Here is a 51,130-nt window from a genome sequence, read left to right as displayed (position 1 = left end):
ACATTAAACTTCTCTTAGCTATAATTCTTTTCTTCATCCCCTTAAATTGTAGAGGGATCACCGTATCCATTGTTTCAACTATAAAACAATCTACCAATCTATATAGTTTTGGAGACTTATTTCCCACTCCCTCAATGACCCACACAATATCCCCAGCATGAGTGTTACCATTTGCATTTGTATATAAAACCGACTCTGGTAGTGCTCGATAACTCATTTTTGTCTTATTAACGTTATGGTATCCAATCCAATGTTTTGTCATATACAGCATCTCATCCAAAATAATTTCATAATCATACTGCTATATTAAATATAGAAAAATACAATTCACCTAGAAACCTGTCACATTCACATTAAATAGAATCAATCACTTACAAACAAAATCCTGTACATACCCTTTTTTTCCCATCCGCTTTGAGTCGCTCAAATTCATCAAAAACCATCCACATTTATAACCAATTTCTTGACCTTTTTATAAGAATTAAAATTTTTTGTCCTTCTTGATTTAAGTTAAAAACATCAGGAGGGCAAATAAATGAAGCCTACAAAAAAAGTAAATACTCAGCTAGCCAGTAAAAGACCGTTTCACACAAAGGGGGTTATGATCCGTCCTTACCCGCCACTGTTCAAAATTTACCAATGCTATGCCCAGATTTTAAATGCCTCGCAACTGCCAACACACTTTCAGCATGACCTAAACCTAGTGTCTACTACTAAGCTTACTCAAGCTGAGTCATTCGCAACAGATAACTTTCTGCTTGTTTATATGGCACAACAACAAAATATTCGAGTTAAAGCCCATCCCATTCTAGAAGCTGATATAGACCTCGTTCAGGTTCAATATCAACTCAGCACCTCACTCTTTAAGTTAATGACTGAGCTTAAGATCAATCCACAGGTTCTTAACCCCGATAGGCTACTTCAAAACTTAAATCAGTCGCTATCGAAACAAGCAATTTACGATGTGAATCAAAAGCTTTATGACAAGCCCAGATGTAGTCTTTCTCTAGATCTGCTCGCCAAGCTGATCGACTGCAGCCGTAATCAACTGCTTTATCGCCAAAAGCAAATCAACGGCGCTCACGATCTACGAATTCAAGCACTCAAAAATAAATGTAAAGCACTCACGAGCGCACAACCATGTGCATCACAATTTTGGAATTTAACCCATGAAAATTGAAAACATCATTGAACGAATGCTAGATCATGAATTGTTTGATCAGGGCTATCAAAATACTATCGCACAGCACTTAAAAACTGCAGTCTTAATCCCTGAGCTAAAATTCTTATTCGATACAACTATCAACTTCGATGCGGACTCTCAGTTTGAGCTCCCAATAAAACTACCTCTGCCTTCGAGTGTTGCTAAACATCCGATCTGTGCCTATCTCTATTCAGTAGCTAAGCACGAATATGCAGTTATACAACGATGGGCTGTGAATAATTTACATGCAGCGTGTATTCTTAAATCTATCCCTAATAAGGGCGAAAAAGACCATCAAAACACGATTATTAAAGTTCTTGATAGATTTCGATTAGCGAACGAAGCTTATGCCATATCGCAACAAGGCAAACAGTTGAATCGGTATCAGCAGGAATATTTGTGGTTATGGGAGCAACTGCCTAGCGATGAAATTCCATTAGTGCAATTCGTAAAGAATTTACGGGAATTAGAAAACGATACTAAACTCAATCGTTTTCAGTATCTATTACTGCTTGATATACGACGATTCTATGATTATGTGCTAGCACTTAAACCCAAAAAAAATTATTCAGCGCCTCCAAAACAGATCAATGAACCACATTATCTAGATGAGTACGACGCAATTTTATGCCATCTACAAGATATACCTAAAAAGAAAAATCCAGCCCTCTTCTACGAAAAATCACAGGATGAGCAGCTCGATCTACAATACTCAATTAATACAGCACAGGTATCGCCTTTAGCCACTCAATCTAGTTTTCTACAACATAAAATTAGCCAACTGACACAACAGCACATCATTAGACAACAACATAATTTCAGCTGTAGTAAGCATTATCCAGATTTCAATAGCTTAAGTTTATTGGTAGAGCATTGCTACCAGGTCTATCTGAGTCATCCAGAAAAAAATAAAGCGTATCTTTTTATATTACTCAGTTTCCTGAGTGGTGTTCCTGTTGAGCAATGGTTATATCTACAATCCAAGCAGCGCTATGCACTGAATAAACGACAAAAGATCATTTTAGAAAACGATCAATATTTTCTACGTTCAAAGTTCACGCTATTTGAGAACGCTGACTTCGAATACAAAAATCAATTACTCAATCAAGTGACCTATTTCGATTTACCACTCATTGAAGAATTAGTAGACGGTCTAAAACAGTCTCCAATTGTGAGCCAAGAGCAAGTCAATCAAGCATTAAAGAAATGCCGTGAAGAACTGTTCATTCCATCGTTATCAACTAAGAAAATAAGTGTCTTACTACATCATTGTATTTATAGACATACCAATAACGAGCAACTCGCTGACATTCTGACTGGCATAGATGCCAATCGATCGGTGTCTATTTCATATTGCTCGTATCCGGTATACCGCCTGCAACAGAATTACCAAAGCACGGTAGAACAGTTGTCTCGTGATTTAGCAAAAAAAATTCATCTTACTTCCGATCCCGAGCTTAGATTTGGTAGTTGTAAAGCTCCCAAGCCTGCAACAGTAACGGCTATATTTGCCTACTTACAACATCAGATCATTCAAGCCCGACACAGTAGCCAAATGCTGGAGATGTTCAATCACTACAACATTTGGCTTTGGCATATTTTATTGCTTTTTACAGCGGCTCGACCTGTGAATGGATTCCCTGGGTTCTTAAAAAACTTCGATTTAAAACAACAATGGCTTTGGGTTTCCGACAAAGAAATTCACTCAAGAACGAATGATGGTCGCTTAATCCCGTTATGTGATTTTGCTGTTCAAGAAGTCCGTCAGTTTATTGGCTATTTAAAAGAATTCAAACAACTGCATCCAGAGCATCAATCACACATTCAAGAAATTTTAAGCAGTAAAAAGCCACTGCTGAATGTTTATCAGCAGGGAGAATGGCAAGAGCTTAGTCCCCGTCTTATAAGCTCATTTACTCATGTTATGGAGCTCAACCACGCAAATTGGCTTAGGCATACAGCTCGTGCATATCTAACTTCGAAAGTTGATGAACAGTTCATTCTAGCCCTGATGGGACATGAACAAAACCAACAAGAAATGGGGCAAAAATTCTCAAGCCTGTCTCTTCAACAATATAGAACCATCGCAACTCATCTCAATGAAATGCAAAATTTTTACAGTATTGATGGAATGTATGAATATGCCTAAACAAACAAAGTATGCACATGAACGCCGTGCTAACAACAGAGACCAAAAGCGAATTAAAGAGCGTATACAATTTCAAGCGATCATCGATGAGTTTCTGTCGTTCGAGCAATTACAGCAAGCACAGCGGTCAGGAAGTATAGTCACGCTCTTTGAGCAAGTTAGCCAACACTTGGATCAACATCAATATAGTTTTGCTCTAAAAAAGACGTTTTATCAGCAGTTCCGTAAACGTATTATTCAATACAATCACACAAATGATGCAGACTTACCACTACCTACTCAACATCTCGTCTCTATTCAACGCACGCCATTGCTTTTCAATGAGACTCGGCTAGAACAATCTAAATCCATCTCACTGATCAAAGAAAAACTTCTAAGATTTTGGTATACAACAGATAACTTTACCGCAGATGAAAGCATTGGAAATATACTGATCTGCGCAATCCTCTATGGTGGGATATCAAGCCTTTCTAGCCTACAAGCTTTGCTCGAACACTTAAAACAACAAGGTTCGATTGATCAGATTCCAAAAATACAAATCCCCCTGATCTTTCTAGAACCTCAGTCACCACATTATGGTGATTTATATGACCCTAAACAGCCTTTAAAAAAATCTAGAAATTTTGTGCCCGACCGGTTAACACTGCTATGGATTGCGAGACTTAAAACACAAAAAATTGATATCCAATCTGATTGTTACACGTATATCAATTGTATTTTTAAAGCACTAGCACTTCCGTTAAGCCCAAAGCAATTTAATCAACTCTTACAAACCTCAAGTCATTCATGGATGCAGCTAGACAAGGTTGATTTAAGTCCTGCGCTAAGTCTTTGCTTATCAGAAGAGATTGAGACTTGTGGTTTAAGTCTAAGTGCGTTTAAACGTTATCTCACGCCACAGTTATCCATTTTCGATTCACAACAAGCGCTAGAACCCCTGCCGAAAATACTAAATCCGACAGAAAAAGCAGAACAATGCTGCACAGATCATTCTGTAGACTCATTGATTGCATTGCATAAACAAATTTTAAAATTTTTTAGAAATAGTGATCAAACCACAAAAGAGCTACGAAACTTCTTACTCAGCCAGCATGACCATCTTCCCGAAAATGCAAAAAGATTGGGACTGTGGTTATACAGCCTGTTTCATCCTGCCGTAGATGATATGCAATCTATCTGTAGGCTTTATCAGCTCGATCAAAATAAGTACTTACGCTATATCACTCAACAGCAGAAGATTCGCCATTCTTCAATCTATAGTTATTACACCAAACTTGCCGAGTCATGGTTACTCCATAGCACTGACTTTATAGAAGAATCTAACCTGAATGACCGTCTAGATGTAATCTACAACCGCATGTTAACTGGCATCGGTAAATCAAAATCACAAAAAATCGATCTCCTAAAACGATTCCATCAATTCCAACAGATGCTATTTAATGCTGAATCGTTCCCTTTGAGCGGTGCGGGACTACGTGTTCATTCACCCAAAGCTGAAATTATCTCAGGAAAAACTTTTCAATATCTACTCAGTCAGCTTAGTCAATATAAACATTCCAGCTACACCGCACATGATTTAGAAATGCTGAGTATCGTATATACGATAGCTTTTCGTACGGGCATGCGCATTAATGAAATACTCGGTATGCGAATCAAGGATGTGGAAGGTGTCAAAGCGAGTTCAATTTGGATACGTCCATATCGTGCGAAGCATCAACAGCATTTTCTTAAAACGGATAGTGCTGAGCGTAATCTCAACGTTCAAATTTTACTAAGCGAAGAAGAACATCTTAAATTTCAGCAATACTGCAAGGCACGCCGTAGCGCTTATTCATCCAATGACTACCTATTTACTCTTTGGAATAGTGCGGGACGTATCAAACCCTACTTGGTCACCACGCCTTTTCAAAAGTTACTTGATGCTATTTTGCCAAATCATTGCTATAGCTTTCACTCGCTGCGACATAGTGCGACGAACAATTTAGCCATGATTTTGACCATGAACTACAAATTTGTAACAACCTTCACTGACTATTCACATGAGCATTACAACTTGATTCGTAGTCAGCTCTTACGCTCTAACACACCTCAAAACTCTTGGTATCTACTTGCCCATTTATTGGGCCACATAGACCCAACTGAAACCTTTAGGAGCTATTTGCATCTAGCTTACCTGATGGCCGGTTACCAGTTAAGAAAATTTGACCCACTTATTGATCGAGCTGTTATTCATAAGATTTGTCCTCGCTTAAAACCACCACAAAAACATCAAATAGCGCTGAGTTATTACGATGAACAAATAGCACGAACAATAAAAATTAAATCTATAACAACGCCTGATGAATACATCAACACAGCTAAGATTCAAGCTGATTTAGTACAAGCAGAGGACAACGATTTTATTTATGGAACGAGTAAGTCAGCTTATCCATTCCCTCTAATCGCAAAAATTCTCAAAAAATTAGATCAATCATATACACCGCAACTGCTTGCGCAACAATACGATTTTCCGATAGAACAACTCATGCTATGGCAACGGAATATAATCAGGCTCAAACAGCTCAAAAATCGTAAGAATCGTCCACGTTTCATCATGGATGCAGATAAATCAGAGCGCATACTTCCGCACCTTGAAACTGCAGAGGACAAAAGTTTATTGGAATATTTTTTTAAACAGCTCAATGAATTGAGACGTGATGATGCAAATATCTTAGATGCGATACATATTTTTGAGACGAAAGCGAATATTTCACACGCTGGATTAATCTTTAAACCGAATGATGTAAGACTAGCAAATCGTTTTTTAAAAGGGATTTATGGTTTATTTCCAGCAAGCTGTTGGCAGATTGCAATATCTTCTGAAATCTGTGAGGAAAAGCTGATGGAACGACTGTCATTTAATCTTCAATCTGACGGTATCAACAGCAGTTTAAATAATTCCTTTAAGCTAGAACTAGTATCTCAAAAAAATGCTAAAGCATTAGCTGTGTTCCGCTATTGCATGCTCGTTTTATTGATCGTGTGTACGCCGTTGCAACCAGATCATAGTTGATCTGGTTGATAGCCTGAAAACTCATAAAAGTCATGCAACAATTGAGCATAGACATCTGAAAAATTTATTAAGCTTTCTGGTTGTAAACCATAATGGTCAAAATAGCGATCATCAATGAAATAAGCTAATCCTATGTGCGTGTTGAGATAAGTTGATACGCCCAGTTGCCGACAAAAGTCAGGATTATATTGCAACTGTAATTGCGTATTACAAATAATTTTTGAGGCTACAATTTTAGCTACATTGCGAATATTGAGATGGCGAATACTAGGATGCATCGATGTCAAAATTCGACTCGAAGAATAATCCATCATGATCGTTTGGCCTTCAATTGATTTAGATTTTTATCAAGTAATGATTTAGTTGCTTCTCGTTTTACAAGTAAGCATCTAAACTATGTCTATATTTATATAAAAACATGACCAAAACGTCAAGTTTTTATTGTCTATTTGGCGGTAATAATGACACTTGAATTAGACTCGAATGAATTTAAGATTCGATTGAAAGAAGTCAGAAAGATACGAAAGCTGACACAGCAAGAACTTGCTGAAAAAACGGGAATACCCGTAACCTCTATTGCGCATTTTGAGTCGGGCTCACGTAAACCCTCATTAGAGAATTTTTATAAACTCATTGTCGCACTTAATGTATCAGCCGATTACATCTTGGGACGCCGTGAAAAAATGAGTACCTCAGAGATTGATCCTATTACTAATGCTTTACAGGAATTACCAGAGTTGGAACGCAAAATGATTGAGAAATTTATTATTTCTTTAGGCTCTGACTAGAGACAACCATGCATATATGAATCAGACAAGAAAAAGACCTAAAAATTAAAAAACCACCTAACGTGGTTTTTTTTTTCAAGGATCAAAATAGCTTTTTCCTCGTGAAATATTTTTTTAAAAGTAAATTCACATCATGGTTTTATAAAATTACCCCTTGAGCCTTTCTCCTTTATCCAAACGTTCCCATATAAGCCAATTTATTGTTTCCTACTAACAGAAGACCTATTCTTTTTCTGTATTTCATACCAATTCAACACCTCCGTATAATCAAAGTAGTTATGCGCTTTTTCACCATCTGCAAGCTTAAAAGGTCGTGGAAAATCGGGATTCTTTGCGATCAAAAAGTTTAGTCCCGTCCTCGACAAGCCTAATTTTTTTGCTACATCATTAAACTTTAAAGCTAACGCTTTATTTTCCTGAATCATAGTTGATTGTGGTGTATTCATTTCCAACATAAATATTTTTTCAAAAAAAGAAAAAATCATATCAGACTAAAAAAATTATTTTTCCAATAGTGTCAATTCGTTAAATTTAGTTCAAAAATCAGAATGAAATTCATTCATGTACCAATTGAAAATCTCATCAACATCAAAATACATCACTGCTTGTCGAGTATCTCGATCTCTCATGGGTTTTGGAAAGTTAGGAACAGCATTTTGAATTTTGATAAGTTGCTGACGATTAATCTGTAAAATTTTGCACAATATGCTACTTGAACATCGCCACACATTTTCTTCACGGAGTTTCATTAAAATCGGATTTATTTGACTATGAGGGTTTAGTAAAGTTTTCATCAATTTATCAAAACAGTTAAAACCCATTAATCTACACATATTAGAAAAATCACATCTTCAATAATCCCGTTTCGCAAAAAAAAAGCCGAAAATAAAATTTCAGCTTTTAAAATTATAACAAGAACACTTTAATCAAACATTCTTACTCCGCAGATCGAATCCAAGTGGTCAGCCCAAAATTGCATAACATCCACCCTTTCTCTTAAGTGAGCACCTTTATCATATGCACCTTTCACACCTGCTTTTTGATGAGACAATGCTGATTCAATCACTTGTTCTTTATCACTAAAAATATCATTTAAAAAAGTACTCGCAATGTGGCGAAATCCATGAGGATTCTGCTTCCCAGTATACCCCATTCTTTTCAATGCTGAAGTGAAGGTCACGTCAGATATAAATTTTTCATTTGAATTACTTCTTGATGGAAACAAATATTCATTGCCATCCCCTGAAATCTCTTTTAATCGAAGCAATAATTTAATTGCTTGCTTCGGTAACGGTATCGCATGAGCTACTCTTCTTTTCATCAGATCAGCAGGTCTAAGCCATACTCTTGTTTCAAAATTAAATTGATCCCAACGTGCAGCTCTCAACTCACCAGGTCTAGGAAACAACACCAAGAGCAATTCGAGTCCAATGCTAGTAGTTTCAGAGCGATAATTACGGATTGCATTAACAAGATCGGGAAGTTCATCCATTACGACATGTTTCATTGAGCCTGAAGTATGATTTACTAGCCCTTTTCGTACTCTTGCGAGAGGGTTATAGCTAATTAAATTATCATCAATTGCATAATCATAAGCATTACGACAATACGAAATTAATTTTTCAAGTCTATTGAATATCCCTTCATTTAATTGTTTTTCTCTGAAAAATTCTTTCCATTCAGATGCGGAAATTTCTTTAAATAAACGGTGACCAAATACTGGCAATATATGCTTTTCTATCGACTGATACTCTTTCTTATAGGTTTTATCAGTCCATACACCTTTTTTCGTATTCATCCATTTAATCAGTAAATTACCAAACAATAGGTTCTCTTGTTGTTTAGCTTCCAATAATTTCTCATTTTTAGTTTTTAAAATGAGTTCACCATTTTGATACTTAATAGCCAACGAGCGTGCTTCTTTGACTGAGATTGCTGGGTAGCTTCCCAACCCAAGCCATGTCCACTTACCAACCGTACTCTTAAATCTTAACTGCCATGACTTTTTGCCTGTTACACCAACTTTTAAATACAGACCTGAAATATCTGAAACTCTGTACTCAGATTCTTTTGCTTTTAATGCTGCATATTGTGTATCTGTAAGTAATTTAGATTTAGCCATAAAATTTTGATTTTCCTAGATTAAACTAGGCTCCTGTATCCTGAGTTCTATTTTTTATACAGGATACAAGCCAGGATACAAATAGGGTGTTTTTATACGAGTACACCTGAGTATTCTTAAGACATAAAAAAACCCTTAACTCTTTTAGAATTAAGGGTTTAAGTATGTATTTTACAATATAAACACATGAATTTGGTGGGCCCAGACAGACTTGAACTGTCGACCAACGGATTATGAGTTCATAGGTCTATTAATTAGCTATCAAAATATAACCTAAACTGATATCAAGCTTATTTTACACATTATCGTAAACAGTGTAGCAAGTTGCTACACTGTCATATAACTTCTTTTCCAAATATTTCATTCAATCGTTTTCTATTTTCTTTTACAAAATTTGGATTATTTTTTAATTTATATTTCATTTCTTTCTTAAATTCACTCATTGAACTGCCAGCTACAGCAAAATCCATTTGGAACATAATATCATTAACTATCACATTTGCTTGAGATTCAGTTAAGCACCCTTCTGTCTTAAACCACTTACTTAACTGTTTATAATTTGGGTCGTTCGCATAGATGTACCAAGACCTTACGGTCATATCGAACTTCGCACCTAATTCTTTAACAAGCGCATTATCATCAAAATTGACATCTAAATAGATTTGAGTCTTATCATTAGTATTAGATACAACAACTTCAGTGGCATGCCTATTAAGAATTTTAAATCGAACTCCGACAATAGGTCGACCTTTCTTGATGGTATCGTATTCTAATTGAAGACTAGTCCTTTCATTAATTTCTTCAATAATTTTGTCTAAAACGTATCGTCTAAAATCAACCCAACGATCGTATTTTTTCTCCCCAATATCAATTAATGCTTTGATATTCTCAAGTGAAAGTTCAACCTCATAAGAATCTTGATTAGCATACTTAAATTCATTTTTGATAAAGTATGAATACAAACTCATACTGGTGACAGAGTCCAAAGCAAATAAATCTTTCAATTGATAGGTTGTAAAATTTCCATTTGCTAAACGAGTAAAATATGGAAGTACTTCACTGGTGAAACGTATCTGCAAAGCATTTTTAGCATCATCTTCCCAACGGAGTTCACGAATAATTGGTACTACTGAGTGTACTTTTTTAACTTTACGCTTATTATCATCCACGGACTCTTCAATTACAAAATGGGCTACTCGTGATGATAATTCTTTATAAATACGATCAATAGCAACATTAATGGAATTCTTTTTATCTAATCCTAATAGTTCGCCTAAATCATCTTTATGCAAATATATATAAGTTTGCTCTGTAATTTCACGATCTTGATTATTCTTTTCACCATAATTCGCAACAGCCATCGCATAAAGTAGAGCTTTATACTCATTAGATGATAATTCAATTGGTCTAATCAGACGGTTACTAGTGCTAACTACTCCATTATGTCGAATATTACCAATACAATAAGGTAGATGTTCTAATTCTTCTGGTTCGTTGTGATTGCTCATAAGTGGAAAGATTAAAATATTTTCTACATGTTATACACAAAAGTGGAAGAAGATGCAAACCGCTCACTATTTTCTCTTCCTTACATTAAATTAACTCAGTTTATGCCCATCAAACACCTTAAGAGTGGAAGAAGTGTCACTATTAAAGTGCAATTTTGATACTATCTAGTCTTATGGTGGAATTAATATAAAATTAAACACTTTTAAGTGACAATTCTTCCACCTTTGATAATTCATCCGTATCGCTAAAGCAATCAATTTGAAAATAGGAATAGCCTACAGCACCACTAAAGTGGAATTAATCAACACATATTCCACTGTTAAAGTGACAAGCCTTCCACCATTCCGATATTCTTGACTATTAAACATCATGTTATCAATTAAATTTTATACAAATAGTTTATCCACAGAATAAAAAACATCTAATGACAAGTCTTCCACCTTTATTTCAATAAAAACAAACTTATCAACATCACAAGCAGTTGAATTATATTGTTTTAAATTAAAAAATCCACATTAAAATAAATCACAATGACAAGTCTTCCACCATAGTGACAAACCTTCCACTTATCGGTGACAGACCTTCCACTTATTAGTGACAAACCTTCCACTTAAAGGTGACAGGGCTTCCACTTATCAATGACAGGTCTTCCACTTATTAGTGACACGCCTTCCACTTTAAAAATTCTATCTATTTGTTTTTAAAAAAATAAAATTTGTCTAATTATAATTAACTAATTAATACTAATTAATAATAATTAAAATTAGCTAGCTATATTTTTAAAAAAAGTTAAGAAATGTTTTCTCCACATCTTTTGAATTCAAAAGATAAAAATATGACAAAGGAACTGTAGCAAGTTGCTACAAATATCTTTATATTAAATGAAATCAAAGTAAATTCCTTAAGACAAATATGTCAACTAAAATCATTGCTGTAGCTAATCATAAAGGTGGTTGCGGGAAAACAACTACTGTAGTACATCTTGCTTCAGAACTTGCTGAATTAGGAAATAAGGTCTTAGTAATTGATCTGGATCCACAAGCAAATGCAAGTTTACATATAGGATTAAGACACCCTAGCGAAGTTGAAACTACATCAGCGGAATTACTCATTGGTGATATAAGTTTATTATCAGAAGCATTAGAAGAAGAAACAAAATTTAAAAATGTTTCCTTAATATATGGCTCATTAACTCTTGGTAAAACTGAAGATCAATTGAAAGATGATGCACCAAGACCAACCGAGGAACTTTCAAATAAATTGGAAATTCTAGAAGGATTATATGACTACATTCTTATTGATTGCCCTCCGAGCTTAAAATTATTAACTAGCAATGCTTTAGCCGCTTCGACACATGTTATTGTTCCAATTGAATCTGGTTCACAATACGGTCTCTATGGTGTTACTGATTTAATTAATCATTTAAGTAAAATTAGAAGAGTTAACCCTGAGTTAGAACTCTTAGGTGCTTTATTAATTAAACATGATGAGCGTCAGAATGTATGTAAATTAATAAAAGATGAAGCATTTAATCAAGTTGGAGAATTATTGCATACCACAATTCCAATGAGCACTAAAGTTAATCAAGCTGCAATTTTGCAACAACCTTTATTATCTGTTGATAAAAACTCAAAAGTTCGAAAAGCTTTTGAAACTTTAGCACAAGAAATTGTTCAGCGTGTCGGATAATATAATTCTGGAAATACTATGGTAAGTAATAAAGAGCTATTGGCTAAACGTCTTCAGCAAAATACTCAAAAGCATCAACATGCCCAAAAGGAGCATATTAATGATGTCAAAGAGCTAAGACGTAATGTACAAATTACAGATATTCAGGCTAGCCCTAACCAGCCTCGAAAACTCTTTAATCAACAAGATATTAAAGATTTAGCAGCATCAATTGAGGAAATTGGGCTATTACAACCAATTGCAGTTCGTAGAATAAATGATAAATATGAGTTGATTGCTGGTGAAAGACGATTGAAAGCCCACCAATTTCTCAATAAGAACACCATTGAAGTAATCATTATTGATGCATCGGATGAAGAAGTTGCTTTATTAACATTAGCTGAAAATTTAAAGCGAGAAGATCTGACAGATTATGAAATATATGTTGGATTAACTTCTTTGGATGAAAAATTAAAAAAAAATAAGCAGAAGTTAGCAAAGTCATTAGGTATGAATCGTGAAGATATGTATAAATATTTATCTTTTGAAAAATTACCTGGAGAGTTGATTGAAGATTTGGAAAAACAGCCGTCATTATTAGCACGGACCGCTGCTACAGCAGTGAAAAAATTTCTATCAGATCATGAAGAAAACCATGAAAATGCTAAAGAAGCATTATTTGAAGCATGGTCAAAATTGCTTAAAAAAGAAGTTGAACAGACAAAACTGGCATCACTAGCTGAAAAAATCTTTAAGTCAAGAGAAACGAAAGAAGTAATTCAAACTTCAATTGTACATAAAATTGAATATGATGGGAAAGTTGCTGGTAATATCAAATTTGACCATAATACATTAAAGGTATCTTTAAAAATCGGACAATTTGATGATCAAAATTTAAAAGAATTAGAAGCTTTCCTAAAAAGAATGTTAGAAAAATAAAGTAAAAAAATAGTGTAGCAACTTGCTACACTATTTTTTGCAATTAGGAAAATTTATATAAGTAGTCATAATAATATTTTCATAAATTTGTCATTTAAATTGAATATTTAAAGCGTATTTTTCGACCATCCTAAGATGAGTCGATGCAATGCTTTGGCATAAGAAAAAATTTAATAAAAAATTAATGAGTTTGGCATGCTGTAGTTTGGGCACAGTTATTTTGATGGGCTGTCAAAGTCCTGCTTTAGTTCAATCAACTTCTACTTCAGTACAACCATCAAAACAGCCTCAACGTGTGGTTTTTTTCTTGGGAGATGGAATGGGTATCACGACACTAACAGCTGCACGAATCTATGCTGTTGGTGAAGACGGGCAACTGCCGATAGATCAACTTCCAGAGTCAGCATTTGTTCGTACTTTCTCAGAAGATGCACAGGTTACAGATAGCGCACCATCGATGGGTGCTTATATGACAGGTGTAAAAATGAAAAATGAAGTGATATCCATGCAGACTGGAACAATTGCAGTAGAACCAGATCAGGCTGGAAACCATCAATGTGGAACCAATCCTCAGAACCAGAATAAGCAAGACACCCAAACTTTACTCGAATTGGCCAAGGCACAAGGTTGGGGTACAGGTGTAGTCACGACAACTCGCATTACGCATGCTACACCAGCATCGACTTATGCCCATATTTGTCATCGTGATGCTGAAAATGACATAGCATCCCAATTAGTACCAAGTTCGCAAGGTGATACCTATCAGCGTTATAACGTCAAATTAAAAGATGGGGTTGATGTGATTCTAGGCGGGGGTAAGCGTCAATTTCTGCCGAAAGATCAAGGGGGAGAACGGATAGACCAACGGAATTTGATCGCAGAAATGCAACAAGCAGGCTATCGAGTGGTCTATGATCAAACTCAACTCTCCCAGATGAAGTTAGGAAAGAATGAAAAATTATTGGGTTTGTTTAGGGTCTGTTGAGAATTACCGAGAGTTAATTACACTCGCGCACAATTGAATCATGGCTTCAAAACTCGTATCTGTTTTACAACTACGCATCGCTATACGTTTAAATTCTTTTAACTTACAGAAATAGTTTTCAATGAGATGACGCCATTTATACATAGTCGTATCAAATGCTCTCATTACTTTTCGATTAGATTTGGGTGGGATCACCACTTTCACTTTACGTTCATTGAGTTCTTGGATGAGCCAATCTGCATCAAATGCTTTATCAGCCAGTTATGCTTGAAAATCAACATCTTCAATTAAAGGTTTAGTTTCTACTAAATCGTGATATTGACCAGTCATTAATCGAAACTTAATGAGGTTGCCTAGACTATCCACTAAGGCAAGAATTGAATAGCCTGAATAGCCACCAAAATTCTAGACACACATAACCATCTTTTGATGGGCCTTTTCATAATCTAATGGAGAACGCTGACCATTGGAACCATGTCTGCGTTTTGAGTTATAGAACATCTCTATATATTCAAAGATATCCGACCTTGCTTCAGTTCTTGTCACATAGATTTTCTTCTTGATCCTCTCTCGCTTTAACAGCTGAAAGAAGCTCTCAGCAACAGCATTATCATGGCAGTTTCCACGCCGGCTCATACTGCTTTCAAGGTTGTGATACTTGAGAAATGTCTGCCATTCATGACTGGTGTATTGGCTACCTTGATCAGAATGAATCAGGACTTTGTTCTTTGGGCTTCTTCGCCACAAAGCCATCAGTAGAGCATCTAAAACCAGATCTGTTGTGATTCTCGACTTCATAGACCAGCCAACGACTAGCCGTGAGAATAGGTCGATTACTACTGCAAGATACAGCCATCCTTCATGAGTGCGAATATAAGTGATGTCAGTCACCCACAACTGGTTGGGCTGGGTGGGGTTAAACTGTCTGTCTAAAGTATTTCGAGCCACAATCGATGGAGTACTAACATTAGCTCTAGGTTTGCGATAGCCGCGCTGTGACTTGAGACCATTCGCCTTCATGAGTCGATGTACTCGATTGATACCGCAACTTTCGCCAACGTCTTTCAAATCACAATGAATCTTGCGATAACCGTAGACTCCGCCAGATTCCAACCAGAACTGTTTAATTAATCCTGAAAGCTGTTGCCGCTTCCTCGCAGTTATACTGGTAAGTTTCTTTAACCAGGCGTAATAACCACTGTGATGAACATCTAACGTTGAACATAAACGACGAACAGACCATATATGTTGGTTGTCCCGAATAAAGGCGTACCTCATTTGGACTGGCTTGCGAAGTACACCGCGGCCTTTTTTAATATGTCCCTTTCTTCAGTGACCCTTTGCAGCTCTTTTTTTAATTTCGCTAATTCTGTAGTTGGATCACTAGATTCTGTTGTCTTGGGCTGCTGTGGATCATAACGTTTGATCCAAGCATACAGACTATGTGTAGTGGTTCCTAAACGTGTAGCAACTTCAGCCACACTATGACCTTTCTCAGTGACTTGTTTTACTGCTTCAATTTTGAATTCTTCAGGGTATCGTTTACTGCTCATAAGCACCTCGTTAATTAGCCATTTTATCTAACTAAAAGGTGTCTACAAAATTAGTGGCTATTCAAATTTTACAGGTCATTCCACCTCGAGATTTACCTATAGACTGTTTGAAAGTCCCCCTTTTGCACCTTGGCCATGTCGATGAACTTTAACAATCGTTCCATCAATCATGGCGTATTCCAAATCAACATCTTCATTTACAGATGCAAAAATAGTTTCAAATACACCAGCTTTCACCCAGTCACGGTATCTTTTAAAGACGGTATTCCATTTACCAAAATGAGGAGGTGGATCACGCCATGGACTGCCTGTACGCAGTTTCCATAAGATCACTTCCATGATATTTCTACTGTTTTTTGAACGGTAGCAACCATGTAATCGCATAGTATTTTGAATTTGCTGCCAAATATTTTCGGTAAGAAGAGTGCGTGCCATTGAAAATATGGAAATAAAAATAACTCAAAGGAAAATTTTAAGAATTTAAAACCAATTCTTCAAATGAGGACATGACCTAAGCTTTTTAGACGTTAGTCATAAAAGTAGTTCTTGCTCCCAACTCTGATTGATTAATATTTAATCTTAATGGGGGTTATTTTTTCATCATTATGGTCATATCTGTTGAAATTTTAAGAAATTTTTCATATATTTATTTTGCTTAAAAATTATCTTATAGGTAAAAAAATGTCCAATAAAATAGATCTAAGTTTTGAAGTTGTTCGTCCTGATATTCATGCTAGTAGAGAATATACAAAAACATGTTCTGGAGGGGTGAGTGATTGTTGTACACGTACTTGTACACGTATTACTGATGACTCTAACTCATCATTAGATGCTTGGGAACAATACCTAGAAGTTAACGAAGGTATTCTCCAGTACTGATCCTAAGTTATTAAAAAGTAGAACCTAAATAGGAATATTTAGGTTCTACTTTTATTTTAAGAGTAGCCCTCGATGTTAAATAAGTTTTTCAAAATTCAAGATACAGTTGATGTTTACATTAAGGATTTAGAACAAGATGGAAAAGTAATAATTACTTTTCATAAGATGACAACTAGACAAAGAGTCGAAATAATTACCAAAAAAAATGTTGCTGAATTCTTAGCATTATTGGATGGTAAAAAATCTGTAATTGAAATCCTAAATAAACTTGGCAAGTTTTCGAGTGAAGAAGCAGAAAAACTTATAACTTATTTATCAAATGAACATTTATTAACAGATACTTCTTTAAATATCGATATTGATCATCGCTATGATCGTCAAATTAATTACTTCGATGATATGATTCTTGATCGCCGAGGATCAGAAACTCAAAAAATTTTAGCGTCAAAACATATTGTGTTTCTAGGGTGTGGTGCAATAGGATCGACAATTGCTGAAATTTTAGTTAGAGCTGGAGTACAATCCTTAACATTAGTAGATTTTAAAAAAATTACAAAAAGCAATATAGATCTTCACCTATTTGCGACAGAAGAAAATATTAGCGAATCAAAAGTTCAAGCCTTAGCAAAATATTTAACAAAGATTAATCAAAAAATAAGAATCAAAACTTTTGATGAAAAATTACTTCCAAATACAGATTTATCAAGATGGATTGATAATAAAGTAGATCTAGTTATTAATAGCTGTGATGAACCTTATATTGGGCATACCTCATTAAAAGTTGGTAGATATTTACAGAATTTTAAAATACCACTATATGTTGCCGGAGGCTTTGATGCTCATCTTATGAGTTCAGGAGAGCTAATTAATCCTCCATTTACCCCATGTATTGATTGTTCACAACAAACCTTTACTAAAGCGTTAGAAGGTTGGAAACCCACTTATAGTCATATAAATACTTCCAATGTAATTGTAGAAAACAATCAATTTGATTCTGAAAATAACTACACAGTAGGTGGAGCTGGAGGACTGATTATGATGAGTAGTTTTTCAGCAAATCTTAGTTGTATAAAAATACTACAATTCCTATGCGAAGATTCATCTTTCGATCATACACCTATTAGATATGAATATTTACCCAATAAGGGAGTTATGACTGAATTTGTATTGACGCGCCAGGAGGAATGTAATGTCTGCAACAAATAATCTTAGATTTCGTCAAAGTATAGGTGTAATCTCCAAAGCAAACTCTGTAGAGTTCTTTAGAGCTAATATAAGAGAAAGCCTAATTTTAAAGATGGATAGTAATAAAATTCTGGAATTATTACAAAGTTTTAATGGTAACAATTCGCTTAAAGATATTTGTAATAAAATGAATTTTATAGATCTAGGACAATTAGAAACTCTAAGTAATTTTCTAAAAGAAGAATTTATTCTGATTGAACAAGATCTACCCTATTCTCTTAGCCTAACAAAAGATAATTATAGATTAATAAATATATTAGAGGATTACTTTCACTCAACTAGCGAAGTTATCAATGCTATTGAAAATTTAAAAAAATCCAAAGTCATGATAATTGGTGTAGGTGCAGTAGGAAGCTATATTGCTACATATTTAGCAAAGGTAAAAGTAGGAAAATTTATTTTTGTTGATTCCGATACAGTAGATATAAGTAATTTACATAGACAGTATTATTTTGAAAAAGACATAGGTGAAAAAAAAGCTGATGTTTTAGCTGAGCATCTCAAAAAAATAGACAACAATATTGAAATTAAAACCATTCATAACTTATTGGATGATAATTTTTTCAAACTGAATAGTTTAGATGAAGATATAGATTTAATTATTAATTGTGCCGACCAACCAAGTGTTGATTATACAAGCAGATTAGTTGCAAAATATGCAATGAAAAATAATATTCCACATATAGTGGGCGGTGGTTATAATCTTCATCTAACATTAATAGGACAGACAATAATCCCTAATTTAACTGCATGTTTTAAATGTTTTGAAAAAGCATTACACGAAAAAAATCTTATTGATTTAAAAGGTATAAAAAAATTACATCGTGAAGGAAGAAAATTAGGATCCTATCCACCACTTTCAGGTCTTGCCTCTACTCTCGCTGCTTTAGATGCGTTTAAAGTATTAATTAAAAAATATGAGTATTTACAGCAATCAAACCGACGTATTGAATTTAGTATAGAAAAAAATAATTTTACTATTAGAGAAATACCAAAAGATCCAAATTGCGAATGGTGTGGAGTAAGTTAATATGAAATTTATTGAAATCAATGGTATTACTACACATAATTTAAAGAATATTGATCTCCATATTGAAAAAAATAAAATAACAGCAATTTATGGCAGATCAGGTGCTGGTAAAAGCTCGTTAGCTTTTTCTACTCTTTACAATTTGTGTAAAGATGAATTTGATTCTCTTGAAAATGGGTTCCCAGAACAAGGAGACTACATATTAGAATCATATTCTGGAATAATACCTTCAATATCAATCAATCAAAATAATTTTAATGTTAATCCTAAGTCAACAATTTATAGTTATCTCAGATTTCCCAACTTATTAAGCAATAATGATAAAAATTTAATTCCAGAATATCGTTATTTAAAAATAAATTCTCCCTACAATACATGCAAACAATGTAATGGCCTAGGCTATGAAATAGAAATTGAGCAAAATAAACTTATAGATGAAGAATTAACCCTATCTGAAAAACCATTTTTATGCTGGAAAAACGGATCTCTTTCAAATTATTATAACAATTTATTATTAAAATTTTGTAAAGAAAAAGAAATCCCTATTGATATACCATTTAAATTTTTAACTGAAGATCATAAAAACTTACTTCTATATGGAAAAAGTGATCATAAAATCAAATTCAGTTTTAAACATAATGGAAAGATAAAACAGAAATTAGCTTATTATATTGGTGCTTTTGAATACTCTAATTCTTTAATCAATGAAATAAAGAACTCTTCACTACCAACTAAATATAAAAAGTGTAATAGCTGTAATGGTTCAAAAATAGATTTAAACCTGTACAAGGACATTAAGGTTTTTGGACTTGATTTTTCATTATTTTTAACAATTCCAATTTCCGATATAATTAATTTTATTGAAAACAATCAAATTAAAGTTAATGATAATTTTTTACGTACTATAAAATCCATTAATGATATGGGGCTTGGATATTTAAGTCTTAATAGATCTATACCAAGTTTATCAGGTGGAGAACTGCAAAAAATAAATTTTAGCCGACTCCTTAATTCTGATATTTCAGGTATTCTTATTATTATCGATGAAATATCATCCCAATTAGGGAAATCTGATTTTCCTTTAGTCCTTGATAAAATCAGAAAACTATCAAAGAGTAATACTGTTGTTTTAGTTGAACATGAGCAATATTTTATTGATGCAGCAGATCACAAAATCCATATTGGTAAAAGTGCTGGAAAAAATGGTGGATACATATGTGATGATGAAATCATTAAACCATTTCTTTTCAAAAAAGAAAAAAATACCATTCAGAATTTTTTCCACTTTACTAATTTAAATAAAAATAATATAAAAAATCAGAATGTTAATATTCCCCAAAATTGTCTAACTTGTTTTGTAGGTGTTTCTGGTTCAGGGAAGTCTTCTTTAGCAAAAGCAATCAATGATTTAGGAAACTCTTACTATATTAGTCAAAAAGTTTCTAATTACTCAACAAGATCAATTCTTTGCTCAACAATAAAATTAAATATTCTTATCGCTGAATATTTTTCTAACAAGTCTAATATAGCTGTTGATAAATTTCTGCCTCATAAACTAGGTGGATGCCCTAATTGCCAAGGTACAGGAACAATCAAATATGAAAGAGGATTTGAAAAAGATATATATTTAACATGCCCAGTTTGCGACGGTAAATTATTTAATATTTCAGATCAAGATATTGTGAATACTATGGTTGATGATAAAAATATTATTGACATATATCAAACAGAAATTAAAGAGTTACTTAATTACTTCGATGATAAGAAAATTACTAACATCCTCAATGTAATGGACCGCCTATGCCTTGGTCATCTGAATTTGAGTAGAAAAACTCAGACTCTTTCTGGTGGTGAATTAAGACGTATAAAACTATGTGAATATTTATCCAAACAAAGAAATACCGATAAAATTTTAATTATTGATGAACCTACTGCTGGATTAGATCCTGAGACCTCCTCTAGTATTGCCAGTTTCCTGTATGAAAAATCTTCAAAATTTGGAGCTATAATTATCATTGAACATAAAGAAGAAGTTATTCAATATTGTGATTATAAAGTAATAGTTGGCCCAGGCTCAGGATTATTGGGTGGGAAAGTTCTCAAACAAATAAACTCTTTAGAATCTCTTCCACACTAACCTTTTACTTCCCCATATTTTTTAATGACTAAAGATTACTACTGTAATCTTTAGTTAGGTAAGTGTCCGCTAGCGAATCCATTTAAATACAAGCTAGTACAATTAAAGAATTAACAAATCTTTCTCGATGTCACTTTCCGCACTCATTTCAGATTCGTCATCTACCCACACTTTGTGTTCTACATCTTGAGTTAAGCTACTCATTCCATGTGTAGGTTTTATACCCATTGCATCAAGTTTTTCCTTTAATGACATAATCATATTTTCACGTTCAATGGACCAACTCGATGCAAAGCATCTCCAGAATGTCCATCCTGCGCGTTCTAAAGCACGTTGACGAGTCATGTCATCATGCCATTGTTCTGGCCCATGATAGCTATCACCATCACATTCAACAGCCAAACGCTGATCACCATCTGACTCAACGACTAAATCGATTCGATAGCTTCCAACCTTAACCTGTGGAGTAACTGTGTAACCCATTTCATGAAGTGTCGTAAATACAGATTTTTCAAACTCTGATTCACACAAGTCTAATTTTGCTTCAAATGATGCTTTTTTATCTTCTTGCAAATCATAAAAATGATTGAGTAAATTCAGCCTTAGATCTTTTGGAGATATATGATCACGACTCACGGAATGGACGAGATACATCCGTTCACGAGCACGGCTTGCAGCTACGTTGAATCTCTGTTCATGATCGGATCGACTCAAAGCATGACAATTCTGAGGATCTGCTACCATAGATAAGAAAATAATATCTCTTTCTGCACCCTGAAATGCTGAAGCATCCCCACAAGCAAATTGAACTTGGGTAAGAGTACCTGCACCAAATTCATTCAAAGCTTCTGATTGAATGAACTCAGCCTGCGCCGGTCCCAACAATGAGATCACACCGATTGATCTATTCGTGTATCGTTCATCTTTAAGAAGAAGTTTCATTTCCTCAATAATTGCTTTCGCTTCTATTCGATTAATATGTTTGCTATTTTTAGATTCTCTATACCCCTGCGGTGTATAAATTGCGACTAAAGCTGGACTTAACTGCTCAGATTTCTTCGATAATCGCATTGGCTTAATACGGTTACCATAAAAGTTTTTATTGCTGTAACTAATGATCGCAGGATGACAGCGGAAATGCTCTAGAAGCATCACACTTGACTCATAGATAGAAGAAGCCATGTCGTATAAAGACATATCTGGTGTTAAATATGCAGCATGTGGCTGACCATGTAGATAACGATTTCTCAATACATCAATTTGAGCACTTGCTAGACCGACATTACTCGGAGAAACTTGTTTATTATCCCCCACTACTAATAATTTTTTAGCACGCATTAAAACAGGTAATACGTCAATTGATGATTGTGATGCCTCATCCACAATCACTAAGTCAAAGAGGCCTAATTCAGCAGGCATAGATTCAGATACCTGAAGATGTGACATGACCCAGCAAGGAATAGCTGCTGTTGCCTCTTTAAGGGCTACTTGAGCATCTTTTCTATAACGTGGAGCATTCTTACCTGTCCCTTTTCCATAGTGTTGTACAGCAATTTTATAACGCTGTAATGCAACTAAAATTTTGTCTGAGGCATTTTCCTTTAATGCCAGCCATGTCTTGTTTGCTGCCAATTGAGCGTAATTTTGAGATAGATTCTTCTCGTGAATACGACGGCGCTCATACAAATTTTCAATTTGACTTGTATTACTGATGGCCATTACAAAAATCTCAAGACGTTTCCATTCCCAAGCCTCTAGCAATGTATTACGTAATACAGGATCTTCAATTTCTTCAGCGTACGGAACTTCCAGAATATGTTTACTAAGAATCAAAGCATTTGTTTTACTCAATCTAATACTGGCGGATTTAACTCTTTCAAAATCTTCAGTTAGATCTTTTAAATGTGATAATTTTTTCAATAGATCAGCATACTCTCCAAGTTCACCTTCATGTAATGAATCGGAATCAATCAGAGATACAATTTTCTTTAACTGATTTGGTATTTTATTACCAAACTCTGATAAATAAAGGATTTGATCAGCCAGTTGTTGTTGATAGACTTCTAAATTAAATATTTTTAACTTCTGCCCTAACAATTGAATCAAGTCATCAATATTTTTAGGTAATCCGTAGAAATCAAAAGATTTAGCTCTCTTAAAAACTTTTAAATAATTCGCATTAAATTGATCCAAATATTTATTTTTTAAATCTAGGCATTTTTGGGTTCTACTGATGAGCTGCGTGAACTCTTTTAATATTTCATCGAGATTACGATTATTTAACTCAATTAAAGGAATGTCTAATTGTGCGGCAATACTATTCCACTTGCTCATAAAGATATTAAGAGTCTGCTTTCTATCAAGATATTCTTTAAGTCTTTTCCATTCATCTGATGTATCGGGATATTTTCCAGAAACTTTAATTGACTTAAAAAGGTCTTGTAATTCAGCAGTACCAAAATGATACCAATTAAATGGCTTACCTGTATCAACAGCACGTTGAACAGCTTGATATTCTTTTGAGTTTGGTTGTATCTCAAAATTCAGCTCTATGGGATCAATTAGTAGCGTTTTCCTGTATTCCAATAAAGGCTGAACTTCTTGAATAAGGTTACTATAGATATCAAGTTCCATAGCCTTATCTTCTGCATTTATCTTCTTGAAATAGCTCAATAACCATGGTTCTGCATGATCAAGAACAAAGTTTAGATCTTCTAGATAAATCTTCAACCAATCTCTTAGCTCATTAATTTCTGATTCAGAAATAGTTTCCTTGAAATTATGTAGGTCATTTTGCTTTAAGAATTCCTCAATCTCATCTTTTTCTTTTAAGAACTCACTTAATTTCTTCAGGCTCGCCGAATCTAACAACTTTTCAGGAGCTGGCAGAGGACCATAATTTATGTATGGTAAATCTGTACCGATTTTCTTTCTTGAGTCTCTCAATTGAATCAACTCAATCTGGGAAAAAGGAAACTGGTCTTTTTCCTCGAAAGTTAATTGGTCGGTAAACCATTCGTAAGATGCCCTACTTTCTAATACCGTTTTCACGATATCCATAGGTAATTTTTTATTACCATCTACCTCAATATTCTGATAATGCTTTTCTGCAAAGTTATATATTTCTCGATCAATCAAAGCCATTTCATGATGGTTATGATCTATTTGATGTTTTAGAACTTCGATCGTTTTTCGAACCTCTGCAACATTCATTTGGGTAATTTTTTGCACAATCAAATCGATTGAAGATTCAAGCTGATTTTTACTTTCTTTGCTTGAACCAATGCGACTGACTACTAAAGGCTTTAATTCATCAGGAATCTTTTCATGTACTGTTTTAAGGACATGTGACTGCTGTGCAGTTACCAGTACTTTTTTACCATTCGCCAAATAGTGGCAGATAATATTGGCAATACTATGTGTTTTACCTGTACCTGGTGGACCTTGCACTACTACACCACTGCTGGTTAGCAGATTCTGGACAATAGTAATTTGTTCTTTGTTATAAGGCAGCGGGAAATAAAGCTCCTCAACTTTTGATCCGAATCCCTCAGTACCAGAACGGCCTCTAAAACTATAAGTCTCTTTTTGATTAATATCGCTTTTTAATTCTGTCACTAACGATAAAGGTTGTTCAGGTATAGCCACTGAAGGGTCATTAAGTTTAGTTTTTAATAACTCAATGTCATCGCTTAAAATAGAATTTCTTTTAGGACGACTAAACAATACTGATGTTAATGTCACCGCTAGATTTTTAGATGGTATAGCCCTATTTTCAGCCTCAACAATTGCTCCTTTTGAAAAAATATTCGCGACGAAGGCATTAACTAGATCAGAGTAAGTTTCCCTTTCAAATAGGCGTAATGAGCGACCATTATTTAAGTTTTCTTTTAAGGTTACTTTTACTTGTCCTGAAGTAGGCAGATCATCCTCTAATAAGATGGCATCCATTTCTATATTGGCACGTGTATCTTTGGCACCTACACGTATTAATCCATTTTTTTCTATCTCCATTTCTAACGGGATAGTAATAAGAGGATATGAGTAAGATTTTTGAGTCGTTGGAAGTACCCAGTCAACTAAGCCAAAGCCTGCAACAATTTCTTCACCATCACCTGTTCCACCTAAATTAATCGCTGTATTCCATGAGAATAACTTATCGTAAACAACAATAGATTTTTTAATCTCATCGTTATTTTGTTTCCAATCTTTCCAAATATTTTGATAACTTTCGAATTCTTTGAATAGCTTCTGAAGTATCTCAATTTTAGTAATCAAATCACATGCCACGCTACTGTAGGGCAAGCGGAATTGATGAACTTCTTTGAAAAATACAATCTTATTTAAACTAGAAAAATTAACTGTGGGTTCTTTTTCGGCATCAAAATGAATATAGGAAGAGAGTATTTCAGATGGTTTCGGCATCGATTGAAGCTGTAATCGTTCAATTTGAAACCACCAATCGTCATCATTCAGAATTTTTAAGCCACGAAGTTTTTCTAGATCATGAGAATAAAATCTATTACCACTCATTTCATATTGAATTTTTTGAGTATCCTCAGCTTGATGAGATACATAATCCAACAATTGAATCAGTTTATTTTTAACAATATCATTTAATTCAAGTTCAGAGTTCATCATTGGTCTTTCTAAATTTTTAACTGACGGGATTATAGCCAAAGACCAGCAAAAGGCTTCATCTTGTGAAAATATATCTTGATTTTGATATAAAAAAGCATTCACTTCTTTCTTTTCAATACCAAGAGTTTTGGCAATTTCTCTAGCAGTAAGTTTGGGCTGTTTAACCAAAATAGCTGTTATTAAATCCTTCATGTGATTCATATTTCCTAATCATTTTAAAAGCTTTTCTCTTTAATTGATTTATACAGAATCAACTTAATCCACTCCCAGCCCCTTAAACACAGCATCCACCGGATCTGCATAAAAGTTGGTCTGGAACTTGGTAAATAGTTCCACAGGAATCGTGGGGATATCTGCAGCACTACTCATTGGTAAGGCGACCTTCTTGGCACCAGCATCAAAAGCAACCTGAAGGCATTCAGCAATACTTTCCACCGGTGTCACAGAACCACCCAAGCTCATATCACCCAGTACCACCATCTGACTTTGTATTGGACGTCCTAATAGGCCAGAGGCGAAAGCCACTAAACTTGGCAGAGCAAGATGGCTGAGTGGGCCGGTATTCTGTAATTCCACCACATGTAAGTGGAAATCATGTTCCAGCACCTTACTGCCCCCCGAGATTCGAGATGCATTGGCTTTGAAGTAGTCAAATGCGATCTTGACCTGCTCCTTGGCACTGCTTGAATTCCATAAGCCTGATGTCGCCAATTTTCCTGAACCTTTGGTCACTTGAAGTTCTAAGCGGTATAACCCCGGCATGCCTTTATTACTGAGCCCGATGGTATATAAGAAACCTGGCTTGGCTGGACCTTCGGGAATCAGTCCGCCACCACCCTGCTCTTTGACTGATACAAAATGTTCTTCGAGCGTCTCATTATCAATGTAGCTGAAATGAACATCATAGAATTCCATACCACCAATTTTCTTTAGCTGTTCTTTGACCCGACGGCGCACCTGCAGTGCATATTCCAGGCATTGCCGTACATCTTCTTTGTTAAATTGACCATGTGGGTAGAGCAACTTCATCAATCCAGAAACCGTCTTGCGAACGGCGATCACATCACGCTGATTCAGGTTATTCCCTAGCTTGAAGTACTTCTCAATGGCATCCGCAAAACTACGCTTACGCATTTCCCTGAAGAATTCAGCCAGATAATCAACGATTAGACCATAACGGTTGGTGAAGAACTCCGGACGCATTTTTGGAATTTCCCAACCCGGGATATAGGCATGAAAGCGATCAAAGAATGCTGAATCAATCATGGCTTCAGGGAACGGCGCCAAGAGATGGCTGGTTTTAACCAGAGATTCCACGCTTTGGTTGATATTACCCACAAAAACCATCGAAGCTGAGGCTTCCATCTGTTCACGACCACGGGCAAAAGATCCTGAGGCCATGTAGTCTTTCATGATCTGAACGCCATCTTTGTCCTTAAAGGAAATACCGGCAACTTCATCAAAGGCCACCACATCCCACAACCCCACCAGACCAATACGGCGGCTACTCATGTTATAGAACAGGTTGGCGACAGTCGTTTGTCCACCTGAAACTAGAATACTATTCGGTGAACACTCTTTGTAAATATGGCTTTTCCCGGTACCGCGTGGTCCAAGTTCACAGACGTTATAGTTATTTTCAACGAACGGAACCATACGCGCTAATAGGTGCCATTGCACGTCCTCTTTTAACGAAGCCGGTTCCATGCCGATCGAACGGATTAAACTCTCGCGCCACTGATCAGTGCTTAATGCTGCTCTGCCACTGAAAAGTTCATCCATATTCATATTCGGCATTTGAATCGGCTTGAGTAAACTCACCCCAAATGGAGAATTGGTTTGTCCTTCTTCAAAATAGTAACTGAGCGTAGCAATGACCCAGATACCACCAACAAGTAATTTTTCATACTCTTTGACGATGCCTGCCGAGATTTCGGCATCTTTGATGCCCAGATTACTAAATGATGCTTCGTATTTGTCTTTACGCTCATTCAGCTTTACAGTCACCCGATCAATGACCTTATAACTGCCACGTTCACGAACCAGGGATTTCACCTTCTCAGCTTCATCAGGTCGTACATAGTTCTCTGCCAGCACGGTCTTTACGTTACGTAGTCCCTGCTCAATGATCTCTGGATCATCCGAGGCACAGTACATCCCCAGCAGGTATTCGAGTACATAGACCGGGACATTGGCCCCTTCTTTGATCAGTTTAGTCAGATCCTTACGTACCACCCGCCCAGCAAAGTGTTCATTCAGCAGCTGATCCAGTTCTTTATCGTTAGCAGATTCCATGTAGGCTACGCTCTATCGTTAATTCGTTATCAGAAGAAGTCATCGGTAAATGCCAGATCAATGGTGACCTTATAGCGCTGCATTTCGATATTCAGGTCTTTGTCCTTCAGTACCAGGAAGTAATCTTTCTTACGGTCAAAATCAGTACCGGACAATGACAGCCTGACCTGTTTAACCCGATCGGCAACAGAGTCGGTACTGCTATCAAAGGTCAAGGTTTCTTCACTTGATACTTTGAGATCCCCATCATAAATGGCAATGGATAAAGTCACTGGCATGACCAGCTCACTGACAGCTTCAGTTTGCATCAAATCAAACTTCTGGATGTTATTGACCATCTTCAGCGTGGATTTGGTAGAAATGACCTCAACTTTACGCTTGGTCCGCTGTCCAGCCTTTTCACCACGCAGCTGTTTTACCGTTAGTACAGGCACTACGATTTCCTGAGGCATGATGCCGCCATGCACGAAACGTGAGCCTCCTACAAAATGGAAACGGTTCGCCCCTTTTGGAATCCAGAAATCAGTCGCAGATAGTGTACCTGCCGTAGCTTGGGTTGAGCCTTTCCATGCTTCCTTGCTCTCTGGTAAACCATGCCCAATCACATAGCGTTTTTTGCTTTTCAATGCATTGGTCGGTTTTTCAGTCAAGCTTGAACGATCCGCAGATTCCAGTTTACTTTGCTGGAACAAGAAGCCATGGTCGGCTGTGATCAACAGGGTAGAAATATTGAAATGCATCAAGATTTTGCGGCTAAGTTCAGTCAGCTCTTCAATGGCATGTTCCACCGCCATAAAGGTTTCTGATTCTGTAGAGGCACTGTCTCCCCGAGCATCAATCACGTTGTGATAAACGTAAATCAAATCATGGTCTTTAAGTGCTTCACGGCCTTCATCACGCGACCAACCTTTTACCGTTTCAGCGGTAACCACCAATCCATTATAGGCAGCCAGAATTTTGGATCGTGCTGCAGTCCCTTTGCTGGACTGCCCATCTACTAAAACATCATCACCTGCGGCCTCTTTGTACTCCAAAGTCTGATGCGGCAACAACGAGGCCATGCCAAGTGTGGTGTAACTTGGGACAACGCCCAGCTGTGAAGACAATGTCGCTTCAGAATAACGCTTTTCATTGATACGATCACGCAGCTCTACTGCAGCTTCATAGCGGAAAGCATCACTGATGATCACTACAATACGGCGTTTAGTTGCAGAACCCAGTAAGGGTCTGACGTGGGTATCGTAGAAGTTCTGCTGATTTGGGATATCTGCCACTTTCCAGACATTCAAGCGTTGCTCAGCTTCTACACGCTCGCCCCAGTTGCGTGCCAAGTGGTCAATAAACCAGTAGGCATAGCAATTTTCGATTTCTTCATCGAGTTTTTTCAGGATATCAACATGAGCTCGCTGAGAGGCTGCACTGTAATGACGATAGGCCATATCAAAGCGATACAGCTCCTGTTCATAGGCTTTATACAAGGCTTCGCTGGAGTCAAAATAGAAACCGGAATCAAACTGTAGTCGTAAACTGAACAGCTCAATCGCTGCCTGCAACGCTGTATAGACGGTACGGTATTTACGGCGAGTTGCATCGTCCTTATGTTTGGAAGCCCAATAGCCATCCAGACGGGTAGAAATAATCGTTCTGAAATGTTCCAGTTCAGCTTTGGTTGCTGCAGGGATCTGGCTGGCCAGATCAACAATGATCTTTTGTTCAATCACTTCAAAGGTCATGACATCGAGCAGCTGCTCCAGATCAAAAGTCCCGACCTTCTCCTGGATCCGCAGTGCATTGGCCACGGTCTGGGAGAGTGTATCGAAGGTTGGGTAGTATTTGGAGCTGTCTCTCCAGCGCGACAAAAAGGCTCTGGCTGTTGCACGGGAGCTGACTGATGACATCACCAGTTCCTGAGCCCATAGCGGTATATCGCCCAAGCTTTCACAGAAACCTGTGGTCATCAAACGGATAAAGAACGTACCGAGCTTGAATGGTGCTTCCCCATTCAATTCTTCAACCGATGCCGGATAACCAATTTCCGCCTGTAATGCTGTGACTAAAGCTGGCACCAGTTGGAACTTTTCCAGTTCAGCAAAAGAATCAGGATTTACTTCCAGATCCAGATTCTGCTGTACCATTTCATCTGCCAGTGCCAGAACAATGTGCATTAGCTCGGCACTATCAGCCTTGACCACAGCCGCAATCATAGCCATATCCAGATCCTGTGCATCCGCATCAGGCTGGATATAGCGTCTTAACGCGCTCAGACGGGCTTTGGCTTTGAGGAATTCTTCACGTTTGGCCAGATGTTCTCTTAAACTTTGTTGCTGTAGCCCAAGCTCATTGAAGATAATCGAGAAACGATCGGCATAGAAGCTGCGTGAATAGAGCTTGATGTCCAGTAACCAGTCTTTTTCAATTTCAGGCTCAGGGCTTGGGAAATACAGCAAGTATTTGCCCTGCTGATCTTGTAGTTCCAGTTTGAGCTTGATCGCCAGACTCGACTCTTCTGCCATATTCAGAATCTGGACATCCCCCAGATTTAAAGCTTTTACTTCTTCGCTAAAGGACTGTTCCGCATCGTACCAAAAGACGATTCGGTGTTGTTCAGTATAAAAGGCTTGTTCCAGACCTTGTTGTAGTTGACCTAGATTCATGCACTTTCTTCCAATACATTAAAAGTAAGAAAGTCAACATGCAACAACTTAAGTTTGATGCTGTCATCACCTAATTGAATATTCCAACGTTTTTCTAAAAAATTCAGTAGATTTAGACCGCGTTGCTTAATCTGATCTGGATCCCACACCACTGGAGGCTGACTAATTTCAATTTCACTATAGGAACCATTAAAATAGCCACATCCGTTTCCATCATTGACCTTTAAGTCAAATGCATGATTGAGCAATTTACTATTTTTTGCACGAGACAATGGCACCAAATTACCTAGAGAATGAGTAAGTAGATGTTGTTGTTCTTTATTCAACATACCGAAATGTGAAATCCAATACGGATCTGTTGGAGTCTGTGGGAAGACATGCTCAATCGTTACAAAGTCTTTATGGTGGCTGTCATTCCATTCATCCCAAGACAATTTATCCGTTGATTGTTTGGCATTACGTTTTAAATGCTGCTCATATTCATATTGAAAATAGCGTAGACCATCCCAGTCATAGAAACCTTCTCGACTGCCAAGTTTATATTTATCTTCTATAGCTGTAATAAAGCGCTTAGCATCAAAGTAATCATTAAATGATTGATTAATTTTATCAATTGCTTCTGAAATTTCAATTTCACCAAAAAGCAATTTTCTCGATAAATTAAAGAACTCAGTTTCACGAGTAGATGGACGGCGTTGGCTAATATTAAAAATCGTGAAATTAAATTTCTCAATTCTTTCTAACATTAAAGCGATTTGCTCTGGATCTTTCCCGGCGACATATGCAGCCAAAATCAAAGGTTTAAAGCGTCTAAAGCTTAATCGATTCAATCGCTCTAAACTAATTTTCTGACGTTCTGTTAAATCATTCGTTTCTTTAAAATACGGGTTATGCATATAGAACCAGTATTTAATAGATTTTTGCAGGCTTGCGACATAATCTGATATTTCTTGTATTTTCAATGCTTCATTTACATTTTCAGCATGTAATACACTTTTAGCAGTAAATTTGTCTTCCAATAAATATTTGATGTAGTCATCACCTTTTTTCTTAGAAAACTTAAAGTACATAATCCAATGATTCCGCAAGAATGCATCATCATCCAACGTATTATTTAAGCTCTTTCCAAGATATTCATAAATCGTCTTCCATGCATTGTTAATATCTGCGCGTAGCGTTTCTTTACCATGATTATCTTGGAATAATGTTGATAGATAAATAAGCCTATTTTTTAATAACTCTAAGTGACTAAGACGCTTACCGCGATTATTCATAGTTTCAAACGTTACGAAGACATCAATCTCATCACTAATTTCATAGAGATTAAACTTAAATTTTTGTGTCAGCTTCTTATAAATCACTGCAATTTGATCTATATCAGTTTCTTGCAAACGCTCAGCGAAAAACTCTTTGGCAGCTATTAGATTTCGAGTGTACAGTGTTTCTTTAGACTCATATTTTGATGATGACTCATTGAATATTTGTGTTTTAAGAAACTCATTACTTGGATTATCTTTTTCATAACCAAAAATAAAGCTTTTTGCGATACTTTGTTCAGCTTGCAACACAATAAATTTTTCTTTAATTTTTTGTGCAGACTGAGAAGCAATAATTTGGCCTTCTTCCAGACTTTCAATAATTGCTTGAATCAAGATCATTGACGTCGTCAAACGCTGTTGACCATCGACGATATAGAAAGGTTTATAGCCTAGATCCTCAATAATCCATTGATCATCTTCCCATTTTGACCAAATTTTTTCAGGCACAGATTCAAGTGTGATCACTCCCGTATAATGCACACGGTCTAACTGTAACTGTAATAAATCTTCCCAGAAATCTTTTAATTGATTTTCCGTCCAAGCATACCCTCGCTGATAATCAGGTATCCGCAATAATCGTTCTTTAAAAATGCTGGTTAAATTCTGTAAATCCATCATCAAGGCCCCAAAATAAATATTTAAAAATTAAACATCACATGAATGTATAACGTGCCTTACGCCCTTCTTTACGCAGGAAACCATCAGTTTCAAGCTCTTTCAACCATTTTTTAATCTGAGTTTCTTGCAATTCAGGGAATTGATTTTTTATATCATCTAAAATAAAGAAAGAAGTTTTATCTTTTGATAATGAAATTAATGTGTTCACAAATAATTCAAAAATCGCACCATATTTCTGCAGAATCTGAACTAATCGCATTTCCTCTGTATGCTTATCAGCTTGTTTATCCGACTCAGTGATTAACTCAATTTGTAGTGGATTCACATCTAATTCAGTTGAGGTTTCTAAAGTATCTGCTACAGAATTTTCGTTTGCTTCATCATTAGTTTTTAAGTCAAAGTGGACTTCTGACTGTTGATTTGGAGCTATAGCTGACTGCTCAAACATATCTAAATTATTAGCTAACAAATCCGGTTGTTGTAAAGGATTTGATGCTAGTTTGGTTTGTAAAATTACACGAGCTGCTTCAGCTTCCGCTTCAGTAAATATTTTATTTTCTACTATTTTTACTTCACTATTTTGAGCATGTTTGGATAAAAGCTGGCTATATGGAGCTTGGTGATGTCCAAGAGCAATTCCTCCAATCTGGATTAATGCCTGGTTGCCTTCCTCTGCAATATCTCTCACCAATAAAGGAACCCATTTTTTATTAAGGTTTTCTTTAGCTCCAGTCCAAGTTCCGCCTTTATCTTTATCGCTTTTCACTACGATGACAGCTTCTGACATCGTATAAATAAATTTATTGCGAGCCATTGCACTGCCTACACTAAAACCAGCTTCCGGGAAGAATGGGCTAATCAAGACTAGAGTTCCTTGACGTAAATAATTTAAAAAAATACGTCGAGTTTCATTGGTATAGATACCATCAGCTAGAATTCCTATACTTTGCCCACCATGTTCTAAAGCAGCTCGCATAGCAGCCTGATCAACGCCTTTAGCCCCCCCAGAAATGATGGTATAGCCTTCCTCAACAGCCTGTTTCGCTTTGTCAGCTGCGAAAACCTCATCATTTTCAGAAATAGAGCGTGAGCCCACAAACCCAAGGCCTGTTTGGTTTAACAGTTGTTGATTACCTAAGCCAAATAAAACAGGAGGACGCTGCTCACCTAAATGCTTTTTGATCGCTTTAGGATAAAACTCACTTACACGAGAAATCACCCAAATACCTTGTTTAGTCCATTTTTCTAGGGCAAATGACATACTGACACCACGACCAAGTAGCTGTTTGATACGCTCTGCGGTTATTTTCCCTTTGGGGTCATCCCATTCTGTCAATATTTCATCTGTCTGCGATAATAAATGTGCTGGGCTCCATTTATTTTGGTATAACCATTGTGCAAGCTTCGAGTACTCTAAACCACTCAAAGGTTTAAAGTTTTTTACTTCATTTTTATTAAAGTAGCAGCACAACAACATGGTGGCTTGCATGATTTCGTCATATTGCATATTTATTCACCTTGGTCTTGCTGCGCTGTACTCGTTAGAGCAATAGGATAAACGGCTTGAACACCTGCTCGTCGCAATAGAGCGGCTGTTACCGTAAATGTCCACCCAGAATCTACAGCATCATCTAAGAGTAATACGGGGGTTGCAAAACCCTGTGTCGTATCAATCTCAAATGCACCATCTAAATTTTGACTTTGTTTAAAGCTATTTTGCATCGTTTTTTGAGGGGGGCGAACTGATGTCATTACAATAGCATCTTTGCATGGAATCCCTAATTGGGCCGCCAATCGGTATGCAAAATCTTTAACCAATTGAGGATGACGAAGCGATGGGACATAGCTCAACCATTGAGGTTTTTGATCAAATTGCATTGAGTTGATCATTTTGACCATCGGTGCCAAAAGTTCATCACCAAATCGCCCCTGCTTTTTACCTTCAGCGACTACATCTCCCCAAACACCGTCCTTCCAACGAGAGAGTGCTAAGCCATCAGATGCCTGTAAACTCTGATCTCTGAAAGCAAACTGAAATTGAGGAAATGCTTCTCTTGCCACAGAAGAAGACCGTGCAAACTGTTTTCTGGCTTTGATTTTTACATAACGCATTTTTACAAATTCAGCGGCAGCTAATACAAGTTCATGCTTAACATTAGAAGATATTTGCTGCTTAGGCACACAATTCATGCAGTTGTTACAGTTATCGGCTAATGGATCATCTAAAGCTAAAGTGAGTTCTTTCATCAAACAAGATTTAGATTGATGATAATCTGTTAACTGTTTCCATTCTTGCTCTTTGACTTGCGATACACGTGCAATACGATCATAAGGAAGGCTGTAATCTTGCTCGTTTCGACAATATTTATTTTGAGCATCTTTATAAATTGGTGATGGTGATTCAACACTTAAAAATTTTAAAACCGCTTGAATTCGACTAAATTTCAAATTCGTCTTCGGTTCAATATCATATAACTTCAATCCACCACATTTTTCAATCGCATCTAAGATTTGTTCAATCTCTTCTTCTTTTGGAAAAGCATTTTGAATAAAGTAAGACTGAATCTCTTGCGTTTCAGCTCCATTCATCAGTATCCCATAAGCGTGATCTATGCCACGCCCAGCACGCCCAACCTGTTGATAATATTCAACGATACTACCCGGAAGCTGAAAATGAATCACAAAACCTAGATCGGGTTTATCAAATCCCATACCTAATGCAGAAGTCGCCACCAGCACTTTTATGCTATTTGACAATAAAGCTTGTTCTAACCGAATTCGTTCTTGATCATCAGCACCACCATAGTAGCATGCTGCTTTTATACCATGATGATTGAGCCACTCAGCCAAAAGCTCACTATCTCGTACTGTTTTGACATAAACGATGCCTGTTCCTTCAAGCTGAGGAATTTTTTCAGCTAACCAAGCCATACGTTCAACTCGGCTACTTATTGGAATATTCTGTAAATATAGAGAGTTGCGCTTTAAATCACCACGAATAGTTTGTAGATACCGCCCTAACTGCTGATTGATATCGGTAATCACCCGGTGATTGGCTGTTGCTGTTGTGGCAAGTATCGGCATATTGGCAGGCATATGCTGTAATACACGAACAATACGGCGATAATCTGGCCTAAAATCATGTCCCCAATCTGAAATACAGTGTGCCTCATCCACCACAAATAACCCAATATTGGAAATGATATGACTGAGTACATCTTCAATCATTTCATCATTGGCTAATTGCTCTGGAGAAATAATCACTGCATCGACATTTTGATTAATAATCTGCTGTTTTGCAGCATGATTTTGATCTTGAGATTGTGATGAATTAATCGAAACGACTTTAAGACCAAGCTGTCCTGCACGTTCAATCTGGTTACGCATCAAAGCAATTAGAGGTGAAATAATAATGGTCGGTCCTTTACCTTGCATACGCAGTAATTTCGTTGCAATAAAGTAAACCGCACTTTTCCCCCATCCTGTCTTTTGTACGACCAATAATTTCGCTTGATATTCCACCAGTTGTGAAATGGCCTGAAACTGTCCATCGTGGAATGCAGCTGCAGGATTACCCGTCATTTCCCGTAATAATACTAATGCTTGATCTTTCATGTCTAACCGTTGTTATAAAGTCTATGTTTCTAAATTTATTAAAATAGAAGTGGGTTATTCCCCACTACCCCCAGTAATCGCTTTAACTTCAGCCAACAAGTCCCCAAACTTGCCGTAGTTCACTTTCACCCCATCATCTAGATCCAGTGATATACGCTGATCGGCATAATGACGCAGTTTTTCCTCAAAACTACTGAGTTCAGCTTGTTGCTTATGCAAATCTTGCAGTTTTTTCTCGATACGTTTGATTTCAGCCGCCGAGTCACTGTTTTCTTTGGCAGTTTCTAGAGAGTTAGCATAGGCTGCCATTTTGGAAATCAGTGGCATCACGTATTCAGTACGCATACGAGCCAAAGTACTTTCGTTATAGCGGTGCAAGTACACCAACGCCTGGAAAGCGCCTTGCTTACCACTGCTAAATAACCAGTAGATCGGGCGCTTTTTATAGGTCTGCATGTGATCTTTATAGAACTTGCTGGCTAAGTAACGGCGGATCGTATCTTCAGCGGTTTCGTTGGCTTTTTTATCCAAGCTTTCAGCCAGCCACTGCATATTGGCATCCAGTGTCTCTTTCCCCCAAACCGCAGTTAAGAACTCTTGGATACGATGTGTAGCATCATCTTCAAACCAGTGCATTTCGGTGAGTGGAATAATGCCGTCAGCATCCGCTGGGAATGTTTGATAACGACTGGCATCAAAGTCTTGATTGCCTGCATGGGCATAGATCAGACCTGATTCATCCAGGCTATAACGTCCCATCATGCAACCAATTGCATAAGACACTAAACGCTGGCTGTCTTTTTCACGGTCGGCACGAGTCAGAGTGATTTGCTCATCGGGTACATCTGGCGTCAGTTCATCCTGTAAACCATAAGCGTCAATAAATAGTTTATTGTTTTCTTCTTCTAGACGTTTCATTTCAGCCACGGCGTCAGCATTTTGCTGTTTCCATGTATTAAAGGCTTGTTCTAAATTTGGCTGCTGGGTACAAATAATTGGGTTTTGTGTAAAGTCCCATGAGGTTTCGTATGAATCCCAATCATACTTAGGTATTTGAAATAATTCTTTTATTATATCTTCATTAAAATTTTCTGGGATTTTATATGGAATTTTCTTAATAATTTCTGGTGTTACGTTAAGGGTTGGGTTAAGGAATGAAATAATATTTGAAGAGACTTTTGAATTTAAGAACGCTAAAGCAAAATTATAATTTATGCCCTTTCTCTTTATAAATAAACCTAAACCAGCTGAGTCAAATGTAAAACCTGCTGGATAAAGTCTAAAACTTGAAATAGATGATGTGATTTTTGACCATCCAATATGTTCTTGAAAATAAAATTCTTTACCATCATGTCTAAATCCTAAATTATTAGACATCAAAGCAATGCTGGAGTCAGAATATTTCAGAATAGACTCCCAATTTCCCGCCCATTTTCTGAATTCCCCACCTTTATTATGAAGAGTATATTTAAAGTTAACTTTATCATTTTTTAAAATTAATGAATTATCTACTTCATACCATTGCAAAATAAACTTCGCATTGTCACCCGATGAAATACCTGCTTTAATAAAAAAAACGTCATCAAATTTTTCTTCACTTTCAAAAAGTGAACTTATTTTTGGGCTTATCCAATAAGCTATAGGACTCCCTGGAATTTTCTTAAAATCATCTGGTTTTGCATTAAAAAACCAACCACAATCAGGATTTCTAATCGCTTCTAATGTTTTAGGTGCTTGATTTTCAGAGCCCCTGAAATCAGATAAGCGGATATACGAACCGACAAAATCACTTATATGTGATTTGGCCAATGTAAATGTACAAATGGGTACAGTTGCCCCATCAAAACCTGAATATTCAAGCTGAATTAATGATGAAATCGTCGCATTATCAATAAAATGAGTTCTTAGATTTTCATACGAAGAAATAAACATCCATACAAAAGGTGACATAAAGCCAAGCTGTCCACTTTCTTTTGTCAGCTGCAAATCTCGGATCATAAACGCTGAGAAAAGATCTTTTTCAAAACCTTGATAGTTCTTTTTTAAATAGGTTTTAAGATGTGGATTTAAGTACTTGTTGCCCATATACGGCGGATTCGCAATCACAGCATCATATTGTTTAGCCAGTAAATTCGCTTGCTGCACTAAAGGTAATAACTCCTGTGCTGACTGCTGTGCAAAAATATCCCCTGATTCTAAAGCTGTATTCAGCTTGGTTTCTAAATCAGAAAGCTTTTTAGCGAATGCTTGAGGGATTTGAATTAAAGAACCAAAAGTTGAAGCATGTTCAAATAGGTCCAGCAGTTCTTTTAAATCTGCCTGTGCAATACCAGTACTTGCCAAATCCTGACTGAATGCATCCAAACGCTCAGGCTGACTATCCTGTAACGCAATAATATTCAGCTTCGGTGGATTGCTAAATAAACGGCGGTCATCCTCACGCGCTTTCATCAATAGCGCAAAACTGGCGAGCTGTGCGGCACGGGTATCAATATCAATGCCGTACAGGTTATTTTCCAGAATCAAACGTGGAATATCACGGCTGCGGTAACCACGTTCTAAATAAATCGCTTTTAAGCAATCATAGGCTTCCACCAGAATATGCCCCGAACCACAGGCAGGATCGAGTACCGTAATGCTTTCAGGGTTTAAAGTATCGCCATCTTCACTGATCCGTACATCAATCAGCTGTTTTAACTGTGCATTGACTTCATCGGTCTGTTCCGCTGGCTGAATATAATATTCCCATTCACTGGCTAGCGTGCTGTCAGGCTGTGCCATCATCCATAGACGACCAACACTATTCTGCACCAAATACTTCACAATCCAGTTTGGGGTGAAGAGTTGTGTCGCTGCAGGAATATCTTCACTCTTGACGACTTTACCAATCACCTGGTCTTTCTTTTCAGAAATATAGAACTGATACAGCCAGCCAATAATCTGCACATCCGACCAGTCTTCTTCCGGAATGCTGCTGACCAAATCACGGATCAAGGAATCGGTTTTGGTCAGGTTATCCGGTAATAGTAGTTCTGACTCATCAGAGACCTGTTCAAACAGCAACGGCATGACCTGATTCAACGCATGACATTGAGCCAGTAACAGCTCACGGTACAGTTCTTCGTCTTTATTGCCATCCAGCTTGAGTTCAGCCACACGGCTGGTATTTAAACCTGGTAACTCAATATCCAGACATTCTTCCAGAATCTGTGGCAAGCCTGCACTGCCATCGGCACTGCTCAGTACACGGCGACCATGATCGAGTAAGCCTTTGCATTCCATGTAACGAATCGCACAGAGACGGTTAAACCAGCTATAAGCAATATAATCAATCGTCTGCTCAAAACTGCTGGCTTGAATGCGTTTGATCAGCTTGTCACGTGGTTTCATGACGGATAGCGGAAAAACCTGATCGCCAATCAGCAGCAAGTCGCCTTTCTGTTCAGCCGGTAAAATGCTGTCTGCGGTGATGCCATACTTGGCGGCCTGCTTGCGCATCGCTGCGATAAAATCGTTACGTGCTTGCGGTGCGTATTTTTTAATATTACTGGTATTCATGTTAAAACCTTTAATTAATGACTGATGCCGATATCCCTAACCCAAGTTAGCGAATACGCACACGCTTTTTATCACCCACAATTTTTTTCAATTCAGCTTTGAGTGCGTCTACAAACTGATCTACTGACTCTTCTGTTTCCAGATAGACACTACTTGAGCTTTTGCTGTAAATGCTGGCGACATCGACTTCGACAACAGGTTTCGGTGGCACTACGGCTGTCACAGGCTGTACCGGACTCGCAGCAGGTGCTGATGTAGCTGGGCTGGAGGTGGTTGCAGTGTTGGTTACACTCTCTGCTTTGCTCTGAGCCAGTTGTGCCGCTTTGGCCTGACGCTGGATTTCCGCCTGAACTTCGCTCTCCAGCTCATACAAGGCTTCATCAAAACGCTCGACGCTGGTTTGGGTTTGCAGCATATAGATGGTGGACAGGCTAGTTTCCACTTCAATATCCGCTTTGAACAATTGCAGTGGGCGTAATAGCTTGTTACTCAGCTCAGCGCTAGCGATGCCACTGTTTTTGATCTCAGCTTCTAACTGCTTGATCTTGTCATCAATGTGTTCTATTGCCTGATTGCGCTTCTCAGTCAGCAATTGCTCATTGACGCTTTCCACTGTGCGAACCAAATCAGCCACTTTATTTAACAGGCCATAGGGCGATTCAAGGGTGGCAATACGGTGTAATTCGGAGAGGGCTTTTTTTGCCACCTCATCACTACCCAGTGCCTGTTTGTTCTTCTCAAAATGACGTAAGGCCTGTTGCAGTTGTTGCCAGCTCGGCATCTGGTTACTAAAGAATTCATGAATATCACGGTAGTCTTCTTCCAGATCCAGATAGTCGTCCTTGTTCTCAACCACGGCCTTAAAGAAATCGAAGCTGTCGCTATTGGCCAGCAGACGTTCCAAAGTCAGAATCGACTTTTCAATCACTTTCTTACCCGGGAACTGCCCGACATCAGTTTTACTCTTATACGACTTAAAGTTGGCTAACCAGTTTTTAAAATGTTGGGTATAGAATTCAAACAGCTCTTTTTCTGTCGCTGGTCCCATGGCCGAGAATAGGTCTTGGGTCAGTTGGCGTGCCTGTTTCAATACCTGATCATCAGTCTGGCGCTTTTTAATGATCGATACATCACGGCGACGGCGGCTGTTCTGTAAAGGCTCAAAGGCATCTTTTAACTGTAAGCTGCCACCATTTAACTGCAGTGAAATCCGCCCCATTGCCGCCAGCTGACCTACCAGCAATAAAATCTCGGCATCTGGCCAGCCATAAGGGCGTTTGACAAAACGATCTATCACATCTGAGACCAGAATACGTTCGCTACCGGTGGCCCGTAGTGCAATGTACTGCTCCACTTCCTGTAGGGCTTTCGGATTCGTCTGACCGCCATCCAGAGACAATCCGAGCTGCGCCATATCATCCACAGTCAAGACGGCGTTCAGTTCACGCCAGGCATCCTGCTGATAGACTTGCAGATAGCTCAGTTTGGTATAGGTGTTTTCCAGCAAATAACGACAAGTCTCATCCAGCTTGGTGGTTGGACTTGAAGATGAAAGTTGTAGATGTTGACCCAAGGCATAACTTTCCGCGTCCAGCAACATTTCTTCGACCCGGGCACGCAGGCGTTTTTTACGCTCCTGATTCTCACGGCCACGGTCTGCCAGAATACGGGTGATATCGGACTGAGTGCCATCATCATTTAAACGGATGAATTTATTGGTTTTCAGCCAGGTGCGCAGTTCATTAAAGAACTGTTTATCGTCTGCCAGTTTAAACAGCACTTGTCCTTCAGCCTGAGTACTTTTACCAATACAGTAAGCTTCAGTGTAGAGGTTGTATTCCGTATCCAGTGGAGAAATGATTTCAACTTTCAAATCGCTCTCATACTTGCCATCCAGGCTATGGCTATCTAGGAAACGACCAATCTGATAGTCCATCTTGTTGGCTTGATGGCGGTATTTGTTCTGATCGCGCAGTAAATCTTTAAAGATCAGATTGGCTAACTCTTTATTTTCTTCTGAAGCTGCTAAGTCAGTGGCTTTAATTTTGCGGGTAATGTCCCGCTCTTCATTGGTCAGGAACAGGAACTCATCACCATTCCTCGTAATCAGGCTCTCTTTTTCCAGACGCTGCAGGCTCTCTTCAATCCGCTTGCGTAATGCCAGCTTATCTTCATCAATTTTCTCAATCGACAAAGTCACCAGGTTATCTAGCGTACCTTTGATGATATCGACATAGCGGATCATGAACAGGGTACGCAACATCTGCACATCAAAACCATCCAGGGTCTTATTCTGCCCTGCCTGGTCGATGGTACGTTTAACCGCTGTATCTAGGAAGCCTTCGACTGAAGTATAGAAGCGGTGGAAAGGAACCAGGGCACCGACTTCATCTGTGGCAATCGCATTGGCGGCCATCTGGAACGCATCCAGCATGGACCGTTCACCATAGGCCAAGTGTGCACCGGTCGCACCGACTTTACGGATTTCTTCAAATACTTTTTGCACCAGCTGGAAATGGTACGGCGCAAAAGGATAGTTATGAATAAAACTTTCTGGCCCCTCATAGTTCTTGAGGGTTGGACCTGAACGGTCAAAGGTAATCTGATTTTTTAAGATATCGCCCTTTTGCTCAAACACCGATCTGAGCAATGCTTCTGCTTCTGGGGTTTTGCGTAATAAACGTTTCTGGATGACTTCATCGGTATTGGAACTGGACAGTGATAAACGGGTTTTAAAACGTCCAGCAATCTTAGAAAAGTCATTGGCTTTGGAAGAAGACAGCTCGCCTAAAACGGCGTCGATGTCCGCTTGTGAGGTGACAATAATCCAGGCCCGGCCTTTACAAATGGTGCCCAGATTTTCAGTAATGGTCTGCAAGGTCAGCATCAAGCGGGTATCACTACCAATAAACTGTCCCACTTCATCGACCAGGAACAGCATCCGTTGCTGTGGTCCTTTACTGTCCAGGTATTCTTTCACCCACTGACAGAAGTTTTCGACCGAAACGCTAAAGGTCTGCTCAGAATCTTCAAACCATTTATGGGCAGCTTCTGCTGATAAATTAAGTGCCTGAGAAATTGCTGTTTCGACATCATCCTGATAAAACTGAAAGCCATCACGTTCTTCTAGCCAAGACATGCCGCTAGATTCTTCAAAAGCCTGTTTAAAGCGCTCATACACCCCTTTCTGGCTCAGGTGACGTTCCATATGTGCAATATGTGGGTGATCGGCACTAAAATCCTGATACTCGTTAAACACGCGTAAAAACACATTCAGAATCGGATTACCATCATCATTGGAACTGGCTTTACTGTCGATGTTAAATAGGATGACATCGGCATGATGACTAACCGCTTTACCAATATCCGCACGGATAAACGCATCACGGATTTTGCTTTCATCAAAGAATTCTGCAGCACTGCGTTCGTTACCTTCCGCGTCACGTGCCACTTTATTGGCCAGAATATATGACAAGGTTTTCAGGAAGTGTGATTTACCTGAACCAAAGAAGCCTGAAATCCACACACCGACTCGGTTGGCAATCGAAGGATCGCTTAGATCTGTGCCATAAGACTGGAAAAAGTCACGAAAATGCTTTTCCAGCTCATTGGTGACCACGTATTCATCGAGTTCCTGATATACCGTGGTATTGTCATTCTGGTCTGCCTTGACCACCCCGTTTATCGCACGATCTAATGGCTTGTAAAAAAGTTCTTTAATGTTCATCTCAATCCATTCCCCCGAATTCTTATTTCTATTTGCCGTGTTTAAGGCACTAATCTGAATGCTCTGTAGTAATTGTTGCTTGGAATTTTTCCAAATAAACTCATCGCTTGACCGTCGTAATAACCTGGGTAAAACAGCACCACTGGCTTATGCCCCAGTAACGAATGCAAACTGTTTAATAAGTGATGGGCACGTAACAGTGGCCAAACCGACCCTACCCCAGTCATCAACACAATATCTTGCGCATTGGTGGCATATTTACTCACCAGATAGGGCGCGAACTTATCCATATGCAGTGGGCCTTTCAGCGCTTTGAGCAGCGCATCATCGCCTTTGGCTTTTTGCATTTGAATGGCTTTATCGATGAAGTTACGCTCAGCCAGATAATCCACCACGGCTTGCAGCAGGTTGATATTCACCACCTTCAGCTGACTGTGTTTTTTCTCCAGCATCCCGTCTAGAAAATGCAGATATTCGCGCACTTTCAACTCATCTTCAGGTGCATAATCAAAAATCCAGAAGCCAATTTCATTACCAAGTCCTTGCCCGGTGAGAAACTCGGTTGAAAGTATTCGCTCTGGAATCTGATTTAGACGCTCATGTATTTTTTGACTCATTGCTGCCCCTCTACAACTACCGCGTCCATAGCGACACTTCCATAGATCTTTTAATGCGTTGTTTATAATGTTCTTCCAACAGGCTACGCAGCTCTGCTCTGACGATCACACGCTGCAACTCAAGCTTACGGGTACTTTTTAAGTAACCGGCTTCTGCCAGCATGCGAAACACCACCTGCCCCATTTTTTTCTTGCTGGACTCTTTCCAATCACAGATATCCGGATCACGGTGTGAGCGTTCATCCAAAAAATCTGACCAGATATAACTGTCCAAGTGTTGCGCCTGAGAGATATAGGCATCCCTCATCACCGTTTCCATAAACTCAAGCAGCAACAGGTTGCGTTCCAGTGCGCCACAAAAAGCCACCTGGGTCGCCAGCTCATCGTCCCCATCCCGCAAAGCTTTCCAGAAATCAGGCTCTAAGCGCTCAAGACGCTTACGAATGGCAGTGGCGTTACGTTGGGCTGAAGCAGGCGTTCTTTTTTGCAGAATATTGTCAATCTGAATTGCCTGATGCCATTGTTCTGGAATCGCTTCTCGTAATAACAGATCCGCGATCAGCCGGCTTTCACGCACCATCAGGGAGCCACCAATCAGGTCACTGTCATAATGAAATTGTTCTAACATGGCCAATCTCCTATGAGGCCTGATCAAACAGGTAAGACGACAGCTTTTCGATATCTGAGCGTTGTAGTACCAAGGGATATTTCAAGGCATCTTCCGCCTCAGCCAGCGTGATCGCGGCCTGATATCGCTGCAAGGTATAGTGAGCCAGGGCTTTTTTCACCGGAATCTGTAATCTGCCATCAGGCATGCCGAAGTCTTTTTCGACCAGCGCTTTTTGAGCTTCATTCAATTTTGGATTAGGGATCAGCGTCAGTACAATTTCTTCATGCCATTGCTGATCCTGAGCAGGGTCTACTGACTCAATCGCCACCACAACAGGTGTGCGATCAATTCTGGAGAGTAAAAAGTCCTTAAACTGCTTGCTCTGATGGCAATAGGCACGGACATGCCAGCGAAAACCGGTATACACCAGGGTATGTGGGGAAATCATGCGTTCATGCCACTGCGGATTCTGCATGGAGGCATAAATCATTTTTAAAGTACTTTGGTTGCGGCAGGCACGCAAAACTTCCCGAATCACTTCAGGACGCACACTGCGATCGGGTAACTGGACCGCTGAGAGATTCGGTTCTGGCATCGCAATCAGGGCATGCGATTCACTAACCAAACCTGACAACATATTGAGATATTCATTGATATGCGCTGTAGTCAGTACAGGCTGGAAACTGGCTTTAGGCACATAACCCTTGACTGAGGGGTCATGAATCAAGGCATCGGGGTTATACAGCGTATTGTAACGCTTGATATCCGCAGAAGCCTGCTGTCGACTGAGCCCAAACCAGCTCATCAAACGATTGGTAACCAAACGACCTTCCCAGTATGCAAGGAGCTCGATCGCCCGCATTCGTAGCAGGACTTCATGCTTATCTGTCGTCATATACCAATCAGTCAATAAATAGCAGCTTTAAGATTACCCTACAGCAAATATACAGTAAACATTTTTGACGGTATTTAAAGGTAGTATTGCAATCATCAGATAAAAAATATACTAGTATCCTGATGATAGCCGTCAAAGTACGATCTCTAGCAGATCATGGATCCTGGTATAGCGCGTGAATTGAGCTAAGTTTTAGAATGAGAGAAATATGGGTTTTAGATTTCGTAAAAGTATTAAATTATTCCCGGGTTTTAAAATTAATCTGACCCATAAAGGCATCAGCAGTGCCAGCATTGGCAAACCTGGTGCTTCTCTAAATATTGGGAAAAAAGGTACGCGAACCAGTGTCGGCATTCCAGGTACGGGACTATCTTACTCTAAACACCAACCTTACTCTAAAAAGACCCGTGTTCCACAACCGACATCGCTAGAACACACGGAATATAATCCTCAGAATTTAGAACAACCGAAGACAAAGATCTGGCCTTGGATTATTTTTGGAATATTGTGTTTTATGGTGGGTGCCGTCATTTTTTAGCAAGAACAGCACTGTATTTTGATCAAAAAAAATGCCCAGATGGATGAATGGGCAAACTAAGGAATTAATATCCTTCAGAAACTCCAGCGCAATTCTCGCTACTTTCAGTAAGCGACTCTGGCTCAATCATGATAGTCTGACTCAATCGAATCGAGGTAAATCGATCCATCACAATTGGAGCAGAAATTATGCTTGAATACATTCTTGAATGATGCTGAAAAGTCTTTGAGTTTTAATTAATAAATAAGAGTATCCATGTCTACCCTCAACTTTACTTATTTTCAGATAGCAACCAATCGAGAGCACTCATTTTTACAATACCATTATAATTCGCTTCAGTCCCTATCGTGTCTAAGGTAAGCAAATACTTGGGATACGAATCAGAAATTTTCTGTAATGGACGTAACTCTCGGCTGAGTGTCTCCTCATTGAGCGTTTCTAATGCCACCTGATAATAAGTTAAATTCTGTAAAGTATCGACAGCAACAAAATCAATTTCATATTCATCAACCCGCCCTACATAGACCGTATAACCTCGTCTGACAAGCTCAAGATAAATCACATTTTCTAGGATATGACCTTGATCAGCATTAGCATCAGGCAACATAATCCGGCGCAATCCGACATCAACTAAATAGTATTTTTCAGAGGATTGTAATAACTCACGCCCGCGTACTTTAAACTGTGCGGCACTATAAAATAGCAAACTGTCCTGTAAGCCCTGAATATAGCGTTTTACTGTTTCAAATGAAATCTTAACCCCACTTGAAACAAAGGTATTTTTAATTTTATTGATGGAAATAGGTGAGCCTGTCACGCTTGCCAAATATCTTGCGACACGCTCGAGAGAGTTAATATCGGCAGTATTCAAACGGGGAATAACATCTTTAAACATTACACTGGCATAGACCGCTTGCAAGTAATCATAGGTTTCCTGCTGGCTAGTCATGGCAAGCGTATAAGGGAAACTACTGCGCGTATACATGGCATACAAATCACGATTGGATAATTGTTGGATGATCGGATTATTTTCAATATGCCACTGTTTAAATTCTTGGAATGAAAGGGGTAAAACATGTTGCTCTATATAGCGTCCTGTAAGTAAAGTCGCAAGTTCTCCACTTAGAAAGAATGCATTTGAGCCTGTAATATATAAATCGATATAATCCCGAACATATAAAGAGTCGACTACTTTCTCAAAATTTGTAACATGTTGTATTTCATCTAAAAAAACATAGTTTTTTTTACTTTTATCAACTTTGGACAATACATAATCATGTAGTTTACGGTAATCGGTGAGTTCTTCAAATTCCATAAATTCGAAGTTGATGGCAATGATGTTTTCGGCTTGTACACCCTGTGCTTTTAGGTCTTGTTGAAACATCGCCAATAAGGTGGATTTTCCAGAGCGACGCACACCTGAAAGTACTTTAATGACATCACGGTCTTGCCATGTATTCAGAAATTTTAAGTAGCCATCACGTCGAATATTAGCGCTTCTCATTATTTACACTTAGAATCTAAAGTTTTAATAAATTCTATCAAATTTTAGAATGTATATGTAAATATATTTAGTTTTAAGAAAAGTTTAAAGGTTAAGTGAAACATTCAAAGCTGCTGTAGAAGCATGTAAACATGCAGATCTGATCAAAATCCAAATTCTGTCTTTTTGATTATTTTCCATGTCATGTTATTTCATTGATGCTACGAGTTAACTGCTATATAAATTAAGTGAAAAGTAAATGGAACTAAGATGTTAACTAGAGTGGAACTCATTTTTGTTGTGCTGATGGTCTCAGCCTTAATCCTAATTGCTTATGAAATGCTAAAAGGTTTATTTTAGAGCATCTATACAATTTTTGATCAAAAAAAAGCCCACAGAGGGAATCTATGGGCGAAACTAAGGACCTTGACGGTCATTCAGAAACTACAGCTAGTTTCTGGTTGTGATTCTGGACTGAATTAAAAATAACCACATTGGCTGAATGTATCAAAAGTTAAATCATGTGATTAATCATTGATACATCTGCAAAAATGAGCTCATCGCTCTGTTGATTAATACAGTAATTCACCAAACAAATCCGCTCTAATCTCTTCCAGACTCAGATCTGATTTCATTCTATTACAGATGGGATGAACCAGCAGACCATTCTCTAGAACACCTTGCCCACCTACGGCTTTGGCAATCCGATGATCCGATTCAGTAGAATCAAGATAGATCAATCCATCACAAATGAGGCAAAAGTTATGATTACCCACCAGAAAATTGTGCTTAAGCAGACTCTTGGTTAATGCCGAAAAAGCCTTGGGCTTTGACCGAGAAATTGGACTAATCGACTCCACATATCCCACCACATGCTTGACGACTGCATCATCATAACCACCCAAAAATCTTTCGACATAAAACTCGTTAAAGTTTATGTACTTGAAGGCCTTAGACATGGACAGAATAAAGGTATTCAGGCATTCCTCATCATCAAAATCAACATCCATTTCCAAGCTTAAGCAAATAAAGGCTTTATAGACAATTTGTAGCCGATCATAGCCCTTGATACCACTGCCGAACTTGCCGACCGTTTCGGTGGTCGCCACGGGGAAATTGGCGATCAAGAACTCAATACTACGGCGTACCCGGGTGAAGTCCTTGAAACTAATCTTTCGATGATGAATCTGCATGCGGCTTTCATGAATTTCATACACAATTGAAAACCATGCAAGAAAAGAAGTAATCTGAAAACTCTGATCCTTATAAAAATATAAGTATGGATGTAAGCCCAAACTCGGAACCCCAGCATTTTTTACAGGCGTCGCTATTCTGCAAAGAATGGTCAACAGATGCGACATTAGGTTTTCAACGCGCTCCCCCTGATTCAGACTCATAATATTATGAATCTGATCACCCGCAATGATATTCATCAGCTCATTGACCAGGCCAATTTTTTTGCCATGACTCATTTCATTGTCTAATAAAATGGTCGAAAAAAGTAACTGGTGGATCCTCTCCCCTAACTCAATCAACTCATTTAAACGTGTATATTGGAGCTCTTCTAGGTTAGATTTATTGTCATTGATATAACAACAGGCATAGATCGCATAATACGCGTCACTACCGCGATTTCTTAGGTGATATTCCTCATATTTATCTAAACGTTTAGTATCTGAGTTAATAGATTGAAATACCCGTCGCGCATCTTCCGGAGTCCCCAGTACCTGCCGGAAACTGATTTTAATATCGCCTAATTTCGATTTTTTTTTCTGCAAATTCGGCATCAGTACAAATTTTTTGAAAATCAGCAAGATCTCCTAAATAATTGCGGAGGTAACGAATATCTTGTTTTTGTTGATCATTGAAATTAGGTGCTTGAGTGACTTGCTCATCCGCAAAATATCTATTGATCCACGCATAGATACAGGAAAGACGATGTGCTCCATCAATAATGTAAATATTGCTGTGTATATCTTTCCAATACAAAATGCATAAATTGATGTTTTGATCTTCTGTGCAATCCTCAATAAAGTTTGCAATTTCTTGCACGCTCCAACATTCCGTAGAACGCTGGTTATCCGCCTTAAATAAACATTTGATGATTGGATGCTTTTCAAAATCAGTCAGTGTCACTTCAAAATTGTCACGCTGCATTGAAGGTGACATTTCTTCTGGCAACATGACTTTACGCTGAATAATATTGGTCAATAGTCGTGTAGAACCCATTTCTTATTCTCTCCAGGCAACACTTTCCTACTTTCGCTCAAGTACGAAATTTGAAAATGTATATAGTTCGATTTGGTTAAAGCTGTGAATTAAATGACCGTCAATATCCAGTCAGCGCTAACAAAAGAGACCTAAGAGAAATGGGGGGATTAGAGAACGTAATAAATCATAAAAAAGCCCCGATTGGAGAAAAGGGGCTTTAAAGATTGTATTATACCATTGAAAAATAAAGAAAAAAATATAAGAATTTCGTATAAGGTGTATTATGTTAATTTTAGGAAAGGCTCTAGACTAGTAGAATGATTATGTTAGTCTAGAGCCATATAATTAACATTATTGAAGTATTTTACATGGCAATTTTTCGACATTCTTCTGCACACTGACGGCAAGCCTCAGCACATTTTTTACAATAATCATGTGAATGTTTTTCACACTCTTCCGCACAATATTCACAGATCTTAGCACAAAGCTCACAAATCTCTTTGAGGAAAGGTGAGTTATGTTGTTGCATACGCACACATAACTGACAAATATCTGCACATTCTAGACAACGTTGAATACATTCACGCATCATCTCTAAATCTTTTTCTTTTAAACAAGAAGTTGCACATTCAGTACAAATAAGTGAACAGTTTGTACATGCAGAAATACACTTTGAAAATTCCGTATTAATCATTTTTTACTCTCAACTTATATAATCAAAGAAATAATTAAAACATAATTTTTTTCTACTAATTATTTTAAATTATTAGTAAATGTAATACATAATGTTAATTTATATGAATAATGTTAATTTTAACTAAATCTTATTTATATTCCAAATGGCTTTGTTGCACAAAGATTTGAAAGGCAAAGCGCCCCTAATTGAGCCAAATTTAAGGCGTAACTTGGGTAAGTGGTCGACCTAATTCCGTAAATCTGTTGAGGACTGCTACACGTGCATGAACCTCATTGACTTGGCTATCAAAGCTCCTTGCACTGAGTTTATCTCTTAATAATTTGATGCAGTGCATTTTAGTCTCAACCAAACTTCGGCGATGATAGCCTGACCATTTTTTCCATAGTGTCCTA

General features: G+C 37.8%; 29 protein-coding genes and 4 pseudogenes. 11 read left to right on the top strand and 22 right to left on the bottom strand.

Going from position 1 to position 51,130, the window contains the following annotated elements; all coding sequences use genetic code 11:
* Positions 1 to 262, bottom strand: a pseudogene (locus Aba26S_RS21265) (hypothetical protein); the annotation flags it as partial.
* Between the two features lie 339 nt (positions 263 to 601).
* On the opposite strand from Aba26S_RS21265, the gene Aba26S_RS13915 reads away from it, so the two are divergent.
* From Aba26S_RS13915 to Aba26S_RS13905, 3 genes are read left to right on the top strand one after another with little or no spacing between them, the layout of a single operon-like run.
* The gene (locus Aba26S_RS13915; protein WP_252322555.1) at positions 602 to 1,180 is read left to right on the top strand and encodes a hypothetical protein; all 579 of its coding nucleotides are present in this window, start codon (positions 602 to 604) and stop codon (positions 1,178 to 1,180) included.
* Positions 1,170 to 3,353: a hypothetical protein gene (locus Aba26S_RS13910; protein WP_043972793.1), complete on the top strand. Its 2,184-nt coding sequence runs from the start codon at positions 1,170 to 1,172 to the stop codon at positions 3,351 to 3,353. Before Aba26S_RS13915 ends, Aba26S_RS13910 begins: the two co-directional genes overlap by 11 nt.
* On the top strand, positions 3,346 to 6,405 hold the full coding sequence (locus Aba26S_RS13905; protein ID WP_043972791.1) for a tyrosine-type recombinase/integrase: 3,060 nt from the start codon (positions 3,346 to 3,348) through the stop codon (positions 6,403 to 6,405). The genes Aba26S_RS13910 and Aba26S_RS13905 overlap by 8 nt, the downstream gene beginning before the upstream one ends.
* Here the strand turns inward: Aba26S_RS13905 and Aba26S_RS13900 are convergent.
* Positions 6,396 to 6,719 (bottom strand): hypothetical protein, encoded by a 324-nt coding sequence (locus Aba26S_RS13900; protein WP_052500226.1) that lies wholly within the window; start codon positions 6,717 to 6,719, stop codon positions 6,396 to 6,398. The genes Aba26S_RS13905 and Aba26S_RS13900 overlap by 10 nt on opposite strands.
* Before the next feature lie 147 nt (positions 6,720 to 6,866).
* Here Aba26S_RS13900 and Aba26S_RS13895 point away from each other — a divergent pair, with 147 nt between their 5' ends.
* Positions 6,867 to 7,193 (top strand): helix-turn-helix domain-containing protein, encoded by a 327-nt coding sequence (locus Aba26S_RS13895; RefSeq protein ID WP_043972788.1) that lies wholly within the window; start codon positions 6,867 to 6,869, stop codon positions 7,191 to 7,193.
* A gap of 197 nt (positions 7,194 to 7,390) precedes the next feature.
* Here Aba26S_RS13895 and Aba26S_RS13890 read toward each other — a convergent pair whose 3' ends face one another.
* The 3 genes from Aba26S_RS13890 to Aba26S_RS13880 form a co-directional block, all read right to left on the bottom strand.
* Positions 7,391 to 7,639, bottom strand: coding sequence for an AlpA family transcriptional regulator (locus Aba26S_RS13890; RefSeq protein ID WP_167543104.1), 249 nt, complete (start codon positions 7,637 to 7,639; stop codon positions 7,391 to 7,393).
* 476 nt (positions 7,640 to 8,115) lie between these two features.
* Entirely contained in the window at positions 8,116 to 9,315 is a 1,200-nt protein-coding gene (locus Aba26S_RS13885) for an integrase arm-type DNA-binding domain-containing protein (RefSeq protein ID WP_043972784.1), read from the bottom strand.
* 335 nt (positions 9,316 to 9,650) lie between these two features.
* Positions 9,651 to 10,823 (bottom strand): replication initiation protein, encoded by a 1,173-nt coding sequence (locus tag Aba26S_RS13880; RefSeq protein ID WP_043972782.1) that lies wholly within the window; start codon positions 10,821 to 10,823, stop codon positions 9,651 to 9,653.
* Positions 10,824 to 11,736: 913 nt separating this feature from the next.
* Between Aba26S_RS13880 and Aba26S_RS13875 the strand changes: the two genes are divergently transcribed.
* The 3 genes and pseudogenes from Aba26S_RS13875 to Aba26S_RS13865 all read left to right on the top strand — a co-directional run.
* Entirely contained in the window at positions 11,737 to 12,513 is a 777-nt protein-coding gene (locus tag Aba26S_RS13875; RefSeq protein WP_004942653.1) for a ParA family protein, read from the top strand.
* Between the two features lie 18 nt (positions 12,514 to 12,531).
* Positions 12,532 to 13,431: a ParB/RepB/Spo0J family partition protein gene (locus Aba26S_RS13870; protein WP_043972778.1), complete on the top strand. Its 900-nt coding sequence runs from the start codon at positions 12,532 to 12,534 to the stop codon at positions 13,429 to 13,431.
* A gap of 148 nt (positions 13,432 to 13,579) precedes the next feature.
* A pseudogene (locus Aba26S_RS13865) lies at positions 13,580 to 14,404 on the top strand (alkaline phosphatase); the annotation flags it as partial.
* 417 nt (positions 14,405 to 14,821) lie between these two features.
* Here the strand turns inward: Aba26S_RS13865 and Aba26S_RS13855 are convergent.
* Together Aba26S_RS13855 and Aba26S_RS13850 are read right to left on the bottom strand one after the other, a co-directional pair.
* Positions 14,822 to 15,969 (bottom strand): IS3 family transposase gene (locus tag Aba26S_RS13855; protein WP_155770356.1). Its coding sequence is split into 2 segments (ribosomal slippage): positions 14,822 to 15,723 and positions 15,723 to 15,969, totalling 1,149 coding nucleotides; the frame shifts between segments, so codons are not numbered across the junction.
* Positions 15,970 to 16,065: 96 nt separating this feature from the next.
* Entirely contained in the window at positions 16,066 to 16,353 is a 288-nt protein-coding gene (locus Aba26S_RS13850; RefSeq protein WP_252322556.1) for a transposase, read from the bottom strand.
* Positions 16,354 to 16,920: 567 nt separating this feature from the next.
* Here Aba26S_RS13850 and Aba26S_RS13845 point away from each other — a divergent pair.
* The 3 genes from Aba26S_RS13845 to Aba26S_RS13835 are packed head-to-tail and all read left to right on the top strand — an operon-like array spanning position 16,921 to position 21,260.
* Positions 16,921 to 18,054, top strand: a complete 1,134-nt coding sequence (locus tag Aba26S_RS13845; protein ID WP_024435864.1) for a ThiF family adenylyltransferase — start codon at positions 16,921 to 16,923, stop codon at positions 18,052 to 18,054.
* Positions 18,038 to 19,123 carry a ThiF family adenylyltransferase gene (locus Aba26S_RS13840; RefSeq protein WP_024435865.1) on the top strand — a complete coding sequence of 362 codons (1,086 nt, stop codon included), beginning with the start codon at positions 18,038 to 18,040 and terminating at the stop codon, positions 19,121 to 19,123. The genes Aba26S_RS13845 and Aba26S_RS13840 overlap by 17 nt, the downstream gene beginning before the upstream one ends.
* 1 nt (position 19,124) lies before the next feature.
* Complete coding sequence (locus tag Aba26S_RS13835) at positions 19,125 to 21,260, top strand: ATP-binding cassette domain-containing protein (RefSeq protein ID WP_005236267.1); 2,136 nt, start codon at positions 19,125 to 19,127, stop codon at positions 21,258 to 21,260.
* Positions 21,261 to 21,362: 102 nt separating this feature from the next.
* On the opposite strand, the gene Aba26S_RS13830 is transcribed toward Aba26S_RS13835, so the two are convergent.
* From Aba26S_RS13830 to Aba26S_RS13780, 11 genes are all read right to left on the bottom strand, one after another.
* Complete coding sequence (locus Aba26S_RS13830; RefSeq protein WP_024435866.1) at positions 21,363 to 26,093, bottom strand: AAA domain-containing protein; 4,731 nt, start codon at positions 26,091 to 26,093, stop codon at positions 21,363 to 21,365.
* Positions 26,094 to 26,156: 63 nt separating this feature from the next.
* Positions 26,157 to 28,196, bottom strand: coding sequence for a protease Lon-related BREX system protein BrxL (gene brxL / locus Aba26S_RS13825; protein WP_024435867.1), 2,040 nt, complete (start codon positions 28,194 to 28,196; stop codon positions 26,157 to 26,159).
* A gap of 29 nt (positions 28,197 to 28,225) precedes the next feature.
* Complete coding sequence (gene pglZ, locus Aba26S_RS13820; protein WP_043972763.1) at positions 28,226 to 30,850, bottom strand: BREX-1 system phosphatase PglZ type A; 2,625 nt, start codon at positions 30,848 to 30,850, stop codon at positions 28,226 to 28,228.
* Positions 30,847 to 32,784 carry a DUF262 domain-containing protein gene (locus Aba26S_RS13815; protein WP_043972761.1) on the bottom strand — a complete coding sequence of 646 codons (1,938 nt, stop codon included), beginning with the start codon at positions 32,782 to 32,784 and terminating at the stop codon, positions 30,847 to 30,849. The genes pglZ and Aba26S_RS13815 overlap by 4 nt, the downstream gene beginning before the upstream one ends.
* A gap of 37 nt (positions 32,785 to 32,821) precedes the next feature.
* The gene (locus Aba26S_RS13810; RefSeq protein ID WP_043972759.1) at positions 32,822 to 34,294 is read right to left on the bottom strand and encodes a DNA-processing protein DprA; all 1,473 of its coding nucleotides are present in this window, start codon (positions 34,292 to 34,294) and stop codon (positions 32,822 to 32,824) included.
* A gap of 2 nt (positions 34,295 to 34,296) precedes the next feature.
* A complete protein-coding gene (locus Aba26S_RS13805; RefSeq protein ID WP_043972757.1) occupies positions 34,297 to 36,402 on the bottom strand; it encodes a RecQ family ATP-dependent DNA helicase in 2,106 nt (701 codons plus the stop codon).
* Positions 36,403 to 36,456: 54 nt separating this feature from the next.
* Positions 36,457 to 39,960, bottom strand: a complete 3,504-nt coding sequence (gene pglX, locus Aba26S_RS13800) for a BREX-1 system adenine-specific DNA-methyltransferase PglX (protein ID WP_043972755.1) — start codon at positions 39,958 to 39,960, stop codon at positions 36,457 to 36,459.
* 46 nt (positions 39,961 to 40,006) lie between these two features.
* Positions 40,007 to 43,687 carry a BREX system P-loop protein BrxC gene (brxC, locus tag Aba26S_RS13795; RefSeq protein WP_043972752.1) on the bottom strand — a complete coding sequence of 1,227 codons (3,681 nt, stop codon included), beginning with the start codon at positions 43,685 to 43,687 and terminating at the stop codon, positions 40,007 to 40,009.
* Positions 43,688 to 43,728: 41 nt separating this feature from the next.
* On the bottom strand, positions 43,729 to 44,304 hold the full coding sequence (locus tag Aba26S_RS13790; protein ID WP_004827028.1) for a DUF1788 domain-containing protein: 576 nt from the start codon (positions 44,302 to 44,304) through the stop codon (positions 43,729 to 43,731).
* A 16-nt stretch (positions 44,305 to 44,320) separates the two neighbouring features.
* On the bottom strand, positions 44,321 to 44,932 hold the full coding sequence (locus tag Aba26S_RS13785) for a DUF1819 family protein (protein WP_043972749.1): 612 nt from the start codon (positions 44,930 to 44,932) through the stop codon (positions 44,321 to 44,323).
* 10 nt (positions 44,933 to 44,942) lie between these two features.
* A complete protein-coding gene (locus Aba26S_RS13780; protein WP_043972747.1) occupies positions 44,943 to 45,809 on the bottom strand; it encodes a WYL domain-containing protein in 867 nt (288 codons plus the stop codon).
* Between the two features lie 208 nt (positions 45,810 to 46,017).
* Here Aba26S_RS13780 and Aba26S_RS13775 point away from each other — a divergent pair, with 208 nt between their 5' ends.
* Complete coding sequence (locus Aba26S_RS13775; protein ID WP_000506885.1) at positions 46,018 to 46,347, top strand: DUF4236 domain-containing protein; 330 nt, start codon at positions 46,018 to 46,020, stop codon at positions 46,345 to 46,347.
* Between the two features lie 271 nt (positions 46,348 to 46,618).
* Here the strand turns inward: Aba26S_RS13775 and Aba26S_RS13770 are convergent, their stop codons facing one another.
* The 4 genes and pseudogenes from Aba26S_RS13770 to Aba26S_RS13750 all read right to left on the bottom strand — a co-directional run.
* Complete coding sequence (locus Aba26S_RS13770) at positions 46,619 to 47,851, bottom strand: ATP-binding protein (protein ID WP_001255534.1); 1,233 nt, start codon at positions 47,849 to 47,851, stop codon at positions 46,619 to 46,621.
* A 551-nt stretch (positions 47,852 to 48,402) separates the two neighbouring features.
* Positions 48,403 to 50,059 (bottom strand): annotated as a pseudogene (locus Aba26S_RS21435) (HNH endonuclease signature motif containing protein).
* A 346-nt stretch (positions 50,060 to 50,405) separates the two neighbouring features.
* Complete coding sequence (locus Aba26S_RS13755) at positions 50,406 to 50,735, bottom strand: four-helix bundle copper-binding protein (protein ID WP_004827037.1); 330 nt, start codon at positions 50,733 to 50,735, stop codon at positions 50,406 to 50,408.
* A 199-nt stretch (positions 50,736 to 50,934) separates the two neighbouring features.
* A pseudogene (locus Aba26S_RS13750) lies at positions 50,935 to 51,130 on the bottom strand (IS5/IS1182 family transposase); the annotation flags it as partial.

Origin of the sequence: Acinetobacter sp. NBRC 110496 (assembly GCF_000876115.1) — a bacterium.
Lineage (GTDB): Bacteria > Pseudomonadota > Gammaproteobacteria > Pseudomonadales > Moraxellaceae > Acinetobacter.
Note: the sequence above shows the minus strand (reverse complement) of the source record. Positions and strands in the feature narration are given on the sequence as shown.

Coding starts and splice junctions, on each gene's coding strand:
- Aba26S_RS13915 (WP_252322555.1), top strand. CDS start 602: ATGATCCGTCCTTACCCGCCACTGTTCAAAATTTACCAATGCTATGCC.
- Aba26S_RS13910 (WP_043972793.1), top strand. CDS start 1,170: ATGAAAATTGAAAACATCATTGAACGAATGCTAGATCATGAATTGTTT.
- Aba26S_RS13905 (WP_043972791.1), top strand. CDS start 3,346: ATGCCTAAACAAACAAAGTATGCACATGAACGCCGTGCTAACAACAGA.
- Aba26S_RS13900 (WP_052500226.1), bottom strand. CDS start 6,719: ATGATGGATTATTCTTCGAGTCGAATTTTGACATCGATGCATCCTAGT.
- Aba26S_RS13895 (WP_043972788.1), top strand. CDS start 6,867: ATGACACTTGAATTAGACTCGAATGAATTTAAGATTCGATTGAAAGAA.
- Aba26S_RS13890 (WP_167543104.1), bottom strand. CDS start 7,639: ATGAATACACCACAATCAACTATGATTCAGGAAAATAAAGCGTTAGCT.
- Aba26S_RS13885 (WP_043972784.1), bottom strand. CDS start 9,315: ATGGCTAAATCTAAATTACTTACAGATACACAATATGCAGCATTAAAA.
- Aba26S_RS13880 (WP_043972782.1), bottom strand. CDS start 10,823: ATGAGCAATCACAACGAACCAGAAGAATTAGAACATCTACCTTATTGT.
- Aba26S_RS13875 (WP_004942653.1), top strand. CDS start 11,737: ATGTCAACTAAAATCATTGCTGTAGCTAATCATAAAGGTGGTTGCGGG.
- Aba26S_RS13870 (WP_043972778.1), top strand. CDS start 12,532: ATGGTAAGTAATAAAGAGCTATTGGCTAAACGTCTTCAGCAAAATACT.
- Aba26S_RS13850 (WP_252322556.1), bottom strand. CDS start 16,353: ATGCGATTACATGGTTGCTACCGTTCAAAAAACAGTAGAAATATCATG.
- Aba26S_RS13845 (WP_024435864.1), top strand. CDS start 16,921: ATGTTAAATAAGTTTTTCAAAATTCAAGATACAGTTGATGTTTACATT.
- Aba26S_RS13840 (WP_024435865.1), top strand. CDS start 18,038: ATGTCTGCAACAAATAATCTTAGATTTCGTCAAAGTATAGGTGTAATC.
- Aba26S_RS13835 (WP_005236267.1), top strand. CDS start 19,125: ATGAAATTTATTGAAATCAATGGTATTACTACACATAATTTAAAGAAT.
- Aba26S_RS13830 (WP_024435866.1), bottom strand. CDS start 26,093: ATGAAGGATTTAATAACAGCTATTTTGGTTAAACAGCCCAAACTTACT.
- brxL (WP_024435867.1), bottom strand. CDS start 28,196: ATGGAATCTGCTAACGATAAAGAACTGGATCAGCTGCTGAATGAACAC.
- pglZ (WP_043972763.1), bottom strand. CDS start 30,850: ATGAATCTAGGTCAACTACAACAAGGTCTGGAACAAGCCTTTTATACT.
- Aba26S_RS13815 (WP_043972761.1), bottom strand. CDS start 32,784: ATGGATTTACAGAATTTAACCAGCATTTTTAAAGAACGATTATTGCGG.
- Aba26S_RS13810 (WP_043972759.1), bottom strand. CDS start 34,294: ATGCAATATGACGAAATCATGCAAGCCACCATGTTGTTGTGCTGCTAC.
- Aba26S_RS13805 (WP_043972757.1), bottom strand. CDS start 36,402: ATGAAAGATCAAGCATTAGTATTATTACGGGAAATGACGGGTAATCCT.
- pglX (WP_043972755.1), bottom strand. CDS start 39,960: ATGAATACCAGTAATATTAAAAAATACGCACCGCAAGCACGTAACGAT.
- brxC (WP_043972752.1), bottom strand. CDS start 43,687: ATGAACATTAAAGAACTTTTTTACAAGCCATTAGATCGTGCGATAAAC.
- Aba26S_RS13790 (WP_004827028.1), bottom strand. CDS start 44,304: ATGAGTCAAAAAATACATGAGCGTCTAAATCAGATTCCAGAGCGAATA.
- Aba26S_RS13785 (WP_043972749.1), bottom strand. CDS start 44,932: ATGTTAGAACAATTTCATTATGACAGTGACCTGATTGGTGGCTCCCTG.
- Aba26S_RS13780 (WP_043972747.1), bottom strand. CDS start 45,809: ATGACGACAGATAAGCATGAAGTCCTGCTACGAATGCGGGCGATCGAG.
- Aba26S_RS13775 (WP_000506885.1), top strand. CDS start 46,018: ATGGGTTTTAGATTTCGTAAAAGTATTAAATTATTCCCGGGTTTTAAA.
- Aba26S_RS13770 (WP_001255534.1), bottom strand. CDS start 47,851: ATGAGAAGCGCTAATATTCGACGTGATGGCTACTTAAAATTTCTGAAT.
- Aba26S_RS13755 (WP_004827037.1), bottom strand. CDS start 50,735: ATGATTAATACGGAATTTTCAAAGTGTATTTCTGCATGTACAAACTGT.